This window comes from Planomicrobium okeanokoites (genome assembly GCF_003428875.1).
GTDB classification, from domain to species: Bacteria; Bacillota; Bacilli; order Bacillales_A; family Planococcaceae; genus Planococcus; species Planococcus okeanokoites.
This window is the reverse complement of sequence record NZ_QQRS01000002.1, coordinates 1-57,671: the sequence shown is the minus strand read 5'-3', so window position 1 is coordinate 57,671 and position 57,671 is coordinate 1. Positions and strand designations below refer to the sequence as shown.

61 protein-coding genes and 1 other annotated feature (1 of these 62 running past the window's edge) are annotated in these 57,671 nt (G+C 45.9%); of the genes, 47 read left to right on the top strand and 14 right to left on the bottom strand.

Annotated features, from left to right (window positions below; genetic code table 11):
* Positions 1 to 605, bottom strand: partial view of a type 1 glutamine amidotransferase domain-containing protein gene (locus D2910_RS05180; RefSeq protein ID WP_084243974.1) — the 5' portion only. Its footprint begins 100 nt before the window's first position; the window shows 605 of its 705 coding nt (coding positions 1–605); the start codon lies at positions 603 to 605; the stop codon falls past the left edge of the window.
* 235 nt (positions 606 to 840) lie between these two features.
* Here D2910_RS05180 and D2910_RS05175 point away from each other — a divergent pair, with 235 nt between their 5' ends.
* The 3 genes from D2910_RS05175 to D2910_RS05165 are packed head-to-tail and all read left to right on the top strand — an operon-like array spanning position 841 to position 2,745.
* Positions 841 to 1,158, top strand: coding sequence for a hypothetical protein (locus D2910_RS05175; protein WP_117312628.1), 318 nt, complete (start codon positions 841 to 843; stop codon positions 1,156 to 1,158).
* 23 nt (positions 1,159 to 1,181) lie between these two features.
* Positions 1,182 to 2,000, top strand: coding sequence for a manganese catalase (locus D2910_RS05170; protein ID WP_117312627.1), 819 nt, complete (start codon positions 1,182 to 1,184; stop codon positions 1,998 to 2,000).
* A 55-nt stretch (positions 2,001 to 2,055) separates the two neighbouring features.
* Positions 2,056 to 2,745 carry a YqjF family protein gene (locus D2910_RS05165; protein ID WP_117312626.1) on the top strand — a complete coding sequence of 230 codons (690 nt, stop codon included), beginning with the start codon at positions 2,056 to 2,058 and terminating at the stop codon, positions 2,743 to 2,745.
* A gap of 93 nt (positions 2,746 to 2,838) precedes the next feature.
* Here D2910_RS05165 and D2910_RS16830 read toward each other — a convergent pair whose 3' ends face one another.
* From D2910_RS16830 to D2910_RS05140, 6 genes are all read right to left on the bottom strand, one after another.
* Complete coding sequence (locus tag D2910_RS16830) at positions 2,839 to 2,988, bottom strand: hypothetical protein (protein ID WP_165850137.1); 150 nt, start codon at positions 2,986 to 2,988, stop codon at positions 2,839 to 2,841.
* A gap of 56 nt (positions 2,989 to 3,044) precedes the next feature.
* Positions 3,045 to 3,440, bottom strand: a complete 396-nt coding sequence (locus D2910_RS05160) for a DUF2512 family protein (protein WP_117312625.1) — start codon at positions 3,438 to 3,440, stop codon at positions 3,045 to 3,047.
* Positions 3,441 to 3,546: 106 nt separating this feature from the next.
* Positions 3,547 to 4,422, bottom strand: a complete 876-nt coding sequence (locus tag D2910_RS05155; protein ID WP_084243979.1) for an SDR family oxidoreductase — start codon at positions 4,420 to 4,422, stop codon at positions 3,547 to 3,549.
* Between the two features lie 71 nt (positions 4,423 to 4,493).
* Complete coding sequence (locus tag D2910_RS05150) at positions 4,494 to 7,082, bottom strand: YfhO family protein (protein WP_117312624.1); 2,589 nt, start codon at positions 7,080 to 7,082, stop codon at positions 4,494 to 4,496.
* 18 nt (positions 7,083 to 7,100) lie between these two features.
* The gene (locus tag D2910_RS05145; protein WP_084246744.1) at positions 7,101 to 7,496 is read right to left on the bottom strand and encodes a GtrA family protein; all 396 of its coding nucleotides are present in this window, start codon (positions 7,494 to 7,496) and stop codon (positions 7,101 to 7,103) included.
* Positions 7,486 to 8,424 (bottom strand): glycosyltransferase family 2 protein, encoded by a 939-nt coding sequence (locus tag D2910_RS05140; RefSeq protein WP_084243981.1) that lies wholly within the window; start codon positions 8,422 to 8,424, stop codon positions 7,486 to 7,488. Before D2910_RS05140 ends, D2910_RS05145 begins: the two co-directional genes overlap by 11 nt.
* Before the next feature lie 362 nt (positions 8,425 to 8,786).
* Between D2910_RS05140 and D2910_RS05135 the strand changes: the two genes are divergently transcribed.
* From D2910_RS05135 to serA, 11 genes are all read left to right on the top strand, one after another.
* Positions 8,787 to 9,401, top strand: coding sequence for a TerD family protein (locus D2910_RS05135; protein ID WP_084243982.1), 615 nt, complete (start codon positions 8,787 to 8,789; stop codon positions 9,399 to 9,401).
* Between the two features lie 13 nt (positions 9,402 to 9,414).
* Positions 9,415 to 9,993: a TerD family protein gene (locus tag D2910_RS05130; protein ID WP_084243983.1), complete on the top strand. Its 579-nt coding sequence runs from the start codon at positions 9,415 to 9,417 to the stop codon at positions 9,991 to 9,993.
* 313 nt (positions 9,994 to 10,306) lie between these two features.
* Entirely contained in the window at positions 10,307 to 11,452 is a 1,146-nt protein-coding gene (locus tag D2910_RS05125; RefSeq protein WP_101802020.1) for an HpcH/HpaI aldolase/citrate lyase family protein, read from the top strand.
* Positions 11,385 to 12,734: a phosphoribosyltransferase family protein gene (locus D2910_RS05120; protein ID WP_117312623.1), complete on the top strand. Its 1,350-nt coding sequence runs from the start codon at positions 11,385 to 11,387 to the stop codon at positions 12,732 to 12,734. Before D2910_RS05125 ends, D2910_RS05120 begins: the two co-directional genes overlap by 68 nt.
* Before the next feature lie 13 nt (positions 12,735 to 12,747).
* Positions 12,748 to 13,857, top strand: a complete 1,110-nt coding sequence (locus D2910_RS05115; protein ID WP_117312622.1) for a cysteine protease StiP family protein — start codon at positions 12,748 to 12,750, stop codon at positions 13,855 to 13,857.
* Positions 13,854 to 14,669 (top strand): hypothetical protein, encoded by an 816-nt coding sequence (locus D2910_RS05110; protein ID WP_117312621.1) that lies wholly within the window; start codon positions 13,854 to 13,856, stop codon positions 14,667 to 14,669. The genes D2910_RS05115 and D2910_RS05110 overlap by 4 nt, the downstream gene beginning before the upstream one ends.
* Before the next feature lie 15 nt (positions 14,670 to 14,684).
* Positions 14,685 to 16,298, top strand: coding sequence for a YceG family protein (locus tag D2910_RS05105; RefSeq protein ID WP_117312620.1), 1,614 nt, complete (start codon positions 14,685 to 14,687; stop codon positions 16,296 to 16,298).
* A 19-nt stretch (positions 16,299 to 16,317) separates the two neighbouring features.
* Positions 16,318 to 17,394, top strand: a complete 1,077-nt coding sequence (locus tag D2910_RS05100) for a toxic anion resistance protein (RefSeq protein ID WP_101802025.1) — start codon at positions 16,318 to 16,320, stop codon at positions 17,392 to 17,394.
* Positions 17,395 to 17,415: 21 nt separating this feature from the next.
* A complete protein-coding gene (locus tag D2910_RS05095; RefSeq protein WP_084243990.1) occupies positions 17,416 to 17,994 on the top strand; it encodes a TerD family protein in 579 nt (192 codons plus the stop codon).
* 168 nt (positions 17,995 to 18,162) lie between these two features.
* Positions 18,163 to 18,382, top strand: a binding site (T-box leader).
* Between the two features lie 84 nt (positions 18,383 to 18,466).
* Complete coding sequence (locus D2910_RS05090; protein WP_117312619.1) at positions 18,467 to 19,624, top strand: pyridoxal-phosphate-dependent aminotransferase family protein; 1,158 nt, start codon at positions 18,467 to 18,469, stop codon at positions 19,622 to 19,624.
* The gene (gene serA, locus D2910_RS05085) at positions 19,621 to 21,213 is read left to right on the top strand and encodes a phosphoglycerate dehydrogenase (protein WP_205854582.1); all 1,593 of its coding nucleotides are present in this window, start codon (positions 19,621 to 19,623) and stop codon (positions 21,211 to 21,213) included. Before D2910_RS05090 ends, serA begins: the two co-directional genes overlap by 4 nt.
* 19 nt (positions 21,214 to 21,232) lie before the next feature.
* Here the strand turns inward: serA and D2910_RS05080 are convergent, their stop codons facing one another.
* A complete protein-coding gene (locus D2910_RS05080) occupies positions 21,233 to 22,018 on the bottom strand; it encodes an HAD family hydrolase (protein ID WP_117312618.1) in 786 nt (261 codons plus the stop codon).
* Between the two features lie 126 nt (positions 22,019 to 22,144).
* Here D2910_RS05080 and D2910_RS05075 point away from each other — a divergent pair, with 126 nt between their 5' ends.
* From D2910_RS05075 to D2910_RS05000, 16 genes are all read left to right on the top strand, one after another.
* Complete coding sequence (locus tag D2910_RS05075; RefSeq protein ID WP_117312617.1) at positions 22,145 to 23,248, top strand: nitric oxide synthase oxygenase; 1,104 nt, start codon at positions 22,145 to 22,147, stop codon at positions 23,246 to 23,248.
* Positions 23,249 to 23,262: 14 nt separating this feature from the next.
* Complete coding sequence (locus D2910_RS05070) at positions 23,263 to 23,484, top strand: hypothetical protein (protein ID WP_117312616.1); 222 nt, start codon at positions 23,263 to 23,265, stop codon at positions 23,482 to 23,484.
* Between the two features lie 139 nt (positions 23,485 to 23,623).
* Positions 23,624 to 24,343, top strand: a complete 720-nt coding sequence (locus D2910_RS05065) for a YebC/PmpR family DNA-binding transcriptional regulator (protein WP_084243995.1) — start codon at positions 23,624 to 23,626, stop codon at positions 24,341 to 24,343.
* Between the two features lie 252 nt (positions 24,344 to 24,595).
* Complete coding sequence (locus D2910_RS05060; RefSeq protein WP_117312615.1) at positions 24,596 to 25,687, top strand: CdaR family transcriptional regulator; 1,092 nt, start codon at positions 24,596 to 24,598, stop codon at positions 25,685 to 25,687.
* Positions 25,688 to 25,831: 144 nt separating this feature from the next.
* Positions 25,832 to 27,247, top strand: a complete 1,416-nt coding sequence (locus D2910_RS05055; RefSeq protein ID WP_084243997.1) for an FAD-linked oxidase C-terminal domain-containing protein — start codon at positions 25,832 to 25,834, stop codon at positions 27,245 to 27,247.
* Complete coding sequence (locus D2910_RS05050; protein WP_117312614.1) at positions 27,237 to 28,562, top strand: (Fe-S)-binding protein; 1,326 nt, start codon at positions 27,237 to 27,239, stop codon at positions 28,560 to 28,562. The genes D2910_RS05055 and D2910_RS05050 overlap by 11 nt, the downstream gene beginning before the upstream one ends.
* A gap of 5 nt (positions 28,563 to 28,567) precedes the next feature.
* On the top strand, positions 28,568 to 29,590 hold the full coding sequence (locus D2910_RS05045; RefSeq protein WP_117312613.1) for a DctP family TRAP transporter solute-binding subunit: 1,023 nt from the start codon (positions 28,568 to 28,570) through the stop codon (positions 29,588 to 29,590).
* A gap of 12 nt (positions 29,591 to 29,602) precedes the next feature.
* Positions 29,603 to 30,094: a TRAP transporter small permease gene (locus tag D2910_RS05040; protein WP_084244000.1), complete on the top strand. Its 492-nt coding sequence runs from the start codon at positions 29,603 to 29,605 to the stop codon at positions 30,092 to 30,094.
* Positions 30,091 to 31,416, top strand: coding sequence for a TRAP transporter large permease (locus D2910_RS05035; RefSeq protein WP_117312612.1), 1,326 nt, complete (start codon positions 30,091 to 30,093; stop codon positions 31,414 to 31,416). The genes D2910_RS05040 and D2910_RS05035 overlap by 4 nt, the downstream gene beginning before the upstream one ends.
* 12 nt (positions 31,417 to 31,428) lie before the next feature.
* Positions 31,429 to 32,178, top strand: coding sequence for an SDR family NAD(P)-dependent oxidoreductase (locus D2910_RS05030; protein ID WP_084244002.1), 750 nt, complete (start codon positions 31,429 to 31,431; stop codon positions 32,176 to 32,178).
* On the top strand, positions 32,171 to 32,650 hold the full coding sequence (locus D2910_RS05025; protein ID WP_117312611.1) for a PCC domain-containing protein: 480 nt from the start codon (positions 32,171 to 32,173) through the stop codon (positions 32,648 to 32,650). Before D2910_RS05030 ends, D2910_RS05025 begins: the two co-directional genes overlap by 8 nt.
* Before the next feature lie 8 nt (positions 32,651 to 32,658).
* The gene (locus D2910_RS05020; protein ID WP_084244004.1) at positions 32,659 to 34,140 is read left to right on the top strand and encodes a class I adenylate-forming enzyme family protein; all 1,482 of its coding nucleotides are present in this window, start codon (positions 32,659 to 32,661) and stop codon (positions 34,138 to 34,140) included.
* On the top strand, positions 34,137 to 35,270 hold the full coding sequence (locus D2910_RS05015; RefSeq protein WP_117312610.1) for a thiolase C-terminal domain-containing protein: 1,134 nt from the start codon (positions 34,137 to 34,139) through the stop codon (positions 35,268 to 35,270). The genes D2910_RS05020 and D2910_RS05015 overlap by 4 nt, the downstream gene beginning before the upstream one ends.
* 3 nt (positions 35,271 to 35,273) lie before the next feature.
* Entirely contained in the window at positions 35,274 to 35,576 is a 303-nt protein-coding gene (locus tag D2910_RS05010) for a Zn-ribbon domain-containing OB-fold protein (RefSeq protein ID WP_117312609.1), read from the top strand.
* Between the two features lie 112 nt (positions 35,577 to 35,688).
* Complete coding sequence (locus D2910_RS05005; RefSeq protein WP_101802038.1) at positions 35,689 to 35,958, top strand: hypothetical protein; 270 nt, start codon at positions 35,689 to 35,691, stop codon at positions 35,956 to 35,958.
* 30 nt (positions 35,959 to 35,988) lie between these two features.
* The gene (locus tag D2910_RS05000; protein ID WP_117312608.1) at positions 35,989 to 36,939 is read left to right on the top strand and encodes a dipeptidase; all 951 of its coding nucleotides are present in this window, start codon (positions 35,989 to 35,991) and stop codon (positions 36,937 to 36,939) included.
* Positions 36,940 to 37,012: 73 nt separating this feature from the next.
* Here the strand turns inward: D2910_RS05000 and D2910_RS04995 are convergent, their stop codons facing one another.
* The 3 genes from D2910_RS04995 to D2910_RS04985 form a co-directional block, all read right to left on the bottom strand.
* Positions 37,013 to 37,855 carry a YihY/virulence factor BrkB family protein gene (locus D2910_RS04995; RefSeq protein WP_084244008.1) on the bottom strand — a complete coding sequence of 281 codons (843 nt, stop codon included), beginning with the start codon at positions 37,853 to 37,855 and terminating at the stop codon, positions 37,013 to 37,015.
* A gap of 225 nt (positions 37,856 to 38,080) precedes the next feature.
* Positions 38,081 to 39,382 (bottom strand): hemolysin family protein, encoded by a 1,302-nt coding sequence (locus D2910_RS04990; protein WP_240633550.1) that lies wholly within the window; start codon positions 39,380 to 39,382, stop codon positions 38,081 to 38,083.
* Positions 39,383 to 39,450: 68 nt separating this feature from the next.
* A complete protein-coding gene (locus D2910_RS04985) occupies positions 39,451 to 40,101 on the bottom strand; it encodes a YfbR-like 5'-deoxynucleotidase (protein WP_084244009.1) in 651 nt (216 codons plus the stop codon).
* An 89-nt stretch (positions 40,102 to 40,190) separates the two neighbouring features.
* Here D2910_RS04985 and D2910_RS04980 point away from each other — a divergent pair, with 89 nt between their 5' ends.
* Positions 40,191 to 40,670: a metal-dependent hydrolase gene (locus tag D2910_RS04980; protein WP_084244010.1), complete on the top strand. Its 480-nt coding sequence runs from the start codon at positions 40,191 to 40,193 to the stop codon at positions 40,668 to 40,670.
* A 117-nt stretch (positions 40,671 to 40,787) separates the two neighbouring features.
* Entirely contained in the window at positions 40,788 to 40,979 is a 192-nt protein-coding gene (locus D2910_RS04975) for a hypothetical protein (RefSeq protein ID WP_084244011.1), read from the top strand.
* Between the two features lie 40 nt (positions 40,980 to 41,019).
* On the opposite strand, the gene D2910_RS04970 is transcribed toward D2910_RS04975, so the two are convergent.
* Positions 41,020 to 41,451, bottom strand: a complete 432-nt coding sequence (locus D2910_RS04970; protein WP_084244012.1) for a hypothetical protein — start codon at positions 41,449 to 41,451, stop codon at positions 41,020 to 41,022.
* 317 nt (positions 41,452 to 41,768) lie between these two features.
* Between D2910_RS04970 and D2910_RS04965 the strand changes: the two genes are divergently transcribed.
* The 14 genes from D2910_RS04965 to D2910_RS04900 all read left to right on the top strand — a co-directional run bounded on the left by D2910_RS04965 (position 41,769) and on the right by D2910_RS04900 (position 55,346).
* Positions 41,769 to 42,446 (top strand): SOS response-associated peptidase, encoded by a 678-nt coding sequence (locus D2910_RS04965; protein ID WP_117312607.1) that lies wholly within the window; start codon positions 41,769 to 41,771, stop codon positions 42,444 to 42,446.
* Positions 42,447 to 42,534: 88 nt separating this feature from the next.
* On the top strand, positions 42,535 to 42,990 hold the full coding sequence (locus D2910_RS04960; protein ID WP_117312606.1) for a GNAT family N-acetyltransferase: 456 nt from the start codon (positions 42,535 to 42,537) through the stop codon (positions 42,988 to 42,990).
* A 16-nt stretch (positions 42,991 to 43,006) separates the two neighbouring features.
* Positions 43,007 to 44,611 (top strand): gamma-glutamyltransferase family protein, encoded by a 1,605-nt coding sequence (locus tag D2910_RS04955; RefSeq protein WP_117312605.1) that lies wholly within the window; start codon positions 43,007 to 43,009, stop codon positions 44,609 to 44,611.
* A gap of 30 nt (positions 44,612 to 44,641) precedes the next feature.
* Entirely contained in the window at positions 44,642 to 45,193 is a 552-nt protein-coding gene (locus tag D2910_RS04950) for a chromate transporter (protein WP_255400068.1), read from the top strand.
* Positions 45,190 to 45,723, top strand: coding sequence for a chromate transporter (locus tag D2910_RS04945; protein ID WP_084244016.1), 534 nt, complete (start codon positions 45,190 to 45,192; stop codon positions 45,721 to 45,723). Before D2910_RS04950 ends, D2910_RS04945 begins: the two co-directional genes overlap by 4 nt.
* A 311-nt stretch (positions 45,724 to 46,034) precedes the next feature.
* Complete coding sequence (hslO, locus tag D2910_RS04940) at positions 46,035 to 46,913, top strand: Hsp33 family molecular chaperone HslO (RefSeq protein ID WP_101802046.1); 879 nt, start codon at positions 46,035 to 46,037, stop codon at positions 46,911 to 46,913.
* A gap of 128 nt (positions 46,914 to 47,041) precedes the next feature.
* Positions 47,042 to 47,644 (top strand): alpha/beta hydrolase, encoded by a 603-nt coding sequence (locus D2910_RS04935; protein WP_117312604.1) that lies wholly within the window; start codon positions 47,042 to 47,044, stop codon positions 47,642 to 47,644.
* 340 nt (positions 47,645 to 47,984) lie between these two features.
* Complete coding sequence (gene glsA / locus D2910_RS04930) at positions 47,985 to 48,950, top strand: glutaminase A (protein WP_084244019.1); 966 nt, start codon at positions 47,985 to 47,987, stop codon at positions 48,948 to 48,950.
* A 209-nt stretch (positions 48,951 to 49,159) separates the two neighbouring features.
* Entirely contained in the window at positions 49,160 to 50,281 is a 1,122-nt protein-coding gene (locus D2910_RS04925) for a YsnF/AvaK domain-containing protein (RefSeq protein ID WP_084244020.1), read from the top strand.
* Positions 50,282 to 50,361: 80 nt separating this feature from the next.
* Positions 50,362 to 50,853 carry a hypothetical protein gene (locus tag D2910_RS04920; protein ID WP_117312603.1) on the top strand — a complete coding sequence of 164 codons (492 nt, stop codon included), beginning with the start codon at positions 50,362 to 50,364 and terminating at the stop codon, positions 50,851 to 50,853.
* Positions 50,854 to 50,936: 83 nt separating this feature from the next.
* Positions 50,937 to 51,137, top strand: coding sequence for a YwbE family protein (locus D2910_RS04915; RefSeq protein ID WP_084244022.1), 201 nt, complete (start codon positions 50,937 to 50,939; stop codon positions 51,135 to 51,137).
* A gap of 65 nt (positions 51,138 to 51,202) precedes the next feature.
* Positions 51,203 to 51,748: a general stress protein gene (locus tag D2910_RS04910; protein WP_117312602.1), complete on the top strand. Its 546-nt coding sequence runs from the start codon at positions 51,203 to 51,205 to the stop codon at positions 51,746 to 51,748.
* Positions 51,749 to 51,900: 152 nt separating this feature from the next.
* Positions 51,901 to 54,030, top strand: coding sequence for an ATP-dependent helicase (locus tag D2910_RS04905; RefSeq protein WP_117312601.1), 2,130 nt, complete (start codon positions 51,901 to 51,903; stop codon positions 54,028 to 54,030).
* 47 nt (positions 54,031 to 54,077) lie between these two features.
* Positions 54,078 to 55,346, top strand: coding sequence for an MDR family MFS transporter (locus D2910_RS04900; RefSeq protein ID WP_165850155.1), 1,269 nt, complete (start codon positions 54,078 to 54,080; stop codon positions 55,344 to 55,346).
* 75 nt (positions 55,347 to 55,421) lie between these two features.
* Here the strand turns inward: D2910_RS04900 and D2910_RS04895 are convergent, their stop codons facing one another.
* Positions 55,422 to 55,733 (bottom strand): DUF3243 domain-containing protein, encoded by a 312-nt coding sequence (locus D2910_RS04895; protein ID WP_084244025.1) that lies wholly within the window; start codon positions 55,731 to 55,733, stop codon positions 55,422 to 55,424.
* Between the two features lie 162 nt (positions 55,734 to 55,895).
* On the opposite strand from D2910_RS04895, the gene D2910_RS04890 reads away from it, so the two are divergent.
* On the top strand, positions 55,896 to 56,768 hold the full coding sequence (locus tag D2910_RS04890; protein WP_117312600.1) for a VLRF1 family aeRF1-type release factor: 873 nt from the start codon (positions 55,896 to 55,898) through the stop codon (positions 56,766 to 56,768).
* Positions 56,769 to 57,321: 553 nt separating this feature from the next.
* Here D2910_RS04890 and D2910_RS16760 read toward each other — a convergent pair.
* Positions 57,322 to 57,564, bottom strand: a complete 243-nt coding sequence (locus D2910_RS16760; RefSeq protein WP_165850136.1) for a hypothetical protein — start codon at positions 57,562 to 57,564, stop codon at positions 57,322 to 57,324.
* Between the last annotated feature and the right edge of the window lie 107 nt (positions 57,565 to 57,671).

Sequence of the window (57,671 nt, the reverse complement as noted above, 5' to 3'; positions counted from 1 at the left end):
AGAATGCGTTCGTTTGCCCAAACCGCATATTGATCCTGGTCTTCTGCTTTAGAATAATTGGCGACTCTGTTCAATTCATCTTCAAGACTGAATGGCAGCAAGTCACGTACTTCTTCAGGTTCTTTGTCGTTGGGATAACCTGTCACATCCAGTCCCTCTAAGAATGGACGGCCTTCTTTTGTTTTCGCGTAAACCAACGGAGCGGGACCATGGCAGACAGCTGACACAATGCCGCCGAGTTCATATACTATATTGATCATGTTATGAAGTTCTTCGCTGTGGGCGAGGTCGAACATCGCTCCGTGGCCGCCTACGATGAATATAGCGTCATAGTCGCTCGCTTTTACATCGACAAGCGGAGTGGTCTTATCAGCGAGTCCGGATTCATATAATTTTTTGTATTTCCCTTCAGGGTCATAATCTTTTGAAATACTCAACGGATCTACAACGGGTTTGCCGCCAAGCAAGGATGCAATGCCTACTGTATGGCCTTCTTTTTCAAGTTCCATAGCCGGTGCGAATAACTCTTCGGCCCACCATCCTGTTACGTAATTGTTTTCTTCATCTGCATAACCGCCTGATAAAACAGCCAAAACTTTTGCCATGCTTTTTCCTCCTCAACATTATAGAATCTCTATTTCTTCATTTACCCTTCACCGCAATACTGAAACACAAACTCGGATGGAGCCTATGCATGAAAGGAATAAAGACAAAAGGGCAAAGAAATGAATCAAATGAATCGGCGCAATTTTGTGTTTAATTATCAAAAAAGTATGTTTTGTTTGAAATGACCGGGGTATTCAAAGTATGTATGTAAAATTTTTGAAGGAGGAGGCCGTTATGACTGAAAAAAAGAATGACCATAATCTCGATCCTGAAAGAATGGAACAGAACCACGATGATGGAAGCTCAGATGATAAAGATTTTAATGCGGGAGGAAACGCTTCCGACTACGACGGTGGGCACCCGAAAGACACGGAGCCGGAAAGCGAAGGGCGCATAAAGAATGGTGAAGAATACGCCAGACGCCAAGAAGGCGTGGATGAAATTGACAACGATTCATATAATTCCGGCGGAAACGCTTCGGATTATGATGGCGGCCACCCGGATGACAGTTCAGGCGATAGCGAAGGAAAGATCGATTCCGATAAAAAATAAAAAACTGACAGGAGAGTGTGTGTATGTTTTTCCATAGAAAAGAATTGCAGTATCATGCGAAACCGGATGCACCGGATGCAGTTTTCGCAAAACAGGTTCAGGAACTGATTGGTGGTCAATTCGGTGAAATGACTGTAGCGCTTCAATACTTATTCCAAAGCTGGGGGACGCGCGGCAATGACAAATATCGTGACCTTCTGATGGACACTGGGACTCAGGAACTCGGACATATTGAAATGCTTGCAACAATGGTTGCAAGATTATTGGAAGGGGCGCCTGTCTACGAGCAGGAAAAAGCCGCTAAAGACCCTGTAGTGGGTGCAATCATGGGCGGCATGAATCCACAGCATGCAATCGTACATGGTTTGGGGGCATCTCCTAAAGACAGCAACGGTGTGCCATGGAATTCGGGCTACATTATCGCCAGCGGCAACTTGCTGGCTGACTTCCGGGCCAATGTCAACGCAGAATCGCAAGGGCGGCTGCAAGTGGCTCGTCTTTACAGCATGACAGACGACAGAGGTGTGAAAGACCTCCTTTCATTCCTGATTGCTCGGGATACCATGCACCAGAACCAATGGCTGGCAGCAATCAAAGAAATGGAAGCAAAAGAAGGTGTCATTGTTCCTTCTACAGTGCCGCCTGAATGGGAAGCGACAGAGTTCTCCCATACCTTGTACACGAATGCGGACAGCACTGCTTCTCAGTTGGATTTCCTGAAACAGCCTGCACCTGATGGCGCGGCATTCAAAGAAGAAGAAAGCAAGGCTTTCGGTGGGGTTCCTGAGTTAAAGCCAGCACCGCCTCAAGCACACGATACATTGCCTGGTGAAAACGATTAATAATGGATGGAGCCTCTTTTGCGAAAGAGGCTTCTTTTAATGGAGTGTGGTGAAGATGGCAAGAAATATGTGGTTGATGACACAGACATGGCGTGATCTTTTGTTTCTCCATTGGCCAGTTGATCCGCCGACAATCCGTAAGTATGTACCGGAGGAATTGGAGCTGGATCTTTATGATGACAAAGCGTGGATTGGCATCGTCCTCTTCAAAGCACGCTGCACGCGGCCGCGATTCATGCCTCCTGTGCCTGGTGCTGCAAACTTTCTGGAAGTGAACGTACGGACATACGTCAAATATAAGAATAAAACTGGTGTTTATTTTTTCAGCTTGGATGCAAACAGCAAGTTGGCGGCAGAGACTGCTTCTTTTGGAGGCTTTCTTCCTTATCGAAGTGCCAAAATGTCATTTGGCAAGAAAAAGGGACAAATCAATTTCAAAAGTGTAACCAAAGAAAATCCACAGGAAAAAATTGCTTTACAATATCAAATATTACCGCAGCCAGCGGCTTCAACTGAGCTCGAAAAGTGGCTGACCGAACGTTATTGCCTATGGACAAAACCGGGTGATAGATTGCTGCGTCTTGATATAGCCCATGCTTCCTGGAAATTGAAATACGTGCAAGGGGAAACTGTTGAAAATACGATGGCACCATACCTGGGCATAAACTTCAAATACGAAAAACCGATGGCCCATTATGCAGAAATGAAAAAAGTGCGTTTTTTTCCACCTGTAATTGAAAAGTAAAAAACCCCGAAACTTTAAAGTTTTGGGGGGAGGATACCGTCGCTTTTCTATGTCCAGACTCCAGCCGCCCAGCTCTTCGGGGCATAAGCCAACTCAGCTGCCGTGGCAAAGAACGCCACTTTGCTGATCCGTCTTATGCCTTTCAGAGCTTAACGGGCGCTGTCGCTTTTCTTCTGTCCAGACTCCAGCCGCCCAGCTCTTCGGGTCATAAGCCAGCTCAGCTGCCGTGGCAAAGAACGCCACTCTGCTGATCCGTCTTATGCCTTTCAGAGCTTAACGGGCGCTTGCGCTTTTCTTAGTCATGACTGTCTCGGCTCGTCATGCTCAGTAGTATGGGAAGTTTCTTTTTGTTCCCAAACACGTTTCGTCAAATAAATGTGGAAGAACCATTCGCCGGCTGCAATAAGCAAAGCAGAGAAAAGAGCGGCCATGATCAATGAAAAATCAGGATTCGCAATCAGCCATAATCCCAGCAGCCATACTGCGAGAAAGACGAGGACAAAATCTCCGGCAGTCGCGATCTTATTCGATGTTTTCGGGTAGATGATCAAGTCCCCGACAAATCCAACTGCTGTAATGATTAGGCTTATAATGAATATTTCATAAAGTTCAACGCCAAAAGCCAGGCCCAGAATAACAAAGAGGACGGAGAAAATCATAGCAAATTTGATAAGCAAAGCTTCAATATACTTCATCTGATATACCTCCTGGAATATTTTATAGTTATCCGCTGTATACCCAGTTTTTTTACAATAGAATCGTGAATAGACAAAAAAAGACCCTCAAGAGAGGGTTTTTTTGTTAGGAACTGATGAAGTCTCCACCGTTTACGTGGATGGTCTCGCCAGTTACGTAGGTGGAATCTTTAGATGCCAGATATACGTAAGCCGGTGCTAATTCTGCAGGCTGGCCGCGGCGCTCCATTGGTGTATCGCCTCCGTGTTCGCCGACTTTTTCGGCATCGAAAGTAGCCGGGATCAACGGTGTCCAAATCGGTCCTGGAGCGACAGAATTTACGCGGATGCCGTCATCTATAAGATTAGCGGAAAGGGATCTGGTAAACGCTGTAATGGCTCCTTTGGTCGCTGAGTAATCGATTAATGTCGGAGATCCGCGGTAAGCTGTCACTGATGAGGTGTTGATGATCGAATCTCCTTTTTGCATGTGCGGAATAGCCGCTTGTGTCAAAAAGAACATCGAAAAGATATTCGTCTCGAAAGTTTCGCGGAGCTGATCCTCTGAAATGTTCAGGAAATCATCTTGCGGAAACTGCTTCCCGGCATTATTCACAAGAACATTCAATTGGCCGAACTCTCCGATGACATCAACGACCAGCTGATTGCAATTTTCGACTTTGCTGATGTCCGTCGCAAACTTCATGCATTTGACATCATAGGACTCAACAGCTTTAACCGTTTCATCAGCGTCATCGTGTTCATCAAGATAAGCAATCGCAATGTTGGCGCCTTCTTTGGCGAATGCGACGGCAACTGCCCGTCCGATACCGCTGTCGCCGCCAGTGATCAAAGCAGTCTTGCCTTTCAGCTTATCGGCGCCTTTATAATCCTTATCATCATAGATGGGCTCCGGGTCCATTTGTTTTTCAACTCCCGGCTGTTTGCCTTGCTCCTGAGGGTCGATTGCTTCATCAATTTTTTCATATTTATCTTTAGCCATATTATCTCCTCCTGAAAGTGGATTCCATGACTCTCCTATTCCCGTTGCTCATTCAGCTAAACGCTCTGACGCTATTCAGAATCAGCGCGTTTCTTTCTGAATAGCCAAAACATCGCAAAGAAGAGCGATAGAACAGTCAGTATCAGTGAAGGTACGAAAAACGGCGGGCGATAAGTAAAGATGATGTGATTTTCGCCCGCTTCAATCGGAACACCGACAAATGCATAATTGGCTTTCAGTACCTCAACGTCAACTCCGTTAACCGTTGCGCTCCATCCCATTTCGTAAGGGATGACGGCAGACAGATAATCGTCGTCTGCAATATTGTCGTAAAGGATTTCAACCCGGCTGCCGTCTATTTCAAGCTCCTTCAGTCCCGCATTCTCATCTGCTTCTCTTTCCAGAGTTTCATAATCTTCTTCGAATAATTGGATTTCCGTCAAAAAGTATCGCCCTTCCGGTACGCGGATCTCTACGCGATCCTGATAAGGCACCCGGATGGTCAGATCATCCACATAAGTCTTGTATACCGATTGATTTGATTTGCGGGAAGTGACGTAGTCGTTGACTGTCAGATTGAAACCTTCATCTTCAGCAGTGTTAACAAGGTTGAATGATACGTAGAGGTCTCCTTGACCTTCAGCAGGATCTTCCCAAACGAGATCGATGCCGCCGGTTTCACCTGTAACCTCCAAAATGCCGTCGTCATAGCTTGCCTCTTTTTCTTCGATGGTGAATTTTGATGTTATATCGCCTGTTACCTGGATCGGACTGCCTTCTTCTTCCGTATTCAGAACAATGCCGTTAAGCATAGCGTGTTCGCGGACCAAAGGCGGATGCATCGACAGTTTGTCTTCCGAATAGAATTCGGTTGCGCCCCGTGCAAAGGGCAGGACATTTCCGTTTTCGTATACCTTATAATTTTCGGATTCAAGCAGCTCTTTGAAACCATATGGAATATTACTGTCATCAGCCGATCGGATGATGTATTTCCCGCGCACAAGGCTGAATAGGTTGGCGCGATTGCCAAGCGTCGCATAGCGGCTGACGCTCTCGCGCTGCATATCTATTTCCATGTCATACAAATAAAAATACAGCAGGTTTTTGTTCAATATACTCGAATAGGCACTCAACCCTTGAAAATCCTGGACAATCGGCGTGTTATTCCGAACGCCCTGCATCCATTCGATGCGGTACATTTCATCATTCTCACGCTCATGGATCTGTTTGAGCAGGCCGCGAATTTCCGGATTGTCATAATCTTCACCGGTAATCAGTTCCTTACTCACCTGGTCGACGTTGCCCATCTCCATTATTTTTTCGGATTGATAGAAATTCGCGTAGGCGATCAGCCATGCTAATAAAACAGGTCCAACAATAATCAGCGTCCCGGATTTATTGAAATGGAACGCTGTCCAGACAGCGGCAATTGTCAGCAGCAGACCGCCAAGAACAAGTCCCGTTTCCATCCAATCAAATTCCAGTGCAGGATCCAGTAGCGCATAAATCAAATAGATGAAGCCTGTTAGACCCGTTGCAATAAAGAAATTCCGGCGTGAAATCTTAGTCAGCATCGTAAGTCCAGTGGCAATTGCTCCGCCGGCTGCGAACGAAATAAAATATTCCCAGCGGTACTGCGGGGCGGAAAATCCGTTGAACACGCTGCTGACAAAAGGGCTTAAATGCATCACTATCCCCGCGATCCCCAACAGTGCAAACAGGCGGAAGGTTTTATTGCCATAAAAACGGAACATGAATAAGAACAGCACAAAAAGCGCCGGCAAAATAATATAGCGGCTTGTATAAAGGATATTGTCGAAAGGGTCGAAAATCGGAATCTCCTGTTGGAAGGGCGGACGGTGATTATTCAAGTATGCATAAACTGCAGGAATGAATGCCACCGCGCCGATGCTGAACCCGATGATGCCGGCACCCATGAATGTCAGCAATTTCTTTTTCTTATTATTCTCAGCTGAACTCAATGGAATGAACAGCCGGAAAAGGATATAGATGGCGGACAGCAGGAAATTGATATAGGCAAAATAGAAATTATCAAAGAACGATATGGAAACCGCCATAAGAAACCAGCCCGGTTTTTGTTCCCTGAAGATTTTCTCGATTCCCAGTATAAGTAGGGGAAGCCACAAAAATGAATCAGCGAAAAATTCCCAGTATACGGTGTGCCGAAAAAACATCCCTGATATGCCGTAAACAGAAGCGCCGATCCACGCCGGCCAATACGGGATCTTCATGTACATGAAAACGCGTGAAGTGATGAACAGCACAAATGTCATGCGGATTACACTGATGAAAACCGCCGCATTTGCCCAGAATAACACGTCAGGTTCCTGGACGATGCCTGCAATATCCAGCAGCCAGACAAAAGGAATGGTGATTAGAAAGACAATGGATGTGGAAAAATAATAGGCCAATTCGCTGAATGTGCCTGCGCCTAATCCAAAATCAAAGGAATAGAAAAATTCACCGTTTGTATATTGTTCATATAGAAGATGTTTGAATGGCATCATCTGTGACAGGCCATCGTTGATGCCGGTCATGTACTGCCCCTGAGTCCATTGATAAAGGAAGGCACCATGGGCCAGGACGGCAAGCGCAAAGCTGATTGCCAGGAGACACCAGTATGGATGATTTTTGAACATGGATTCACCGACTTTAATTTATTTCTGCCGCACCGGATCTTTCATGATTTTGCTGGAAACGATGAAAGTGATGGGCACTGTAAAAATCACCGCTGCAAAAGGGGCGATGTTGCTGTTCAACTTCAGGTACTCAACGAATATGAAAATAAGAACGGTTGATACTGTCATATTGACTACTTGCGTCAAGGGGAAAAACAAGTATTTCTTTAAAGTGGGCTTTACTCTATACGTTACGTAAGTGTTCAGGAAAAAAGAGACGTTCAGGCTGATGAGAAAACCGACTATATGCGCAAGCATGTATGGCAGTGAAAAAAGATTATGGAGAATCAGGTAGATGGAATAATAACTCAGCGTATTGATGACACCGACAAACAGGAAACGGGTGAATTCGGTATTCAGCGATTTAAGACTCATCGTATTCATCCACATTGCTGATATCCACCAGGAAGTTCGGTCGTCGTTTTGTTTCATTATAGATGCGTCCGATATATTCTCCGATTACGCCAAGGCTGATCAATTGGATGCCACCGAGCACCAGGATGGCGGTGATGGTAGTGAAATAGCCGGGAGCAATGATTCCTCTTTGAGAAATGCCATACAAAGTATATGCAATATAAACGAGGGAAAGAAAAAGGACGATGAAGCCTGTATAAAAGCAAATACGCAGCGGCTTGGTGTTGAAAGAGATGATTCCGTCTATCCCGTAATTGAGCAGGCTGCCGAATGACCATTTGGAATCGCCGCCTTCGCGAAGAACGTTCTCATAGCAGATGGTCTTTTTGCTGAGCCCTATCCAGGAAAATAAACCTTTTGAAAAGCGGTTGTTTTCACTTAACAGGAGAAGGGAATCAATCGCTTTTCTGCTCATTAAACGGAAATCCCCTTCGCCGTCTGCCAAATCGACATCGGTAATTGAATTGATCACTTTGTAATAGAGACTGGACAAGAATGTACGAACCTTCGGATCACCTGTCCGTGTCCGTTTCGCTACCACCTGATGGAACCCTTCCTCAAATCCCAGGAGCAATTCCGAGATAAGAGTCGGTGGATGCTGCATGTCGCTGTCCATTAAAATAGCGGCGTCTCCTTTGACTCTTTTCAGTCCGGCAAGAATCGCGGCTTCTTTACCGAAATTTCGGGTGAAAGAAATATATTTTACATTGTTCTGCTGTTCGGCAAGCTTAAGTATTTCTTTCAGAGTGCCGTCCCGGCTGCCGTCATTAACGAATAGAATTTCATATCTATATGGAACAGCTGTAAGTTCCTGGACTAGTTTTTCGTAGATGGGAGAGATGTTTTCTTCTTCGTTGTAGGCTGGAACTATAATAGAGATCAGCTTCATATCTGGACTCTCCTCCTAAATTTTATATGATAGTAGCTCCTTGCGATGTATACCCGATTTAGAGGCAAAGTATGTGCAAAAGAGCAGGGGATTTTATATTTATCCTGTCTTTTGAACTATAAAAGATGAAACTTTCCTGAAAGTGGGACGTATAACTATAATGATTGCGGAAAATGAAAACAGCACTTAATAATTCTGAAAATTCCGCTTAAACCGATTGACACGCAAAATGGAAGATGCTAGGTTTAAGCTTGGAGGCAGTTTGCCGCAAATGGGCGCTTCGACCCTTAGAATTGAAATTTTCCGCATATATCAATAGTATTAACAATAGAATACATAAAGATGAATGGAGAGTGTTAACAGTGGCTATCAATTTAGTAAAAGGTCAAAAGATCGATTTAACAAAAGGACGTTCATCTCTTTCAAGCATCATGGTCGGACTTGGATGGGATCCTGTAGAAACGAAAAAAAGCGGCGGGTTCTTGAGTTCTTTGCTTGGCGGTGGAGGCGGCGGTTCGGATATCGACTGTGACGCTTCAGTCATCATGCTTGATGAAAATGGAAAACTCAAAGGCAAGGAAAACCTTATTTATTTCGGAAACAAGCAAAGCCGCGACGGCAGTGTTGTGCATTCAGGCGATAATCTTACCGGTGAAGGCGAAGGCGATGATGAAACGATCAATATTGATCTTAAAAAAATCTCCCCGTCAATCCATCGCTTGATTTTCGTTGTGAACATTTATAATGCGAAACAGAAAAAACAGGATTTCGGTATGATTGAAAATGCGTTTATCCGTCTGGTCGATAACCAGACCAGAGAAGAATTGATCCATTATAATCTGACAGAAAATTATTCCGGCAAAACCTCACTGATTCCTGGTGAATTATATCGTCAGGGCAGCGAATGGAAATTCTCTGCTGTAGGCGAAGGAACGACCGATTCTGATATTGGCGCAATTGCCAATAAATATGCATAAGGAGTGATTTGGAATGGCAATTAACTTATCAAAAGGACAAAAAGTAGATTTGACTAAAAGCAATCCAGGCTTGTCGAAAGTAGTGGTAGGACTAGGCTGGGATACGAATAAATATGACGGCGGCAAAGATTTTGATCTCGATTCTTCGGTTTTCCTGTTGAATGCGGAAGGCAAAGCCTCCTCAGAAGCTGATTTTATTTTCTATAATAATACAAAAGGTGCCGCTGGTGCAGTTGAGCACACAGGCGATAACCGCACAGGCGAAGGCGAAGGCGACGATGAACAAGTCAAAGTGGATCTTTCAGCTGTTCCTTCTGCCATCGAAAAAGTCACTTTTGCCATCACCATCCATGATGGTGAAGCAAGAGCCCAGAATTTTGGACAGGTAAGCAATTCCTATGTACGCATTCTCAATGAAGATACAAATGAGGAACTGATCCGCTATGATTTGGGAGAGGATTTCTCTATCGAAACTGCTATCGTCGTAGGTGAATTATACCGTCACGGCGGGGAGTGGAAGTTCAATGCAATCGGAAGCGGCTATCAAGGCGGCCTTGGGTCGCTGGTTAAGGACTTTGGACTCGACAGCTGATCTCGCAAGTTGAAAAAGCAAGGGGCTGGGCTCCTTGCTTTTTTTCTCAATTCTGATGGAAGTATGGATTAAATTAATTAAACTTATTAAAAAACATTTATATACCGCTTCGGCGCTAGAGGGATCTCTAGAGATATGGAGCAAAACAGCGAAGACGCCCAGGTGACCAAGCGAAGTGCTGAGATCCACTCGGGCGAAGCGTGCTGAGCACGAGTTAGCTCGGCGCAAGCCACCAGGCAAGCGCCGCTGTTTTGCGGAATATCGGTTATTAAGATTTATTGCTTTAATTTAATTGTGCCGGGAGGATTTCATAATGAGACATTTTAATGCATTAGATGATTCTGAGTTACAGACGTTTTTTAAATACCCCCCGGCAGAATTTAATCGAGATACGGATCGGGAAAAACTTGGGCTGGCGTTGGGGGCAGCGCTCTACACACCAGGCTCAAGACCTGATTTCGCAGCTAAGATTATAGCCGGAAGTTATCGGCGGGACACATTTTCAGGATTGGCGACATTGATGATCTGCCTGGAAGACGCGGTGGCTGATACCGAATTGGAATCAGCGGAAGCGAATGTTGTTTCACAACTGAAAGAGCTTGAGCAAGCGTCCCAATCACATATTGAAGGCAGCCCGTTGCTGTTTTTGCGTATTCGAAATTCTGGCCAATTGGATAAATTAACAAAATTGGCGGGCAGTTCACTTGGCATGCTTACTGGCATTGTGCTTCCTAAAGTGCAGGCTGCGGATCTGGAACCTTTTTTCTCAGCTCTGGACCGCGCCAGCGAAAGTGCGGGCAGAAAATTGTATGCATTGCCTCTTCTTGAAACGGAAGAAGTGCTGTTCGCTGAAACGCGTGAACAGGCATTAATGGATATTTACAGCAAATTACGGCATGAAAAAGACCGTATTTTGACAATCAGGGTTGGAGCCACTGATTTCTCAAGCCTTTATGGTCTTCGGCGTCCGGTGGAACGCACAATTTACGATGTTCACTTGATCAGGGATTGCCTGATTTCAATACTCAATAAATTTACGAAAGCTGAAGACGGCTTTATTGTTTCGGGACCAGTTTATGAATATTTCACGGCAGAAACGGATGCATGGCTTTCTTCGAAACCGGAGAAAGTTCTTTGGGAAGAAGTGCAATTGGATGTTCTGAACGGATTTAAAGGAAAAACGTGCATTCATCCTTCTCAGATTGCGATTGTGAATGCGGGGCATATCATCTCACATGAAACATACGAAGACGCAATGCTCATTTTGGCGAAAAGCGATACTTTTAATGGAATCCTGCAAAGCCCGCAGCGCAATAAAATGAACGAAGTAAAACCGCACCTGAGCTGGGCGAAAAAAGTGGCTGCTCAAGCGGAAATATATGGGGTGCTGAATGAATACTACAAACCAATCGACGTCCTCAATCACATACGAGCAAAACAACTTGCAAACCAGGTATAAGTACTGGGATAAAATGGACATAGAAGTGTCCGCAACGGAAAGTTATGGGGATTTGCCAATGGAATCCCTATTTTCCGTGGCATTGCGGGTCAATAAAAAAAGGCAATTTCTATTTGTCAGCAAATTAATTGCAAAACATTTGGCGGTTCATCCATCAATAGCGCTGGGGACCGGCAGTCTTCTTGCTTCATTATTAATGGAGAAAGCAGGTTTGAAGCCAATTCCGCAGCACAAAAAAATCGTGGAAATGATTGAGTCAGCAAAAGCCTGTCTCGAAACAAGCCATGAATCACTTGCATATCGAACGGCTTTGCCGGATAAAACTGTTTTCATTGGAATGGCGGAAACAGCCACTGGTCTGGGACATTCTGTTTTTCATCACTTTGATGAAGCCGCTTATATCCATACGACCAGGGAGGAAATTATCGGGGCATCTCCCGCTTTTGTGTTTGAAGAAGAACATTCACACGCCACTTCACACAAAGTTTATGCACCGGCGGGAATGCTGGAAGAAGCGGATACCATTATTCTGATCGATGATGAGATTTCGACAGGCAACACTTTAGTGAATTTAATCACGGCATTGGATTCCCAATTTCCAGGCAAGAAATACATATCCCTCTCTATTCTTGATTGGCGGAGCGAAGGCCAAAAGCGAAAGCTTGAGGACATGGCGGCAGCACGTAATCTGACTGTCGACGTCTTGTCTTTGCTTAAAGGGGAATTCGACCTGAAACATAGTGAATCACCTGGTGAAACGGAGATTGCCGAACTGAAAGGTTCGGGTCAAAAGACTCCTGGCCGCTCGATGCAAGTTCAGGCGATTGAACTGCAATCAGCTACAGGCCAGCGATATCTGCCATTTACCGGCCGCTTTGGATTATCGAGCAGCAGCCATTCAGAAATCGGAAGATGGGCTGAACAATTGGCAAAAACAGTACCTGCCAGCAAGAAACCACTCGTGATTGGAATAGGGGAGAATATGTATTTGCCTCTTCGGTTCGCTTTAGCGCTTGGTGGAGATGCATCGGTTCAGACAACCACAAGAAGCCCTATTTTTGCTGCTGAAGAAGACGGTTACCCGATTAAAGAGAAAGTTCGCTTTAAGTTGCCGGATGCGGAAGATGTCAATCAATTCCTTTATAATATAAGCAGAATCGACGCTGATAGAATTTATCTGTTGGCTGAATCGGTTGCGGACGAAGCAAGCTGGCAGCCGCTGATTTCATATCTTGAAAAAAAAGCGCCAGTCGAGTGGCTCGTTCTGACAGACAAAAAATGAAAGAGGTGGCCTGATGATTACTGCTGGTTTAGTGAAAACAAGCTATCCCGAGAACGATATTACATTTTTACTGAAAGATGTTACGGATGATTTTGAGGAAAGCTCATTGGAAGAACGCGAAAATGCAGTGCAGACAGGCGGCCATTATGCTGAGCGGCTTCCAGTCGAATACCGGCCATCCGAAGAGTATACAAAACTTTATCACCAATCTGTGCAGCAGACAAAAAAACAATTGAGCCATCTTGTCGGAGTGGTGGCAAGAAGGATCCAATTGAATGCCGGAACAGACGTTATTGTGCTGGTTTCACTGGCGCGTGCTGGAAGTCCTATCGGCATCTTGATCAAACGATACGCGGAACAGATGATGGGTATGAAATGGCCGCATTACAGCGTCTCGATTTTACGCGATAAGGGAATAGATGAAAAAGCCATCGGAACGATTCTGGAAAAGCATCCCGGCAGTCGTATTCAATTTATTGACGGGTGGACAGGGAAAGGCGCTATCCAGAAGGAATTGACGAAATCGCTCTCGTCGCTGAACCGCGAATACGGCACTGATCTGCAAGATGACATGGCTGTGCTCGCCGATCCTGGCGCCTGTGCCGTATTGTTCGGTACGAGAGAAGATTTTCTGATTCCGAGCGCATGCTTGAATTCTACGGTTTCGGGTCTGGTGAGCCGAACAATTCTGAACGACCGCTATATCGGTCCCGAGGATTATCACGGCGCGAAATTTTATGGCGAATTAATAGAAGAGGATCTGTCGAATGATTTCGTGGATCAGGTGACAAGCTGTTTTGCCGAAACCAGCAAAGCATCTGAAGAGGAAGCATACAGCACTCCTGTAACTGCGGAACGTACTTGGGAAGGCATGAAAGAAGTCGAAGAAATCGGTCGCAGTATGTACAGTGAAACGGATTACCACCTGGTAAAGCCTGGTGTTGGTGAAACTACGCGTGTTTTGCTCCGGAGAAACCCATGGAAAGTATTGGTCAGAGATATCGAGCATCCGGATGTAAAGCATATCCTGATTCTTGCCGAAGAAAAGGATGTTCCGGTGGAAGAAGTGCCGGATTTATTTTACCGTTCAATTGGCCTGATCAAATCGGGGAAAGAAATATGACATTATTATTCGCAAGCGATCTCGACCAGACACTGATTTACTCACGGAGATCCATGGGCAATGAAGTAAAGCCTGAAGAATTGATCGAAGTCGAACGCTTTGAAGGAAAGCCGCAATCTTTCATGACCGAACAAAGCCAGGCTGCTTTATGGGAGTTGGAAGAAAACACCATATTCGTTCCGGTTACGACCAGGACACGCGAACAATACGAACGGGTGACCGGAATTTATGAAGGCGATGAACCACCGCAATTCGCAATCATCTCAAATGGCGCTGTCATTCTGGAAAACGGTGAACCCATCAAGGAATGGTCGACCGATATCCGGAAGCAATGTGTCAGCAAAAAGACGGTCATCGAAGAATTGATGCCGGTGATCCAGCAGCATTTTGATGAAGATTGGGTGCTGCGCGTGAGACGGGCAGAAGACTGGTTTGTCTACCTGATTGTCGACAGAGCAAGTTTTCCGGAAGACAAACTATCCTATTATACAGAACTTTTTCATGAAATCGGATGGGGAATTTCGCTGCAGGGAAGAAAGCTTTATTTGATGCCTGAAAGTATAACGAAAGCTGCAGCGATGGAATATGTCAGAGATCGCATCAAAGCCGATTATGTGGTGGCTGCCGGAGATTCGCTGCTGGATCTGGATCTTCTGGAAAGCGCGGACACCGGTTTGCTCGCTGCTCACGGTGAGGCAGTGAAATCGGATGCCGACGTTTCCGGGCACATTATTGTAACTGAAGAGCAGGGAATAAAAGCAGGCGAGGAAATATTGGCGAAAGTCGCGGATATATCCATGCAGAGCAAATAGCAAGGGGGGAAACCCATGGTTCAATTGCATCCGGTCCGTGTAAGAACATGGGATCCGGAGAAGGTTGGCGAATGGCTGAATAAGCCTGTCGTCAATCATACAGAAACGAAAGTGGAAGATGAAGATATCACCTATCCGCAGCTTCTCGGTGAATTTATCGGTTTGCCGCTGGATGAAGATGATTATTTTGCGTCAATTTATGAAACGATGGAATCAGCCGGCGGGCGGCTGATTCGGCTGTCCGGTAAAATGAACAAACATATTGAGCAGGACCGATTGAAAGCGCTTCAGGATCTTTTTGAAATGAACCGGAAAGAAAATGGGTTATCCGCCAGCAGGATCGTGGCATTCCTGGACGGCAAGGGGTTGCTGCCCCGGCTGAAAGATGCTGGTTTAAACCGCCGCATCCGAGTGGTCATGATCGATGTGCTGAAATCATTTCAGGAACAATCAGGCGGCAGCACTGTCCAGTCGTCATTCAGAAGAGTTGCGACCGATTTGGTGAAATGGACATTCAATCATATTGAGCCGGAGCTTATAAAACTGAATCTCGAAAAAGGGCTCCCTGGTTTTCTGTGGTACGGCGATGCAACAGAAAGTGAAAAGTGGTTTCTGAAACTGGCATCCGCGTTTGGCTTCCATGTTGTAGTTTATGATCCGACAGGCGAGAAATGGTTCGGCAAAATGGCTGGTGAAGAAAACCTCCATAGCCACAGCTTTCAGGTCAACGCTGAATCTCCACCGCCTTTTCCGGAAGAAAAACCTAAGCGGGTCGGCACTGTGGCTTACCGGGCGACGCAGGAAGTGGATCGGCTGCTGCATCACGATGACTCAGGTCTTTACAAGCCATTTCAGTTTAAATCCTATGTAACACATTCTATCCGGCTGAAAACGACGATTGATGAGGCTTTCATGCTTGCGAAAGAACGCGCGATGGTCCGTCCTTCTTTTTCGGTTGAACGCGGCGTCGTCCATATTCCGGTTGTATTCGCTAAAGTCATGGGGATTGAGAAAGATCGAAAACGCTTCTGGGACAATATCCACAAATTGACGGAACGGGAAGACACGAAATTAGTGAGAAGCTTCCCGTTCATCGAAGAGCGCAAAGGCAATCAGCAGTTTCATTATCGCGCTGCGCTGGACAAAAACGGCAGATTGGATCCCGAAAAAATGAAAAAATCCAATTGGTGGCGCTACAGCAAGCTGCCGGATGGAGTCCAGACGGCAATTGGCGAAGCCATCGCCAGGCATGTAGAGAAACCGATATTACTGCTGCAGAATGGTGAATCGTTTGAAGATCTGCAATTGTATGCTTTTTCACAGTCCATGACACTTCCGGATCCCGTCATCCAATTGATCCAATTATTTGATTATCCGCAGTTTGTCCCGACACTTTTGTTTTATAATGAAGAGAAGGATGGCGAGCTGAGCCGGGCTGATGCGAATGCCATAGCGCTGATCCACAGCTTCGGCCTTGATAATATCATCATCAATCCGCAGGGGCATCAGGATATCGAACGTTGGGTTGATACAGAATCATTTGATGTGCATTGGCTTGATGAGCGCAGTTTTAATGAGCCGTTCCAGGAACCTTCAGCAGTCAGGAAATTCCTCGGAAGGTTCTTATAATAACAAAGGAGGGTTAATGATGAATACGATGCCAGACCAGATTGAACAGCAGGAACTCGTCATGAAAGACGAAAACCAATTGAAAGTGCAATTGAAAAAAGATCCTCAAGTACTGCAATTGGCTTCAAAGATCGATCCGAAAAACCAGATTGAGCTATTGGAATTCGGACGCGAACCGGCAAATGAAATTTCAGCGTTTACAGGGAAAGTCCTGAATTCTGTCCAGGCGAACAGCATGGAGGAATCCAGTGAGCTGTTGAAGCAGCTGGGCAGAATCATGGATAAATTCGATAAAAAGGATTTTGTTGAGAAGAAAGGCTTCTTAAACAAAATCTTCAATAAAGGAAATAAGATGATCGAACAGCTCTTCAATAAATACCAGACGATGGGTACGGAAATCGATAAAGTTTATGTGGAAATCACCAAATACGAGTCGGAGATGAAAAAATCGACGACGACCTTGGAAAACCTGTACGATCAGAATTTCCAATATTTCATGGAATTGGAGAAATACATCGCAGCCGGAGATATTAAAGTCGAAGAACTGAAAGCGCAAGAACCGGAAGTCCGCAAGAAAGCGGAAACTGGGGACCAGATGGCATTGATGGAATTGAATTCATTGCAGAATGCCATCGAACTTCTGGAACAGCGCGTATATGATCTGGAAATGGCGAAGCAGGTTTCCTATCAGGCGGCTCCGCAAATCCGTATGCTGCAGCGTGGCAACACGAAATTGATCGGGAAAATCAATTCAGCTTTCGTTACCACGATTCCGATTTTCAAAACCGGTCTGATCAACGCAATCGCGGCAAAACGCCAGAATTTGGTCGCTGAATCGATGAGCGAACTGGACCGACGCACAAACGAGATGCTATTGAACAATGCAAATGATATTTCCCGGCAGTCGGTTGATATCGCTCGCATGTCTGGCCAGCCGAGCATCAAGATTGAAACAATCGAGCAGACATGGGAGACTATTATGCAAGGCATGAACGATACGCGAGCCATTGAAGACGAAAACCGCAAGATGCGGGAAGAAGGGCGCCTGCGCATCGAAGAATTGCAGAAGAAATATGAGGATACACAACGAAAATAACGTTATCGGAGGAGATTATTAATGTCATCAATCAACCTGTCAAAAGGCCAAAAAATCGACTTAACAAAAACAAATCCGGGACTCACAAAAGTGACAGTAGGCCTCGGCTGGGATACGAACAAGTATAGCGGCGGCGGTGATTTCGACCTTGACGCGTCCATTTTCCTTGTAGGCGAAAACGGCAAATCCCGCGGACCGGAAGATTTCGTTTTCTATAACAACCTGGTTGGCGGAAACGGTTCTGTTACCCATACAGGCGACAACCTGACTGGTGAAGGTGAAGGGGACGATGAGCAAGTGATCGTCGACTTGCCGAATGTGCCTGCTGAAATCCATAAAGTTGTTTTCACGGTTACAATCCATGAAGCGGATAGCCGCGGCCAGAATTTTGGCCAGGTATCCAATGCTTTCATCCGTGTCATGAACGAAAGCAATAACGAAGAAATTCTGCGTTATGACCTTGGCGAAGATTTTTCCATCGAAACAGCGCTTGTGGTCGGTGAATTATACCGCCACGGAGGCGAATGGAAATTCAACGCAATCGGCAGCGGCTACCAGGGCGGACTTGCTGCACTCGTCAGCGATTTCGGTTTGGCATAAACAGAATCAGGACCGTTCCTCTTTTGAGGAGCGGTCTTTTTTAAATTTTTTATTTCAATGGAGGACCAGTCACTAAAAGGATGAAAACGCTTCCTTAGATTTCTGAATAGTAAGATTTCGTTGACAATCATTTTCTATGTGTATATGATGGATGAAATTCCAATACAGAAAATTATTTAGATGGAGACAAGGTCTGGGTATGGAAATCTGCAGAGAGCTGATGGATGGTGAAAATCAGCGTTTTCCTCCCGGATCAGCACTCCTGAATAGATGGGCCGAATCACAGTAGGCCTTTCCGTTTCGTGCGCGTTAAGCATTTGGACCAATGAGGCTGTGCATCAGCAGCGAATTAGGGTGGTACCGCGAATAAAGGCTTTTCGCCCCTTGCATCTTTATGTGAGGAGTGAAGGGCCTTTTTTTCGTTCATTCCCGAAATTGAAATTCAAAAATGAAAAGGGAAGAGGGAGATTTTATGTTGACTGATCAGCAGATTTTGCGGATACCGGGTCCGAGCCCGATACCGCCAAGTGTCAGCCTTGCAATGGCGCAGCCGATGATTGGCCATAGAGGACAGAGTACGTCCGATATGCTGTCTGTCATCCGTCCGAAACTGAAGCGTGTTTTTGGCACAGAGCAGGAGGTTCTGATTTTAACTGCCAGCGGAACGGCAGGACTGGAGGCGGCCGTGGTCAATGCGGTCGCACCGCATGATGAAGTGCTGGTCATTGTGAGCGGTGCTTTCGGGGAGCGCTTCGCGGATATCTGTAAGACCTATAATATTCAAACACATCTTATTGAAACAGAATGGGGCAAAGCGGCGACTGTTTCCGATATCACCGAAGCATTTGAGGCACATCCGAATATCAGGGCTGTATTCATGACTTATTGTGAAACTTCTACAGGTGTCCTGAATCCGGTAAAGGAGTTGGCTGCTGAAATTCGGAGCAGATCTGAAGCGTTGATCATTGTGGACGGCGTTTCCTGCATTGGAGGTGTGGAAACCAGAATGGATGAGTGGGGACTTGATATTGTCGTTAGCGGTTCCCAAAAGGCTTTCATGCTGCCGGCGGGTCTTGCGTTTATTGCAGTAAGTGACCGTGCATGGAATAAAATCGAAAGGAATCCTCAGCCACGGTTTTACCTGGATTTGAAAAAGCACCAGGATAATCTGATAAAAGATACAACCCCATTTACGCCGGCGCTGTCACTTCTCTTTGGTCTGCAAAAAGCGCTGGAGCTGATGGAAGAGGAGGGGCTCGTAAATGTTTATGCAAGACATGACCGGCTGATGAAGATGACGAGGTCCGCTTTCAAAGCCCTCGGCGTTCCGCTTTTGACAGAGGACAAAGATGCTTCTCCCACTGTAACGGCCGTTAAGCCGGCAGACTTTGACGCTGAAGTGCTGCGGAAAGTGTTAAAAGGGGAGTTTGCCATGGAAGTGGCGGGCGGCCAGAAGATACTTGCAAATAAAATATTCCGCATCGGACATATGGGCTATTGTTCACCGGCAGATATGCTGCAGGCGATAGCCGCGATTGAAATCGCCATTGCCAAAGCAGGAGGAGAGATTCAGCTTGGGAGCGGTGTCAGGGCAGCGCAGCAGGAATATCTGAAAGGGGCGAATGGATGATGAAGGAATACAGAATTTTGGTAAGTGATCCATTGAGTGAAGAAGGGATTTTTCCTCTCCGCGATGCAGAAGGGTTAAGCGTGGTTTTCGATACTGAGCTAACGCCGCAGGAACTGGCAGAAAAAATTGGCGGTTTTGATGCCTTGCTTGTGCGCAGTAAAACGCAAGTGACACGGGAACTGATTGAAAAAGCCGAGCGGCTGAAAATTATCGGACGCGCAGGAGTCGGTGTAGACAATATCGATTTGGAAGCGGCCACTGAAAAAGGGATCATCGTGGTGAACGCACCGGATGGCAATACGAATTCCGCTGCGGAACATACCATTGCGATGCTGATGTCGATGGCGCGTAAGATTCCACAAGCTTTTACAGCGCTGCGCAACCGGGAATGGGATCGGAAATCGTTTGTGGGGGTGGAGCTGAAAGGGAAGACTTTGGGTGTCGTAGGATTGGGCCGGATCGGAATGGAGGTTGCGGCACGGGCAAAAGGCCAAAGGATGAACATCATCGCTTATGATCCTTTTTTGACAGAAGAGCGGGCTGAAGAACTGGGCATCGGTTTCGGGACAGTGGAAGAAGTCCTGAAAGCATCGGATTTTATAACGGTGCATACACCGTTGTTGAAGGAAACACGGCATCTGATAAATGCGGAAGCTTTCAAGTTGATGAAACCCGGCGTGCAGATCATCAATTGCGCGCGAGGCGGCATCATCGATGAAATTGCCTTGTACGATGCGATCAAGTCCGGCAAAGTAGCAGGAGCGGCGCTCGATGTATTTGAACAGGAACCGATGGTCGATTTCCGGCTGCTTGACTTGCCGGAGGTCGTTGCGACTCCGCATCTTGGCGCCAGCACTTTTGAAGCGCAGGAAAACGTGGCAATTGATGTCAGCCATGATGTAGTCAGTTATTTCAGCACGGGGACGGTAAGGAATTCAGTTAACCTGCCGTCGGTGCCAAGGGAAATCATGAAGAAAATTGAACCTTATTTTGATCTTTCTGAGCGGTTAGGCGCTTTTTTGACAGATCTTTCGGACAGCACGGCTACAGAGGTGAATATCAGTTATTCGGGTGAATTGGCCGATTTCGAAGTCGGTCCCTTGACACGCAACGTCCTGAAAGGACTGCTCAAGCGCCATTTGGGTAATCGGGTGAACGATGTCAACGCCATGTTTCTTGCCCATCAAAAAGGCATTACCGTAAATGAAAACAAGTCTGCCTCATCCAAAGGTTTCACCAATCTTATTTCTGTAGAAGTTTTGACGGCAACAGGCAGACGGAAAACGGCCGGGGCTTTATTGAATGGCCAAGGCCCACGTATTGTCAAAGTTGATGATTATATTGTAGATGTCGTTCCTGATGGGCATCTGCTATTTATCCGCCATCACGACCGGCCGGGTGTCATCGGCCGCGTAGGGACGCTTCTTGGGCAGGAAGGTGTCAATATTGCGACGATGCAGGTAGGACGTTCAGCGGAAGGCGGAGCCGCCATTATGATGCTGTCGATAGATAAGCCGGCTGAAGAAAAAAGTCTCCGCCAATTGGAGGAATTGGCAGAGATCGACAAGGTGAAAGCGGTGGACTTATAGTAGTTGCTTCTTCGCTGATTTAAAGTTTTTCCAGTAACGGCATCAATTCCTGCAAATTCTGTATCTCAAAATCAGGGGAAATGGAATTATGCGCTGTTTTTTGCTCGCGGTTTACCCAAACTGACTTGATGCCGGCTCGATTAGCGCCGAGAATATCGGTCAGCAAGTTGTCACCGACCATCAAAGTTTCTGCTTTATGGGAGCCGGTTTTGGTTAAGGCATATTCAAAAATAGATACATCCGGCTTGCCGACACCGAAGGCACCGGAAACGATGATCGTATTGAAATAAGGGGCGATTTCCGGAGTTATGGTCAGTTTAGTCTGCTGGAGACTTGGTGAACCGTTTGTCAGGAGCACGAGGTGATAGCGGCCTTTCAAATGATCGAGGATTTGGAATGTCTCCTTATAAATAAAAGGATTTCTGCGCCGCATCGCAGGAAAATATTCACTCAGTTGTTCTGCCAGTCGATCATTCTCGATACCCGACTTTTTGAGCGCGTTTGTCCAGGCTGTTCGCCGATATGCCGGCATAAGTCTTTTCATGTTTTGGAACTGTTCACCTGCATCATCGAATTCACCCCATAATCCTTCGAAAGGATTGATGCCAATCGACTTAGTGAATTCATAAACTTCTGTTTCAGCGTATGCAGCAGCAGCTTCAGAGCGGATAGCCTTTTCAAGTTCGCCGGCTTTTACTCCACATTCCTTTTCAGCGTATAAACAGGTCATCTGCAATGCAGTCTCAACGCTTTTCTTGTCCCATAATAATGTATCATCCAAATCGAATATGATGGTTTTAATCAAACAGCTCAACTCCTGAAAGGCTTTTTTCAAGTGTACTGCACCTTCAGGGGAAATCATAGAGTCGACACAATTGCACCGGCTGAAGTATTTGGGAAATGCTATCATGTTGGAAGAGGAGTGAAGTTCATGAAAATTGCCATGGCCAATCGACCTTTAATCGAAGAAGCAGGTTATTTTATTCAAACTTGCTACGACGAATTGGGAAAAACCGAATCAGAAATTCACAATCGGATGAACAGTATCATAGAAGAAGTTGAAGAAACGGGGACTTATACACATACATTAGAGGAACTGGAGCACGGAGCACGGATGGCGTGGCGCAATAATAACCGGTGCATCGGCCGCCTGTTCTGGAATACGTTGACCGTTTTTGACGCGAGACATCTTGAGACAGCGGAAGGTGCATTCAATGCTTTAGTTGACCATATTGTGTATGCAACCAACGATGGCAAAATTCGCCCGGCTTTAACCGTATTCCCTGCGCAGCAAAATAACACAGAAAAACTGCGACTCTGGAATCACCAGCTTCTGCGCTATGCGGGCTATGAAAAAGATGGAACCATAGTCGGTGACTCGTCCTCTGTGGAGTTTACGAAGCAATGCATGGAATTGGGCTGGAAAGGGCAAGAGACGGCTTTTGACATTCTGCCTATCGTCATTGAAGAAACGGATAACGAAGTGAAATACTTCGATATCCCGAAGCACGCAGTGATGGAAGTGGAAATAAAACATCCTGAATTTGAAGGTTTTTCCGATCTTGAAGCCAAATGGTACGGCGTGCCGATCATATCGGATATGAAGATGGAGATAGGTGGCGTCCATTATACGATGGCTCCATTCAACGGGTGGTATATGGGCACTGAAATCGGCGCACGCAATCTGGCTGATGAAGACCGTTATGATCTCTTGCCGGCAATCGCTGAGAAGATGGGTTTGGATACCAAATCAAACCGCTCGCTTTGGAAGGATAAAGCTCTTGTCGAATTGAATATAGCAGTATTGGAGTCATTTGCGGAGGCTGGCGTTACCATCGTCGACCACCATACAGCAGCCAAGCAGTTCAAGAATTTTGAGAAGAAGGAAGAGACAGCCGGGCGCAAAGTCACAGGGAATTGGGCATGGCTCATACCGCCGATGTCGCCAGCCACCACACATATCTTCCATAAGCCTTATAAAAATGATATCGTCAAACCGAACTTCTTTTATCAAAAAGCACCTTATCATTCTTGAAAGGGGCAAAACAAATGAAAGAATTCAAAATCACTTATTTTTTCGATGAAGAACATTATATTCGCCGGTTTATTTTTGAGGAGTCCCAGGAAAAGGCGGAAGCGCTTGTACAAAGTGAGCGGGACCAATATATTTCATTCACCGACAGCAGAGGGATTTATCATGAACTGGATACGGGGAAAGTCCGGGTCACACAAGTCTCGGAATATCATCGTATAGACAAGGCAAAATCCTGAGAAGCTCCGTTATCATTGGCGGCGCTTTTTCTTTTTGCGGCTTTCCTGCTGTATAGCTCGAATAAATGGCGGGTTTTATTATATAATAGAAGGAGTGAACGTTCTTCACATTCAAAGCTGAAAGAAAGTGGGAAACAGTATGGGACGCAAGTGGAATAATATCAAAGAGAAAAAAGCATCAAAAGACGCAAACACAAGCCGCATCTATGCGAAATTCGGACGGGAGATTTATGTGGCCGCCAAACAGGGCGAGCCGGATCCGGAATCGAACCAGGCGCTGAAAGTCGTATTGGAGCGGGCAAAAACATACAGTGTGCCAAAAGCGATCATTGACCGGGCGATTGAAAAAGCCAAAGGCGGATCGGAAGAAAGTTATGACGAACTTCGCTACGAGGGCTTCGGGCCGAATGGTTCCATGGTAATTGTGGACACATTGACGAATAACGTGAACCGTACAGCTTCGGATGTACGTGCAGCGTTCGGTAAAAACGGCGGCAATATGGGTGTCAGCGGTTCTGTCGCTTATATGTTCGATCCGACGGCGGTTATCGGAATCGAAGACCAGAAGACCGCGGATGAAGTGCTTGAAATGATGATGGAAGCGGATATTGATGTCCGCGATGTCATTGAAGAAGAAGATGCGGTGATTGTGTATGCCGAGCCGGATCAATTCCATTTGGTGCAGGAAGCTTTCAAAGAAGCGGGCATCACTGATTTCACTGTTGCTGAGCTTACGATGATGGCGCAGAATGATGTGGAGCTGCCGGAAGACGCGCAGGCGCAATTTGAAAAAATGATTGATGCCATCGAGGATTTGGAAGATGTCCAACAGGTTTACCATAATGTCGATTTAGGATAACGAGTGTAAGAAAAGCGACGGCACCCGTTCAGCTCTGACAAGCATAAGACGGATCAGCGAAGTGGCTTTGGCCGCGCAGCTGATTTGGCTTATGACTCGAAGAGCTGGGTCGCCGGAGTCTGGACAGGAAAAACAGCCCTTTTTTACTGGAGGGCTGTTTTTTTTATCCGCAATGCAAGTTCTTCGTGTAATATGGATTCAAGATTTATTTATACAGAAAGCCAAGGGGAATTTCAAAAAGGGGATGGAAAGATGTTCGATTTTCAGGTATTGGGTGCCAAGATTGTCGATGAATTATCAAACCTCATCGACAAAAAAGTATTGGTTACCGACAAAAACGGGTTTGTGATCGCCAGTACGGACCCGGTGCGCCTCAATACGTTCCATGAAGGGGCGACGCTTGCGATGAAAAATCAGCAGCCGCTCCATATGACCAAAGAAATGTGTGACAACTTAGCCGGTGTTCGGCCCGGGATTGTCATGCCCATCATCATTTCAGATTTGCCGATAGGTGTATTGGGCGTTACGGGAAAGCCTTCTGAAGTTGAAAAGTATGCAAAGTTGGTTAAAAAAGTCGCTGAGCTGTTTATCACAGACTTGATCTCCAGACAGGAAAAAGAGCGGGGAATCCGGGAAATCGAGTTTTTCTTTTTTGATCTGGTCACTTCGGACAGCTCTTTTGAGAGTCTTCAGGGCCGGGCGAAGATGTTGAACATCGATACTTCGCTGTATCAGCGAATAGCTATGATGCAGACCAATCGGCAATACGAAATCGAAGATGTGGAAAATCTGTTGCGAATCCAGACGATCCATCCGGAGTTGAAGATCATTCGATGGGGACTGGAGCGTTTAATATTCCTTCTGCCGAATATTTCAAAGCGGGAATTGATCAACGGCTTAGAGAAACTGGCAAAAAAAATCGCAGGTCCAGCAAATTCAACTTTGCCTGTAGGCATTGGAAAAGCCGGTGATTTTAATCAGCTTAAAGAATCTTTCAGGCAATCGGAAATGGCTCATGCGGTGTCCGCAAGGCAAGGGCAGATTGTGTTCGAAGAAGATCTTAAACTGGAGCTTCTTTATTATTCGATTCCGAAAGAGGTGCAGGAAGAATTCATCAGCCGTACAATCGCTCCTTTACTGGATGAACCGGAGCTTCTTCACAATCTGGAAATATTCCTCCAGAAAAAATCCTCGGTCCAGGCAGTAGCGGATGAATTGCATATACATAAGAACACATTGCTTTACAGGCTCAATAAAATAGAAAAAATCCTGTCCATCAGCTTTGCTGATAATAACGATTTGGCGACGATCTACACAGCGCTTCGCCTCTACCGGAAAATCTGACCTTTGAGAAATCAGGGGTCTTTGTTTATTTGTCCAAAATTATTGTCCGAATTTTATATAAATTTGTATAGATACTACATAGATTGATAACTTGTAAGAATATTATAATAACATGAAAGCGTTATCAATTAGGTGGTGATCAAAATGACAGTACACAGCAAAGACCTTTTTGTTTCGATAGTTGGAAAAGAAAATGTTAAAGATACGCAGGCTCAGCTGCTTGCTTATTCATACGATGCAACAGCCAATTTCCAGGCGAAGCCGGATTTGGTTGTTTCACCAAGAAGCACAGAAGAAATTGCAGAAATTGTTAAGATTTGTGCAAGAGAACAAATCCCCATCGTGTCGAGGGGATCAGGAACCAATTTGGCAGCTGGCACAGTGCCAAGCAAAGGCGGTCTGATCGTCCTGTTCAATAATATGGATAAGATTCTCGAAGTGGATAAGGAGAATCTGACGATTACAGTGCAGCCGGGTGTCATCACTCAGGATATCTGTAATTTTGTAGAAAGCAACGGCTTGTTTTATCCTCCAGATCCAAGTTCGATGAAAATTTCGACGATCGGAGGCAATGTCAGTGAAAATTCCGGCGGTCTTCGAGGACTGAAATATGGAGTGACGAAAGATTACGTAAAAGCGATGACAGTCGTTTTGCCGGACGGTGAAACGCTGAAACTTGGCGGCAAGCTCGCGAAGGATGTCGCCGGATATGATCTGATGTCCTTGTTTGTCGGAGCAGAAGGGACACTTGGCATCATAACTGAAATTACGCTGAAACTGATTCCTTTGCCTATCTCCAAAAAAACAGGGATTGCCTATTTTAATTCACTTGAGGCGGCAGCAGAGACCGTATCGGCAATCATTGCCGATAAAATCATCCCTGTAACACTCGAGTTTATGGATAAAGGCACGATCGGGGCTGTGGAGGATTTTATGAAAATCGGCTTGCCGCTTGATGCAGAAGCGATGCTGTTGATGGAACAGGACGGCAACGAGGAACAGGTTGAGCGGGATATTCAGCAGATGATCCGGATTGCGGAACTCAACGGCGCAACTTCAACGGCGCTTGCTTCCTCGAACGAAGAAGCAGAAGTTTTGAAAACCGGGAGACGCGCTGCATTGTCGGCACTAGCGCGGAAACGTCCCACTACCATTTTGGAAGATGCGACGGTACCGCGATCGGAAATTGCAAATATGGTTAAAGCGATACAGCAGATATCTGAAAAATACGATGTCCAGATTAGCACATTCGGCCATGCCGGAGACGGCAATCTTCACCCGACTTGCCTGACGGATGTCAGGGATGAGGACGAAATGCTCCGGGTGGAACAAGCGCTTGCTGAAATTTTCCATATTGCTATCGAACTCGGGGGAACAATTACAGGAGAACATGGTGTAGGAGAAATGAAAGCCCCTTACCTCGAATGGAAATTGGGCGAAAGCGGCATCCGGGTCATGAAAGCGATCAAGCAGTCGATGGATCCGCAGAACATCATGAATCCGGGCAAAATGTTTGCGAAGGAAACTAAGATGAGGCTGGTGATCAACAATGGTCAGTGAATTGCAGCAACGCATGCAGGACTCATTCGTTGAACACGTAGACGAAGAACTTTTGATGGATTGCATGCGCTGCGGCTTTTGCCTTCCAGCCTGTCCTACTTATCTGGCTACCAATCAGGACGAATCGCACTCCCCGCGTGGCCGGATTGCGTTGATGAAAGCAATGCGCGACGGAGATGTCGTCTGGGATGGTTCAGTCGAAGACTCATTCGATATGTGCCTCGGCTGCAGGGCATGCGAACCTGCCTGTCCGGCAGGTGTCCAATACGGTGTCCTGATTGAAGAAACGAGAGTGGCTGTCCAGCAGGCGAAGCCGATCAGCATAACAGAAAAAGCAATCCGCAAAACAACTTTTGATGGGGTATTCGCCGATCAGAAGAAAATGGCTGCAGGAGTAAAGCTGGTCCAGTTCTATCAAAAATCCGGGCTGCAGAAAGCTACAAGAAAAATCGGGTTCCTGAATCTGTTTCCACCCTTTATGAAGCAAATGGAAGCTGTGCTGCCAACTATCGAAACCAAGAAAAAGCGTGAACCGGTGTTGAAACCAAGCAGTTTGAAAGTTGCATTTTTCTCGGGATGTCTCATGGATACGCTGTTTCAGGAAACTAACCGCAAAACAATCGAAATGCTCGAATGGCTTGGTGCGGATATCGTACTTCCGAAAGAGCAGCAATGCTGCGGTGCTTTGCATGGCCATAGCGGCGAAATGGAAAAAGGGATGCGGAACGCTAAAGCGAACCTTAAAGCATTTGATTCCGATGACTTTGATTATATCGTCAATAATGCCGGCGGCTGTGGTGCTTTTCTTTCAGAATACGGAAAGCATCTGGAGAAGGATCCGCAATTTGCTGAGAAAGCAGCGGAATTTTCCCGCAAGACGATTGATATTTCTTCATTATTTGTGAAATTGGGTTTGACTGCCAAATTGAAGCAAATGGGCGGGGCAGAAGAATCGCTTGTAACCTATCAGGATTCCTGCCACCTCCGCAATGTCAATGGTGTGTTTTTAGAGCCAAGGTCGCTCCTTCAGGATACGCCGGGCTTTGAATATAAAGAGTTGATCGATGCTGGAAGTTGCTGCGGGTCAGCAGGCATCTATAACATTCTCCAACCAGAAATGGCCAAACGGATTCTTGATGCCAAAATGAAAGGGGTGAAGGAAATGCAGCCGGCAATCGTGGTTACGTCCAACCCGGGCTGCCTGATGCAAATGCAGATGGGGATTCAGAATGAGGGACTTGAAAAAGAAATGAAAGCAGTTCATATCGTGGATTTTCTCTACGATGCGATCCACCAAAATCAAACACAGGGGTGAAGAAAATGTTGAAGAAAAAATTCGGTTTTGCAGCAATTGGCATGTCGGCAGCATTAGTCTTGGGAGCTTGCAGTTCAGATACAGGAACGGAAGCGAACGCTGATGAAGCGAAAGAATATGATTTGAAAATGTCCGTAACGGTTTCAGATTCTTCGACTTGGTACGAAGCTGCTGAAAAATTGCGTGACGATCTGGCAGAAGAAAGTGACGGCCGCATCAATATTGAACTTTATGCGAATGAGCAATTATCCGGCGGCGATTCCGGGAAAGCGGTTGAAGGATTGGCGAAAGGTTCGATCGACCTGACGTTCAACTCGACTATTATTTACTCGATCCTTGATGACCGCTTTGGTGTGGCAAGTGCACCATTCCTGTTTGCAGGTACCGATGAAGTGGATCCTGTGTTTGCTGGTGAAGGCGGAGATATGCTGAAAGATATCCTGGCTGAAAAAGGCGTCCATGCGCTTGGCTACGGACAAAATGGTTTCCGCCAGCTGACGAACAGTGTCCGTGAAGTAAAAACGCCTGAAGATTTGAAAGGCATGAAAATCCGTATTCCAGGAATCACAATGTACACAGATCTTTACCGTGAACTGGGGACAGACCCGCAGACAATGACATTCTCTGAAGTGTTTACAGCACTGCAGCAAGGTACGATCGACGGTCAGGAAAATCCGATCGATGTTATCTATTCTTCAAAATTGGCTGAAGTTCAGGATTACATCACAATGTGGAACTATTCATATGATCCGCTTGTGCTGGGAATGAATAAAAAATTATACGATTCAATGAGCGATGCGGACAAAGAGCTGTTTGACCGTCTGGGCAAAGAGGCAGCTGAGTATCAAGTGGAAATCGCACGTGAGAAAGAAGCTTCACAAATTGAAGAGCTGGAAGCTGCCGGAATGCAATTCTACTACCCGACAGAAGAAGAACTGGCTCTATTTGAAGAAGCAGTACAGCCGGTATACGCAAAATATGAAGATATCTGGGGTGCTGATCTGTTAAAAGCTTTCAAGGGTGAGTAAGGAGGGGCAACGATGAAAGTATTGAATCATTTGGAGGAAATCATACTGTTTATCACGTTTCTTGTCATGACCATCATCGCTTTCGCGAATGTCGTGACACGGAACGTGGCGAATGCGTCCCTTTCCTTTACAGAGGAAATCACTATTAACCTGTTCGTATTGTTAACATTTGTCGGTACAGCTGTAGGTGTGCGCCGTTACGCGCACCTCGGCTTTACTTTATTATTCGATAAAATGAACCTGCTGTTCAAGCGGATTCTGATCGTTTTTTCAACTTTGATGGGACTGTTTTTATTTGGGATCCTATTCTGGTACGGCATTCAGATGGTGATGTTCCAGATGGATATGGGGCAGAAAACTCCAGCTCTTGGATGGCCGCAATGGGTCATGTCATCGGCGTTGCCGATTGGTGCGTTCCTGTGCGTTGTCCGGACTGTGCAAGTATTTATAGAAGAAATGAAAATGATCGGCAAAGCCACTGTGGAAGGAGATGAAGCCTCATGATGGCATTAATGTTATTTGGATTATTTTTCCTCCTGGTGTTTCTGCGGGTGCCGATCGCTATTTCCCTCGGTGTATCTTCAATAGCTGTCCTGGTTTACAGCAGTGGGATATTCGGCCTTGAAATGGTAACCGATATCATGTACACAAGTGTCGCGAAATTCACCCTTCTGGCGATTCCTTTCTTCATCCTGGCTGGGGTCATTATGGAGCACGTCGGGATTTCCAAAAGGCTTATCGATTTCGCCCAGACATTAGTGGGGCACAGGAAAAGCGGAATCATTTTTGTCACAGTCATCGTAGCTATATTTTTTGCAGCAATTTCAGGATCAGGCCCAGCCACTGTAGCGGCAATCGGAGGGATCCTGATACCGGCGATGGTCAAGAACGGTTATAAAAAAGAGACAGCTGGAGCGCTTGTGGCAAGTTCCGGTGCTATAGGCATCGTTATACCGCCTAGTATCGCGTTCATCGTGTTTGCTGTAGTGGCAGGCGATCAGATTCCGGTGACGATCAACCGGCTTTTCATGGCTGGTGTGGTTCCAGGAATTCTCATGGGTCTTGCATTTGTCGTAGCAGCGATGATTGTTCGATATACACAGGAGAAAAAAGGCGCTTTTATCATTCCAGGAGGTTTGGATACGAGAAAAGCGACCGGCAAAGAACGATGGACGGCTTTCTTGAGGGCTCTGCCGGGATTGATGATTCCCGTCATTATTCTTGGCGGTATTTACGGCGGATTCTTTACCCCGACTGAAGCCGCAGTAGTGGCCGTGGTTTACGGTTTGTTGGTGGGGATGTTCATGAACCGTGATAATACCTTCAAGAAAATCTACAGGATTTTTATCGAAGCAGCCCTTCAGACAGCAGTGGTCATGATCATTGTCAGTGCTGCATCGGTATTCGCTTACATAATTACAACTGAGCAGATTGCGCGTGATATTTCTGAAGGCATCATGGGGTTGACAACTAATCCGATCATTATCCTTTTACTCGTGAATGTTCTGCTGCTGATTGCAGGAGCTTTTATCGATGCAATCTCAGCCTATTATATATTTGTACCGATTCTGCTGCCGATCATGCTGTTCCTCGAAGTCGATCCGACCGTCTTCGGTGTTTTCATGACAGTCAACTTGGCGATTGGGCTGTTTACGCCGCCGGTCGGGCTGAACCTCTATGTAGCTGCTGGCATATCGAAAACGAATATAGTGGAAATATCCAAAGGCGTATTGCCTTTTGTAGTGGCGGCAATCATCGTATTGATGATGGTGACATACATTCCGGCATTATCGACATTCCTGCCGGATCTATTAAATATCAAATAAGGGGCTGAAAATATGAGATTGAAAAACGAAGTGGCAATCATTACAGGAGCAGCAAGTGGAATCGGGCAGGCAGTTGCGGTCCAATTTGCCGAAGAAGGGGCCAAAGTCGTGCTCGTCGATTTGAATTCATGTGAAAAGACAATCGGCCTTTTGAATGGAGCAGAATACCTTGAATGTCTCGGTGATATCCGCGATCCGGAATTTGTCAAAGCGACTGTCAACAGAACTGCAGAGAAATACGGGGAAGTCCATATTCTCGTAAATAATGCAGGAACCTGCAGCCGATTGGATCTGGAAGATATGACATTGGAAATGTGGGACCGGGACCTTGATACGAATCTGAAAGCGACGTTCCTGTTCACGCAGGCTGTTGTGTATCCTCATATGAAAGAAGCAGGCTACGGCCGCATCGTCAACATCAGTTCGGTGTCAGGCATAAACGGCGGCGTCACTTCAGGCGGCAATGAAAAGAACGGACGTTCAGGTCCAGCTTACGCCGCTTCTAAAGGAGGCGTCATCGCTTTGACAAGATGGGTGGCGAAAGAGCTGGGGCAATACGGCATCACCTGCAACTCAGTAGCACCAGGAGCGACATTGACAGCCATCACAGCAGGTGTCCAATATGATACCAGCAACCAGGTCATCGACCGGATGGGCGATGCGAATGATATCGCAAATGCAGTGCTTTATTTTTCTACAAAAGAAGCTGGTTATACAACTTCTCAAGTATTAAAAGTTGATGGAGGCGTCAGCATTGGATAAGAATCGGATTCAGGCGGTATACGATGAAACTTCGCACCGGATTGTGGGACGCTTGATGAAGGATGTTGATTTGTTCGGAGGGATTAAAGAAGTCTGCGCCCATTTTAATGTGGAAGCTGCAAACTTCCAATGCCTAGGTTCGCTGAAATATGCGACTTACGTTCAAATCGAGCGCGGCGATACAGAAGGAGCCGTAAGGTATTCGGATAAGAAGGTGTCGCAGTCAGCCGTGGAGCTGCTGTCGGGCACCGGTTTTGTCGGATTTGATGAAGCGGGCGAACTGGATATCCATTTTCATGGAATGCTCATTGATTGCGATCAGCAAATTGACGGCGGCCACTTTCTGGCCGGAGAAAATCCGGTTGCAGTAACAATTGAATTTATTTTATTCCCGTTAAAAGGGGTGCATTTACAGCGTGGCATCGATCCTCACTGGTCATTGCCGGCTTTTCAGTTTACAGAAAAGGAGTGAAGCATTGAATGGAGACTTTAGGGCAATTAGCAGTAAAATCAGCCGACGCATATCCTGAAAAAATAGCTGTAAAAGATGAGAACAGAGCATTCGACTATAAAGAATTCATCGCCCGGGCGAGGGCTTTGAGCGCTTATTTTCATGATTTGAATTTTGAGAAAGGCGACCGGATCGGCATTCTTATGTCAAATCGCCTTGAACATATTGAGTTGGATGTAGCAGTTGCGCTTGCCGGTCTGATCAAAGTTCCGTTGAACTACCGTCTGCATCCGAAAGAACATCAATACATGATTGAAGACGCGGGCCTCCGTCTGATTATTGGCGATCAAGGGTTGATCGACGCCGTAAATCCGGATTTGCCGATCCTTTATATCGGAGGAGATTATGAAGCTGTTATCGGGAAATATCTGGGTCAGGCATTCAGCGAACAAGTAGGGGAAGATGATCTTTTCGCCATCATGTATACGTCCGGCACAACCGGCAATCCGAAAGGCGTCATGCTTTCCCACCGCAACATCATCGCTGGTGCGCTGTCGCTGGCACAGGTCTGTGAAGTGGATTATGAAGATATCATCGGCCATGCGGCACCGTTGACGCACGGTTCGAACTTCCTGAGCCACGTTGCCTGGCTGTACGGATTGACGCAAGTGGTCTACAGCAAATTCGAGCCTGAGGAGTTTCTCGATCATCTTGAGAAAGACAAAGTGTCGGTCATGTTCCTGGTGCCGACTATGGTGAATCTGATGATTCAGCATCCGAGTTTTGATGCTGCCAAACTGGCCACTGTCAAATCCATCAATATGGCAGGCTCAGCAATTGCCGCTTCGAAATTGCAGCAAGCACTCGATAAAGCCGGCGATATTTTCATCCAGACCTATGGTCAAGTGGAAGCGCCAATGTGCATCACGATGATGCCAAGAAATGAAATCCGCAACCGTCTTGATTCCTGCGGCCGCATCGGTACATTTGTTGACGTCAAAATCGTTGATGGAGATGGCAAGCAAGTAGCCGACGGTGAAGTCGGCGAAATCATTGCCAAAGGGTCGCTCGTCATGAAGGGTTATTGGAATAACGAAAAAGCGACTGCCGATACGCTGAAAGATGGCTGGCTTTACACGGGAGACCTGGGATGGCGTGATGCCAAAGGGTTTGTCCATATCGTCGACCGAAAAAAAGACGTCATTATTTCAGGCGGTGTCAATATCTATCCGCGTGAAGTGGAAGAAGTGCTAAACCTGCATAAAGGTGTAAAAGAAACATGCGTCATTGGTGTGCCCGATGATAAATGGGGAGAATGCGTAGTGGCTTATGTGGTGCCAAATGGCACAGAAGAAGTCACGGTCGAGCAATTGATCGGCCTTTGCAAAGATAATCTCGCGAGCTTCAAAAAACCGAAAGAGGTTTTTATTGTGGAGGAGCTGCCGAAAAGTTCATACGGCAAAATATTGAAACGTGAAATGAAACAAAAGCATGTGGAGGTGATCCAATGACCGGTGCATATGTCCATGGAATCGGCATGACGAAATTCGGGAAACTGGAATCGTCTTTAAAAGAATTATTGCTTGAAGCTTGTACAGAGGCGTTGAATGATGCGGGACGCCCAAAAATTGATGCGGTTTATGTCGGGAATTTCATGGGGGGCAGTATTTCCAACCAGGAAATTCTTGGTGCCATTGTGGCAAACGATCTCGGTCTCGGCTACATCCCATCGACAAAAGTCGAAGGCGCTTGTGCTTCGGGTGGAATCGCTTTGCGCCAAGGACTGCTTGGCATCATGAGCGGGGAATATGACACAGTGCTAGTGGCTGGTGCCGAAAAGATGAAGCATGCGGAAACGGCGGACGTTACGCAAGCGATCAACGCAGCGATGGATACGACGACGACTGAAAAAAATGCCGGTTTAACATTCCCAGGTTTTTTCGGAGTTCTGGCAAATCGCTATTTCCATGAAACGGATGCGACAAAAGAGCATCTTGCACGTGTAGCATTGAAGAACCGCCAAAACGGCGTCAACAATCCGTTGGCGCAATTTCCGAAGCCGACGACGCTGGAAGAAATTATGGCGGCACGTATGATTACGGATCCGCTGGGCTTGTTTGATTGTTCCCCAATGACAGACGGGGCGGCGGCTGTTGTCATCTCCAGAAAAAAATCCCCGATTCATGTGCGCGCGAGTTCGCAAGTATCCGGACCAACTAAAATGCAGGATGCAGTCAATCTGCTGTCTATCCCGGCAATCGGTGAATCAGGCAGGCTTGCTTACGAAAAAGCAGGTTTGGGTCCGGAAGACATTGATGTGGTAGAAATTCATGATTGTTTCTCGATGACTGAAATCATCGCAATCGAGGAATTGAGCTTCTATAAACCATTGGAAGGCTGGAAAGCCATTGAAGAAGGCAGAACTCAAGTCAACGGCGAAAAGCCGGTGAATACAAGCGGCGGTTTATTGTCACGCGGCCATCCGATCGGTGCTACCGGAATTGCGCAAGTTTACCAGTTGGTGCGCCAGCTTCGCGGGAACGCGGCCAACCAGGTGGACGGCATGCCACGCATCGCACTGGCCCAAAATTTAGGGGGCACCGGTTCTTACTCGACTGTCCATATATTAGAAAGGGTGTAAGCGATGAAAATCTACTCATGCTGTGGCAACGATTCAATTGCAAAAAAGTACAATTGCGCGGTTTGCGGCAAATCGGAATTTGAAGAAAAAGAAGTCAGCGATGACGGCACCGTATACAGCTTCACCAAAATTCACATTGCCCCAGCTGAATTTGCCCATATCGCTCCTTATAACGTTGTACTTGTCGATTTGGATGAAGCGAACGCCAAAGTGACATCCCGGATGGAAGAAGATGTGGCTATCGGGGATAAAGTTACGCTTGACCGGATTGAAGAGGGCGCATATATCTATAAAAAAGCTTCATGAATTCACTGACCGACAGCCGGCCCGTCATATAGACGAGGCCGGCTGTTCCAATGAAGAAACGATTCCGATAATTTGCTATACTGTCCCTAACAGATGAAACGGAGGCGTGACGATGAGAGATACATGGGAAATCAAACATTCTTCACATCGTATTCGGATTGAAAGTACTTGGGACCAAAAGAAATTATGGGTGGATGGTGTTCTCCAGGATGACCAGCCAGGATTTGCACTCAGCTCCCGCTTGTTCGGTAAACTGCGTGATGATAACGGGGAATTTCAGGAAATAAAGGTTTCATTGGGGTTGAGCTGCTTTTATACGAAATGCCGGATCTTTATAGGGGACAGCCTCGTCTATTCAACGGAAATTGCATGGGAAGGATGAGTTTTTCTAAAAAAGAGAGGAGATGGTGAAGTGACAATCATAGATATGCACTGTGATGCTTTGTTTAAAATGCAAGTGGCGAAGAGAGATTCACTTTACCGCAAGCCGCTTTTGAATTTCACGAATGCTGAAGAGCTGGATACCAATTTTCACCGGCTGCAGTCAGGTGGCGTTAAAGTCCAGTTTTTCGCGATTTTTCTTCATCCTGAATTGCCTTCAGATGAAAAATGGCAGCATGCCCTTGAGCAGGTTGACCTTTTCCATTCCGAAATAATCGGCATGAACCCCCAGATGCGCCATATTGCCAGGTGGCAGGACATCAAGGAGCTTAAAGAGGATGAAATCGGTGCAGTGCTGACGCTTGAAGGGGCGGAGCCAATCGGAAATGATCTTGCAAAACTGCGACATCTCTACCGCTTGGGTGTGCTGTCTGTCGGGCTGACTTGGAACACCGCAAATCTTTGTGCAGATGGTGCAGGTGAACCAAGAGGGGCGGGCTTGACCCTGTTAGGGAAAAATGTGGTGCACGCAAACAACGAACAGCGGATTCTGACAGATGTGTCGCACCTGTCGGAAAAAGCTTTCTGGGATGTAATTGAGCTTGCCGAGTTCCCGGTAGCCAGCCATTCGAACGCAAGAGCTTTATGCAATCATGCAAGGAATTTGACTGATGAACAGGCGATGGAGATGTTCAAAAGAAAGGCGATGGTAAATGTCGTTTTTTATCCTCCATTCATTAATGAAAACCAGGAGCGGGCGACAATTCCGGATTTAATCCGCCATATCGATCATTTTTGCTCACTGGGGGGCTTGGAACACATCGGATTCGGCTCTGATTTCGACGGCATCAAACTCTTTACGGACAGTTTGAAAAACGCCGGCGATTATCCGGTGCTAATCGATGAATTGCAAAAGCATTACTCGGAAACCGAAGTGGAAGGTTTTGCTTACCGGAACTTCCTAGCGCATTTGCCGGATTAATGCGGGAGTAAATATGCACAAAAAAACGCTCTGCTGTAAGCACATGCTTACGGCGGAGCGTTTAAGCTTGGTATCAATGAACTTTGGCAGGTTCATTCTTTACGTTTTTATGGCGATGGATGATGGCGTTGATTTCAGCGCCGATCACCAAGATCAGACCGGTCAGGAAGAACCACAGGATCAAGACGATCAAACCGCCGAGACTGCCATATGTGGCGCTGTAACTGCCGAAATTAGATACGTAGAACGAGAACGCGAGAGATACAAGCTGCCATAGAATGGTAGCTATCAAAGCACCGATGATTACTTCTTTGAATGGGAAGTGTTTATTTGGTGCAATTTTATACATGATCGCCAAAACGATACTCATTACCGCAATCGAGATGACCCAACGGAGTACCTGGAATATGATTTCCGTCTGTGATGGCAAGTTCATAAATGAACTGATCATATCAATAATTGTGCCTCCGAAAATCGGCAGTACCAGCGCTATGATTACGGCAACCAGCATGAACAGCGTCAAAAGGATGGCGATGCCTTTCTGGGCAAAAAATGATCTTGTTTCTTCAACGTCATATGCTTCATTGGTTGCTTTGATAAAAGCACTGACTGCATTTGATGCAGACCATAACGTACCCAGGATACCGAATGTTAACAGACCACCGGATGGTGTCGTGACGACACTTACAATCTGTTCTTCAAATGTCGAAGCCACTTCGCCCGGAAGGATCGTACCCATGAAGTCCATGACGCGTTGCGGTTCGATTTGCAGATACGGCAGAATTGCCAGCAGCAGGATCAATAAGGGCACGATAGCCAGCAAATAATAGTAAGCCTGTGCTGCTGCAAGAATCGTGGCATTGTCTTCTTTAAACTTTGCCCCGAATTCTTTGCCGTAGGATTTAGCTTTTCCCATATCTTCGACCTCCATTTTTTTGGTTTCTTACCTTTTGTATGCCCGCTGGAACTGCAGCTTAATCCTAAAGAAGCATAATTAAGGGAATTGAGAAAAAAAAACGACGTCCGGTTTCATCAATTTAGAGTTTATTGGCCAAGCGAAATCGGAAGAATAATCTCCTTCATGCAAAAAAGCAGTGAACGGAAATACGATTATTTCCGTTCACTGCTTTATTCATTTTTATTAATTTTCCAGAATATCCAATGAGACCTTCAATATATGATGATTTTCCATATTTACAATAGACCAGCGGAAGCCATTCGTTTCAAATGTACTGCCTGTCTCAGCTTCAATCAATTGATGCTGTACCCAGCCCGCAATCGTATCAATATCTTCACTGTCATCAAACTCGATGCCGAAGCGTTCCTCAAGGTCTTTCAATAGTACCCTGCCGTTCAGTAAATATCGATTTTCGTTTTCTTTAATGATATCCGCTTCCTCGTCCTCATCGAACTCGTCCCGGATCTCCCCGACGATTTCTTCCAAAATATCTTCCATTGTGATCAACCCGGAAGTTCCGCCATATTCGTCGATGACAAGAGCGATATGGGTGCGGTCTTTCTGCATTTTCACTAAAGCTGTCTGAAGAGGAGTCGTTTCATGGAAATACGGTAAGCTATGGATAAGCTCCGCCATTTCAACGGATCCATTAACTGCGTAATTAGTCAGAACTTCCTTGGCATTGATGAAACCGATCAAGTCATCTTTATCCCCATCACGTGCAATCGGATACCGCGTAAAACGATGCTCACGTATTTCCGCCAGTAATTCTTCCGAACTCAGAGAATCGGGAAAAGCGATCATTTGGGTGCGCGGCACCATCACATCTTTTGCGCTGCGTTCGTCAAAAGCAAAGATATTCTGCATATAGGAAAGCTCTGTCTGGTTGATTTCGCCGCTCTGAAAACTTTGAGCCATGATGATCTTTAATTCTTCTTCGGAATGCCCTTGCTCTGCCTGGGCTGGCTGTATACCGAAAATACGCAGCAGCAGCCGTGAAGCCCCTGTCATCACGAAAATGAATGGAGCCATTATTTTTCCAAACACATAAAGGATAGGGGCAAGTGCAAGGGTCATGCGCTCAGCTGAATGCAATGCAAGAGACTTCGGCGTCATTTCACCGATGACGACATGAAGAAATGTCACCAAAGAGAAAGCCAGGATAAATGAGATGACCAAAGCGGATGAAGAAGCCAAACCGATATCCCTGAATAAGGGGAGGATCAGCTGTTCGACAGCCGGTTTGCCCAGCCAGCCGAGTCCAAGAGCCGTCATTGTGATTCCGAGCTGGCACGCAGACAGGTAGTAGTCGAGATCATCCAGGATTTTTTTGGCGATTCCCGCTCTCTTATTGCCTTCATCGATCAATTGGTCGATGCGCGACATGCGGACTTTCACGATCGCAAACTCTGCTCCGACAAATACGGCGGTAAATAAAATTAATAAAACGAATAACGCTGAATTCACTAAAAGTATGGGGTCCAATAAATTCCCTTAACTAAGGGATTCACCTCCGGGTTAATTTGTACTATATACAATTTACCATAAGGCGATTATGAAATATATGGTGAATGCTTGTGTCGCTCAAGTACCTGCAGTGTTATCGATTTGACATCCATCACGCTGTCTTCGTTGATCACATCTTCAAGAAGGATGTTTTTGAAATAGCTGACGCTGGCTTCCAGTGGAATATTAAGCAGTTTCGTCAATGCAATGCGGTACATTTTAGCGAATTCGGGGTCGGCATTGCCGCGCTTCATTTCGTTGAAGGATTCATAGAATTGATCCAGCTTGTCTGCGAGTTCAAGCAGCCGGCCTTCAATTGTTCCGTCTTTGCCTTCTTTCATTCGGTCAAAAAATACCTGCTGAAATTCTTCCGGAATTTCGCGGGTGATGAATTTTTCCATCATCCCTTCTTCGACCTGTGCAATCATTTCCTTCAATTCGGGTGATGAATGTTTCACTGGCGTTTTGATGTCGCCGATAAAGACTTCAGCGAAATCGTGGTTAATGGTTTTTTCATATAGAGATTTCCAATCGATTTCGCGTCCTGCGCGTTCTTCGATCGTGGCGAAAAACATGGCGTACTGACTGACCTTCCAAGAATGCGCCGCGACATTATGTTCTTCGAATTTAAATCTGCCGGGAGCCCGGATGATACGTTCCAAATCGTTTAATGAGTTAAAAAATGTGTGGATTCCCATAACTAAAACTCCTTTTTCTATAATTCTATATCTTCACCATACCCTATTTTCAGTATAATAAAAGAGTATAGAAGAGAAGGGGAATCAGCATGACAGGGAAAACACACATCATGGGCGGCATCGCAGCAAGTCTTGCATTTGCACAAATCACAAATTATGAACCGGTGCTCCTTCTTGGCGCTGGAGCGGTAGGGGCCGTTATACCGGATATCTGTCATGGAGGAAGTAAAATCGGCCGTGCTTTTCCGGTTGTTTCGAAAATCATCAACATATGTTTCGGTCACCGGACATTCACTCACAGTCTTATTTTTCTAATACTGGCGGCGTTATTGTTTAATGCCTTTTTGCCGAATGAAGCAATCTCAGCCGGTCTCTTGGCGGGAATGGCGAGCCATCTTTTATTGGATATGGCCACCAAAAAAGGCATCAAGTTATTTTTCCCTTTTAAAATCACGGTTCGGCTTCCATTGACCACCAAAACCGGAAGCACAGTGGAATATGTGGTTTTCGCAGCTTTGTCCCTGCTGTCGGTCTATTTTGGAATGGCAGCTTTTGGCTTCTACTATTGAAAAATCACCACTATTTTTTCGGTCGGACCAATTCTTGATTCTCGGGTGAATATCGTGTTTTCTTAGAAGTAAATAGGGAAAGAAATAAATAAGACGATCTTCTAAGGAGGAATCAGCATGAGCAAGCAGGAATTTTCCGATCGTGAACAGGAGAACAGGAGCACGCGAAGAGGCGGACAGAACCACGGCAGTTTTGGCGGCAAAGATGCTGAAAAACGTGACGGCGAAGAACTGCGTAGAGAAGGAGCCCACAGCAATACCGGAATCGGTGATGAAAGAGAGCCCATCCGTGAAAATGAAGAAGAATAAAAATAAAGACAGTCCCCGGTTAAAATCGGAGACTGTCTTTTTACATTTTATTGAAGTACGAAACAATCTGTTTCTTGGAAGGTTCCTGCAAACGGTAACGTAATTCTTTGTTTTGCGTATTGACAATATGGTAAGCCGGATTTTCGGCTACAGTGAATTTCCAATGCGGTTTGGTATTTTTCTTGGTGATTTTCAGCTCAGGAGGCATCATTTTATCAATGAAGCTTTCAAGCTTGGCCATGAGAAAGGTATCCATATAACGGACAATCAAAAATCCTTGTTGTTTTTCCGGATCGTATTTCGCCAACGTAAAATCGCTGACATCAAATCCTTTTTCGTATCGTTGGACCGACGGTGATAGTACAAATGTATCCTCATTTGTAAATACAGCCGAATTGCCCTGTTGCTTCAGCCCGAGTTCTTCTACCAAAAAATCTTTATTGACCAGACTCATTTCTCGTGCAGTAGCCATGTTATTCCTCCTTACAGAAATCAATGTATACTTATTATAACACTCTTTCCTTAGGAAAGGGTTTAGAACCCCCTATATTGGATCATTCAAGAAAAAATCCGCATAACTTTAACAGTTTATGTAAAATAGTCGAAATTTTCTTAATGTATATGTGATTACATGATAAAATTATGCTGACATCTTTCCTATTGGGTAAGGAAGTATTGCTGCATTCCAGTAGCATTACTATTTGTTGATGGAGGCTAAAGTTCTTTAAGAAGCGGCATCTGTCAATTTGTCAGAAAGCAAGATACAATGATGGCGAAAGGGTGAGAACCATGTGCGGAAGATTTGCGCTATACGCAGATTATAAGGTCATACTGGAACGTTTTAGTATCGAACAGGCTTCCTTTGACGAAAATGAATATGAGCCGAGCTATAACATTGCACCTTCCCAACTGATTGCCGCTGTTGTCAGCGACGGAAATAAAAACCGCTTGGGCAAACTGAAGTGGGGGCTTATTCCACCATGGGCAAAAGATGCAAAAATAGGATATAAGATGATTAATGCGCGATCGGAAACTGCAGCGGAAAAGCCGAGTTTCCGCAATGCTTTCAAAAAGAAACGATGCCTTATCATTGCCGACTCCTTCTATGAGTGGAGAAAAGATGAAGAAGGCAAGACGCCGATGCTGATCAAGATGAAATCAGAGGAACCTTTTGCATTCGCCGGCCTTTGGGAGTCCTGGGAATCTCCGGAAGGGGAGCCGATCCACAGCTGCTCCATTTTAACCACCAAACCGAATGGAGTGATGGCATCAATCCATGATCGCATGCCGGTCATATTATCCAAGGAAGCGGAAAAAATCTGGCTTGATCCGAATGTGCAGGATATTGAAATGTTGGAGAGCGTGCTGAAACCTTATGAAGATGGGGAAATGGAAGCTTACCAGGTGTCGGAAGAAGTGAATTCACCTAAAAATAATAAAGCGGATCTCATCCGTAAAATAAGCTGAATCCTTTGAACTGAAAGAGAGAGAGGCATAGAAATGTGCCATCTCTCAATTTTTTTGAATTATGCTACTATTAAAGAGGTGACATTAAATGATTCGTAAAGTAAATCACCGCAATGAATACACAGCCAAGGCAATACAGAGGATCCAGCGTCCCGCTTACCTGGTGGAAGCGGAATTGATGGGTTTTGAAGGCATCCCGCAATTGAAGGAATCTACAATTGAAATTCAAAATAGCGGCGAAACCTTTTTGGGGTATATGGAACAGGAAGTTCTACTAGGCTTCATTTCTTATAAAAAAGAAAACAATATAATAGATATATACCGGTTGGTAGTCAACCCTGAGCATTTTCGAAAAGGGATTGGAAGAAAGCTTTTAGCGTATTTAATGGAAGAGTTTGAAGGAATGGAATTCATCATCAGCACCGGGAAAATGAATAAGCCGGCCAAAAATCTTTATACCAGTTTCGGCTTTGTTGAAAAAGAGGATTTTGAGGTTGCGCCTGGCGTTTTCTGTACAACTCTAAAAAAAGAAATTCAAACGTAGAACTGGAGGAATAATTGTGGATTATTTGAATCATCCGTTTGCATCCAAAAGACATACTGTATTTTCGAAAAAAGGGATGGTGGCAACTTCGCAGCCACTTGCAGCCCAAGCGGGATTGGAAATCATGCAAAAAGGCGGCAATGCGATTGACGCAGCTATTGCGGCGGCAGCGGCATTGACAGTTGTGGAGCCGACTTCAAATGGCATCGGGGGGGACGCGTTTGCGCTGGTATGGGTGAAGGATAAGCTTCACGGCCTGAACAGTTCAGGACCTGCGCCTAAAAGCATTTCTGCAGAAGCAGTAAAAGCGATGGGCCATAAAAAGATGCCTGTGCATGGAGTGGTGCCGATTACGGTTCCGGGAGTCCCTGCCGCTTGGGCGGAATTAGCACGGAAATTCGGCAAACTGCCGCTTGCGGAAACATTGAAACCGGCCATCCGTTACGCAGAAGATGGTTATCCGCTGACACCGATTCTCGGGAAGTATTGGAAAGCTGCTTATACGAGTTTCAAGAAAAACTTCACTTCGGAAGAATATCAGGCATGGTTCGATACGTTTGCGCCTGGCGGTAAGATTCCTGCTGTCGGTGAGATGTGGTCGTCGCCGGGCCATGCGTCTACGTTAAAAGATATAGGCGAAACTGATGCACGTTCTTTTTATGAAGGAGCGATTGCTGAAAAAATCGATACATATATGAAACAGCATGGCGGCTTTTTGACGAAAGAGGATCTCGCAGCCTATCAGCCTGAATGGGTTGAACCGATTTCCGCACATTACAAAGGCTACGATGTGTGGGAGATTCCTCCGAATGGACAAGGCATGGTGGCATTGATGGCTTTGAACATTTTTAAAAAAATGAAAGAGCCAAAATGGCAATCAGCCCAGACGATGCATGAACAAATCGAATCGATGAAACTGGCGTTTACCGACGGCAAAGCATTCATCACTGAACCTGAAGCTATGCCGGTCAGCGCAGAACATCTTTTATCCGAAGAATATGCGGAAACACGAAGTGCATCAATTGGTGAAACGGCATCAGATCCTGAACCATACGAATTGCCAAAAGGCGGCACGGTATATCTGGCTGCGGCGGATGAAGAAGGCAATATGATTTCGTATATCCAAAGTAATTATATGGGCTTCGGTTCCGGCATCGTGATCCCGGGGACAGGCATCGGCATGCAAAATCGTGGCGCGGATTTTTCATTGGATGAAAGCCATCCGAATGTTTTGAAGGGCGGCAAAAAGACGTTCCACACAATTATTCCCGGTTTCCTGACAAAAGACGGCAAAGCTGTCGGACCTTTCGGTGTCATGGGCGGATATATGCAGCCGCAGGGCCATTTCCAGGTCGTGACGAACACCATCGATTACTTGTTGAATCCGCAGGCTGCACTCGATGCGCCGCGCTGGCAATGGATGGAAGGCAAAATTGTTTTGGTTGAACCGGAATTTCCGAATTATTTGGCTCAGGCTCTAGCCAGAAAAGGGCATACGATTCAAGTGGCGACAGATGGCGGCAGTTTCGGACGCGGCCAGATTATCTGGCGCAATCCGGAAACCGGTGTTTTAGCTGGAGGAACGGAATCACGGACAGACGGTGCCATTGCAGTTTGGTAGAAGTAATATAAAGAAAGGAGGGTCTTGTTTGTGAGTAAGAATGCCGATCTGTTCGCTGCTTTTTTTCGTGTAGGTATGTTGGGTTTCGGCGGGGGCCCTTCGGCGATTCCACTATTCGAACAGGAAGCTGTAAAAAAATATAAATGGATGACGAGTGACGAATTCGGAGATACGCTCGCTTTGGCAAATACGATGCCTGGACCGCTGGCTACAAAAATGGCGGGATACATCGGCTACCGTGTAAACGGAATTTGGGGCTGTCTGGTATCTTTGTTTGCTTCTGTTGTGCCGACAGTGATCCTCATGATTGTCCTTTTGGGCGTATTACAGCAATACAAAGACGTAGCATGGGTTGATGGTATGTCAGAAGCTGTTGTGCCGGTGGTGGGTGTAATGCTTGCTATACTGACACTGGATTTTCTGAAGAAATCAAAAGATTCCCTCGGCTGGCTGCGAGCCGTTATCTATACGGCCGCTTCGATTATTCTGATGGAAGTGCTCGGAATCCATCCGGCCATTCTGATTATCATAATCCTTGTACTCGTTTTTCTTCCATTGAATAAGGCAGGTGAGCCGAAATGATTTATTGGCAAATCTTTCTGGCCTTCTTTATTCCTGGGATTTTAGGATACGGGGGCGGCCCTGCTTCGATTCCATTGGTGGAGAAAGAAGTGGTGGACCGCTATGGCTGGATGACTACCCAGGAATTTGGTGAAGTATTGGCACTGGGCAATGCGCTTCCGGGACCGGTGGCTACGAAAATGGCCGGTTACATCGGATACACGGAAGGCGGCATTCTTGGGTCGGCAGTCGCGCTTTTCGCTTCCGTCGCGCCTTCATTGATTTTGATGATTGCTTTGATGGTGACCCTTTTGAAATACAAGGATTCACCAAAAGTTAAGAACATCACCAAGATGATAAGGCCTGTTATAGCAGTGCTGCTTGGCGCAATGGCACTTCAATTCTTCATGACTTCCTATGATACCTCCGGGAGCATCCAAACAATTGTGCTGGTGATCATCAGCTATTGGCTGCTGGAGGTGCGGAAAATGCATCCGGCTTATGTAATTCTGATGGCGCTGGCATACGGCGCCCTGACAGGTTTCTTTTAAACTATGGCCATCCGCGATCCGCGGATGGTTTTTTGCATGCGCTTTTCTATTGTCCAGACTCCGGCGACCCAGCTCTTCGGGTCATAAGCCAGCCCAGCTGCCGTGGCAAAGAGCGCCACTCTGCTGGTCAGTCTTATGCCTTTCAGAGCTTAACGGGTGCCGTCGCTTTTCTTCTAAGCAGATTTATTTACTTTTATTTGCAGAGGTTTTAATCTATATGAAGCAAAACTTTATGGATGTATTGGTTCATGAATCAATATAGTGTCCTGTGCAGTTAGTCAGCAGGATACTTTAGATGAGAGGGAGAAAAAATGGGAGATTATCTTATTAAAGCTCTGGCCTTTGATGGCCAGGTTCGCGCATATGCAGCAAAAACAACAGATACGGTAGGCGAGGCGCAGCGTCGCCATTATACTTGGCCAACCGCTTCAGCCGCACTTGGCCGTTCGATGACAGCGAGTGTCATGATGGGCGCCATGATGAAAGGCGAAGAAAAATTGACGATCAGCATCAACGGCGGCGGTCCGATCGGAAATATTCTGGTGGATGCCAACGCCAAAGGAGAAGTAAGAGGCTACGTATCGAAGCCTCAAACGCATTTCGATTTAAATGAAATCGGTAAACTCGATGTAAGACGGGCAGTTGGCACAGATGGAACTTTAACCGTTTCCAAAGATATTGGCCTGCTACAGCCTTTTAACGGACAGGTGCCAATCGTATCAGGTGAAATCGGTGAAGACTTTACGCATTACATTGTCACATCCGAACAGATACCTTCATCGGTTGGTGTCGGGGTTATCGTCAATCCGGACAATACCATCCTGGCTTCAGGGGGGTTCATTATCCAATTGATGCCGGGAACTCCGGAAGAAATTATCGTGAAGATAGAAGAACGGCTTTCTGCGATTCCGACGATTTCTAAAATGATTAGTGAAGGCATGACCCCGGAAGACATCCTTCATGAAGTTCTTGGCAAGGAGAACGTAAAAATTCTGGATGAAATGCCGGTCACCTTTACGTGTCAGTGTTCACGTGAACGCATAACGAATGCCATCACTAGCCTTGGTTCTGAAGAAATTACCGATATGATCGAGACAGACGGCGAGGCAGAAGCTGAATGCCATTTCTGCAATGAAAAATATCATTTCTCCAAAGAAAATCTGGAGAACCTTTTGGAACAAGCTAAATAATGATTAGGACCGCTTGCTGAAACAGCAAGCGGTTTTATTTAAGTTTAATATCTTGAATTCGAGATAAGTTTCATTTACCCTTAAGGTGGGAACTTATTAAAAGACGAAATCGTACGGGAGGTTATTTTATGAAACACATTTTTAAAGCTGGGAAAGATCCAAAGAGACCGGTATTACTATTGCTGCACGGAACAGGAGGCACGGAAAACGACCTGCTGCCGCTTGCTGCACATATTGACCCGGAAGCATCTGTCTTAAGTGTCCGGGGAAATGTCTCGGAAAACGGCATGCCAAGATTTTTCAAACGCCTGTCTGAAGGCGTATTCGACATGGAGGATCTGAAGCTCCGCACAGAAGAACTGTATCAATTTATCGCGGATTCAGCTGAACAATACGGTTTTGACCGCACGAACGTTACTGCAGTGGGCTACTCGAACGGAGCGAACATCGCTGCGAATCTACTGTTCACTTATGATGATGCATTAAGAGCAGCCATTCTCCATCATCCGATGGTACCTAATAGAGATACGGAATTGCCTGCATTAAATGGAACTCCAGTATTTATCGCGGCTGGAACAAACGATCCGATCTGCCCGGCGCATGAATCGGAAGATCTTGAGAAACTGTTGCAGGATGCAGGCGCAGATGTAGAGCTTCACTGGGAAAACCAGGGCCATCAGCTGACGATGCCTGAAGTCGAAGCAGCCAAAGTTTGGTACAGCAAAATTTAGGGAAACTATCCCCCTGCAGGGTGCAGGGGGATTTTATTGTCCAGACTTCAGCGGCCCAGCTCTTCGGGTCATAAGCCAGTCCAATGTCTAGTCTCCAGTGCCTAGCTCTTCGGGATATAAGTCAAACCAGCTGCGTGGCAAAGAGCGCCACTTCGCTGGTTCGCCTTACACCTGTCAGAGCTGAACAGGCACTTCCGCTTTTCGAGACTGCGCGGCCAAGGCCACTTCATTGGTCTGTCTTATGCCTTTCAGAGCTTACCGGGCGCTTACGCTTTTCTTTAGCATTCCAGCCCATTTTCAGGCACAATGAAACCACAATAGAAAATAGAGGAGGGATCGTGTGCAAACTAATCCAAGAATACAGCAGCAGCTCCAAAAGTGGGTTGAAGAAAACAGAGGGCACGTGATACTTGGTACGACTGCCCAGTATATTCCGGAACTTGGCAAAGCCGATCCGAGCAAACTGGGTATTTGCATGCTCGATGAAGAAGGAAACTATTATTGCGCAGGAGACACTGACATAGAGTTTACTCTGCAAAGTATTTCAAAGGCTTTGACGTTTATCGCCTTAAGCTGCCATTACGGGCTGGACTTCGTGTTGGAACGGGTCGATGTTGAACCGACAGGAGAAGCATTCAACTCAATCATCCCTTTTGAAATTCATCGTCCAAATAAACCTTTCAACCCCTTCATCAATGCAGGAGCCATCACCATCTCCGCTTTGTTGCCAGGCCAGAACAGTCAGAAGAAATATGAATATCTGCTGCATTTTCTTGAAGAGCTGGTCGGCCATCCACTTGATATGGATCGGGAAGTTTACGATTCTGAATGGAAAGCCTCACACCGCAATCGCGCGTTGGCTTATTATCTGAAAGAAGCGAAGTTCCTGGAAATCGAAGTGGAAGAAGCGCTGGATATTTATATTCGCCAATGCTCCATCAAAGTCTCCACGAAAGACCTCGCCTTGATAGGACTGATCATTGCTTATGACGGCTACAATCCAATCACCAAAGTTAAGCATTTCTCCGATGAGATTGCGCAAGTGGCCAAAGTTCTTATGGTGACTTGCGGGATGTACAATTCTTCAGGCAATTTTGCCGCGCATGTCGGCATACCCGCTAAAAGTGGAGTGTCCGGCGGCATAATGGCTGCTGTCCCACCTAAATTGCATTCCCAGACCTATGAATTCCGTGCTGGCGCCGGAATCGGCGTATACGGACCAGCAATCGATGTTCAAGGAAACAGTGCTGCAGGCACAATGATGCTTCGCCAAATCTCGAAAGAATGGGATTTGAGTATATTTTAAATGAAATCCACGGGTCTATAGCAGACTCGTGGATTTTTTATTTGCACAAAAAGAGAATGGGATTAGCGATTTTCAGGTTAATTTTCAATTATTACAAATAAGTCAAAAGTATTATTGAAGTCTGGAGAGGTTTCAGGATGAGAATGGCGGGTAAATTTACAAGTAGATACATCTTATCTGCAGAAACATAAAAATTGGAGGAATAGAAAATGACCAACAATAAATTTATGGGTACTTTCGACACAGAATCAGAAGTTCTTCAGAAAATTGAAGAGCTGAAAGCAACAGGATCGAGAGAAGAAGATATGTATGTAATGGCGCGTGACAAAGACCAGATTTCGATGGTCCGAGGCCGCACCGACGTCGACTACAAATCGTCTGAAGGAAACTGGATGGATAAATTCATGGGATTCCTGTCTGGAGATGATTCCACCCGCGAAGCATTTTCAGGAATGGGGCTGGACAAAGACGAGTCAGACCGTTATTACAACGAAGTGCAAAACGGTAAAATCCTCTTGTTCGTAGACCGTGAATTCGGTGCCAACTATGAAGGCAAAGCGCCTTACGATAATCAAGCATACGGCAGAACAGGAACTGGTACGGAATCAGATATAACAGATTCAAGATCACCAGGATATGTTGAATCAGGCACAGTAGCCCGTGACGGATTGACAGTGGACACAAATGATGAAAATGATGTTTATTATAATAGTAAAAGAGAAAATGCTCTTGGCGAAGGCGAGTCGATGGACCGTACGGTCAGAGACGACGAAACTGCTGGGGTAGGGCACGACAGTGGTACAGGTTTTGGCCTCGGTTCTCCTACAACAGGCACGAATTATTCAGATACTGACCGTGACCGTGATTATGACCGCGACCGCCTGGATAATGATTCAACTTTAGGCCGTGACCATACGGATGAAGAAAAGCTTCGTCTTCATGAAGAACGCCTGCACGTTGATAAAGAACAGGTGAAAACCGGCGAAGTGAATGTCGGTAAACATGTTGTTGAAGAAGAGCGTTCAGTGGATGTGCCGGTTGAGCGCGAAGAAGTCTATGTGGAGCGCCGTCCGGTTGATGAAAATTCAACAGACGCGCATGACAAAGGCTTTAATGACAATGAAAACATTAATATTCCAGTATCGGAAGAACGCGTCAATGTGTCGAAAAACGATGTAGTCAGCGAAGAGATTGTTGTCGGCAAGCGTAAAGTCGAAGACACTGAAACTGTTCGAGACACGGTACGCCGTGAAGAGGCAGACATTGATGAAGACGTTAACCTGACCGATGAAGAAAGAAGACGAGACCGCGATAACCGTGACCGCTTCTAATATTCAGCACCCACAAAAAAAGACGGAGATTCTCCGTCTTTTTCTTTTAGTCTTGAATCAATGGAATGGAGGAAACAGAAATGGCTGATAAAAATAATAATAATGCGCAGGAAAAAGGGTTTAATTCGACAGCAGCCTACGGAGATCCAAAAGAAAATACGCAACATAAGCCGAATGGACCGGGCGGAAGAACAGAAAAAGACAGTCCTTTCCATATGGATGCGGATGGCAACTTGAGCACAGGCGACGGAGAAACTGGCAACAGAATTGTTCACGAGCAAAGACCCGAAGAGCTGGGTGCAGCCAACCGGAATGCGGCTGATACAGATGAGGCCGGACGGAAAACAGTGAACGTGCGGAAATCGGAATCAGTCATGGACGACCTTTCAAGCATTGATGTTTCTGATGAAGGCCTTCCGGCAAACGATCAGGCGGAATCGGATGTCCCGCCAGCAGACCCGGCAATAAACGATGTGCCGGATGCTGACCGGAGCATGTCCGACTCTACCGAACATCTGTCTCAAAACGCTGCAGACCGTACGCGACGCAGTGATGACAATGGACGCAAATAAAAATTCAGAAGGCGGGAAATTCCCGCCTTTTTTAATTATCACGATTTAAGAGTATGATAGAGATTAGAAAGGCGTGATTATTTATGGATGGTAAGAAAAGAAGCGATATCAAACCTGGGATGACGGTAAATGTAATCCTTAAACAAGACCAGCGGAGCGGCAAGAAAACCAGCGGAGTTGTCAAAGATCTTTTGACCAATTCAGCGACACATCCCCATGGCATCAAAGTCCGACTGGAAGATGGCCAGGTCGGTCGTGTCTGTGAAATTTTGGAGACAAATTAACAGAGTGTTTGCCGGTTTTCGGCTCTGGGTAAAAAAGAGTAGCCCTATAGAGTGGAGTGGAAAAGATGGATCATCATTTCATCGAGAGCTACGAAGATGAGCGGGAAGTTCTCCGCAAAATCGATGAGCTGAAACAACAGGGATGCAGCGAATCTGATATGTATGTAGTGGCGCGGTCAAATGAACAGTTGACGATGATCCGCCTGCGTACCGATGTCGAATACCATGCAGCAGAAACAAAGGGCATGGGACGTCTTGGTATATTTATCAGAGGAGGCGCTGTGCCGCCAGTATTCACTGAGATGTCTGATGAAGTAAAACAATCAGTTTTTTTTATCAGGAACTTCTTGATGGAAAACTCTTGCTTTATTATAAAAAAAATAACGAAATACCCTCTGGTGAAGATCAAGAAATTCCAGCTTCATATAACAAGCTTGGAGGAATGGAAATGTCCTCCTTGCAGCGGGAGATATATGGTGATGAGGAACAGATCACCCTCGACAGCACGCAGTATGAATATTTTGACCCCGGTACGGCAGAACCGTTACAAAAGCCACAGGAGCCAAAAGGTAAAAAGAAAACGAAGTGAGCGGCAAAATGCCCTGTCTTAAAGTGTTGCTGGACGCCGGATAAAAAATTCTTCTTTATAAGTAACAGGCGAAGAAAAGCTGTATTTTCTTCGCCTGTTTTTGTGCTTCAGCAAAGGGGACGGCATGTTTTTATGATAGAATAGCAGTATTGAAAAAATTCGGAGGCACACAACATGACTGATTTCTTTGAACGGAAAAAGCAGCAGCTTGGCGTAGAATTGAATAAGATTCAACGGAAAGCGGTGGAGAGGACAGAGGGTCCGCTCCTTCTCCTTGCTTGTCCGGGATCAGGAAAGACGACAACGATGATCATGCGCACAGGCTATCTGATTGAAGAGAAAAATATCGCGCCTCATCGGATCAAAGCGATTACATTCAGTAAAGCATCCGCAGATGATATGCGGGAGAGGTTCAAGCGCTTTTTTCCGGAACTTGCACCCGTGGATTTTTCAACCATCCATAGCCTGGCTTTCCGGATAACCAGGGAATATCTGGCGGATTCCAGCTATATGATGATTGAAGGCAGTGAAACAAATGGCCTCCATAAGAAACGCTTGCTGAAGGAAATGTATCAAACGGAAAATGATGAACCAGCGACAGAAGATCAATTGGAAGAGCTTATGTCTTTCATCAGTTTTGTTAAGAACAAGATGCTTCCAAGAGAACGGTGGTCGGCTTTAAAGGAACCTTTTACCGGTGCAGTGGAAATTCTGAAAACCTACGAAGCGTTCAAGGAAAACCATGATACGCGCCTTGTTGACTTTGACGATATGCTGACATTGGCCAACGAAGCGCTGGAAAAAGACGCAGCGATTTTGTCTAAATACCAAAAAAAATGGGATTACGTCATGACTGATGAAAGCCAGGATACTTCGCTGGTCCAGCATTCGATTGTTGAAAAGCTGGTCGCGCGGCATCAGAATCTCTGTGTCGTCGCAGATGACGACCAGTCAATTTACACATGGCGCGCCGCGGAACCGACGTACCTATTGAAATTCAAGGATGTATACCCAGATGCCTATATCATGAAAATGGAGCGGAATTATCGCTCATCCGGCACTATAGTCAATGCATCAAACCAATTCATCAAAGCCAATAAAAAGCGCCATGACAAAAACATGTTTACCAAACAGGAGGAAGGGCCGCCAATTCTGGTGAAACGGCTGTCTTCTGAGGAAGATCAGCTGAAATATCTGATGAAGCAGCTCACTCAACTGGACCAATACGGCGATGTGGCGATTCTTTACCGCAATAATTCATCTTCTACTCTCTTGATGAGTGAACTTGACCGGCTGGGCATCCCTTTTTATATGAAAGATGCGGACAATCGCTTTTTCTCCCACTGGATTGTGGAAGATATGCTCAACTTCATGCGTTTCAGCTTGAAACCGGAACGGGTCGATATCTATTCAAAGATCGCTTCCAAGACGAACGCCTATTGGTCCGGCAGCCAATTGCGCTTTTTAAGCCGAATGAAACCGGGAACGACGCATGCACTGGATGAAATTCCAAGAAGCGTCACGATGAAAGATTATCAGCTGAAAATAGTAGCCGAACAAAAAAAGTGGTTTGAAGCCATGCGTACGATGAAACCGCTGAAAGTCATCCGCACGATACGGGCAGATCTCGGCTATGACCAGATGCTTTCGAGCCGGGCCGAAAAATTCGGTATGCGGCTGAATTACCTTTCCCAAATCCTTGTCACACTAGAACAGATTGCCGAGCCGCTTACATCGATGGTGGAATTCGCGAAGCGATTGAAGGAATTGGAGGCGGTCACCCAACAGGCAAAAGTTGAGAAAACTGATGAAATGCTGACATTGTCGACATTCCACAGTGCCAAAGGCCTCGAGTTTGAACGGGTCTATATGATTGATCTGGTGGAAGGGGTCATCCCGACAGAAGAAGATGCGGAAAAGCCGGATACACTTGAAGAAGCCCGCCGTCTTTTTTACGTCGGCATGACACGCGCTAAAAAACAGCTGGAAATGATCAGCTATGGCAGCGGATCCCGTTTTATTGATGAAGTGAATGACATTATTCTGCCCGAAAAAACGGTCCGGGCGCCTAAACGGGCAATCGCGGCAACTCCGGTGAAAGTGAAAGTTCCCGATAATCCGAATGCTGTCGGCGACCAGGAAACCCTGATCGAGGGGGCGACAGTGCGCCATCGTGTGTTTGGCGTCGGTGAAATAGTGGAGCGTGACCACGAACGCATATCAATCCAATTTGCAAAAGAAAGAAAGGACCTGATGATCGATATTTGTCTCAGCTATAAACTGTTGGAGTTGATAAACGGATAATACTGGCACATCGGGGCGTTCAAAATACAGGACGCGGGGAAATGAAGATGAAAATCAAAGATTGGAACAGAAGTTTAAAAGTGCGCCTGGTAGGCGAGTTTTTCATGAACACAAGTTATTGGATGGTTTTTCCGTTCCTTGCAATCTATTTTGCGGAGGAGTTCGGAAAAGGGATGGCAGGTTTGCTGCTTGTGGTTTCCCAGGTCTTTTCGGTAGCGGCGAATCTGGTCGGGGGTTATCTTGCCGACCGTTACGGCAGAAGACGCATGTTGATCATCGCATCAATTGGGCAGGGCTTTGCATTCCTGCTTTTTGCTCTCGCAAATTCACCTTGGCTGGAATCACCGGAAATCGGTTTTATCGCTTTCACAATTGCTGGAATGGGCGGATCCTTGTACTGGCCGGCCAGCCAGGCGATGATTGCTGACGTCATTCCGGAAAAATACCGGAGCGATGTCTTTGCGATTTTCTATACCACATTGAATATTGCTGTCGTTGTCGGACCGTTGATCGGTGCAGTGCTGTTCTTTTCCTACCGTTTTGAATTATTGCTGGTCGTTGCGGTTATCTCATTGCTGCTCGGGTTGGTTCTCCGTTTGTTTACAGACGAGACCTTATCACAAAAGATGCTGGATAAATGGGCGACAGAAGAAGCGACCGGCTGGGTTGGAGCAGTGTCCAAACAATTCAAGGAATACGGCATTATTTTCAAAGACCGAGTATTTCTGCTGTTTGTCATCGCTGGGGTATTGGGGGCACAGACCTTCATGCAGCTTGATTTGCTGATTCCGGTCTACCTAAAGGAAACAATCGACAGCCAGACCATTGCGTCATTTTTCAGTATGGATTGGAAAGTAACGGGAGAAACATCCTTCGGTATCCTGTTGGCTGAAAACGGATTACTGGTTGCTTTGCTTACGGTGTTCATCACGCGCTGGATGACCCGGTATCCGGAGAAATGGGTGTTTTTCACCTCCGCAATATTATATGGTGTGGCGATGTTCTTATTCCCGGTCACTTCAATTTTCTGGGTTTTTGTCATTGCCATGGGGATTTTCACTCTTGCGGAGTTGATGGTTGTCGGCATCCAGCAAAGCTTCATCTCGAAACTGGCGCCGGAAGATATGCGCGGCCAGTATTTTGCCGCGGCCAGTATGCGCTATACAATAGGACGGATGATCGCACCTGTCGCGATTCCAATGACAGCCTGGTTCGGCTTCAGCTGGACTTTCGGAATCTTAGGCATCGTTGCGATGTTGAGCGGCTTTGTCTATCTGCTGATGTTCCGGGCATTTGAAAAACGGGTTGCCGCATAGTAAAATCAAAAAGTTGATTTCAATATAAAAAGGGCATCGGATAAATTTCCGATGCCCTTTTTCATGAGAAGGGGATTACCCTTCTTTTTGCACCATGCGCAATAGCATATGAGCTAACATGTGCTGCTCTTCTTTATTGCCGACTTTCCAAAGTTCCTGAAGAAGATGCTCTTCACGGTTTTTAGGTTCTTCATTCTTCGCAAGATAACCTGCAACTTTCTCAGTGATCTGAGCAAGACGTTCTTCGCTCAAGCCCATTTTTTCACCGATTTCAACTTTATCGTTTAGATATTGTTTGAATTGGTTGAAATTCGCCAGGATGTCTTCTTTCTTTTCATCATCAAAATTCTTCAGTTTTTCATCAACTTTTTTGTTTACGTTTTCCATTCTATAACACTCTCCTTTTAATTTTTGGTGCTAGTAAGTGTTTACCACGTGGATAAAAAGATAAACTTTCGGATAATTTTAAATTTAAAAAAAGGTCAGTTTAAAACAGAAGTGTTCGGGTATTCAGGTAAGAAGTAAGGAAATAGGGAGGATGATGAATGCATGACATTATACGATGAAATCCAGGAGTTGAAAAACTTCAAATGTGAAGACCGCTGTGTTTTAAGTGTTTACTTGAATACGAACCCTGCAGATTTGAACGCGCAAAATGGAGCATGGCGAATTCATCTGAAAAATGGCCTTAAACGAATCGAAGAATATCTGGAAGCTTCAAACAACGAAAACGAAATTAAAAACTACAAGTCGTTGAAGAAGAAAGTGGAAAGAGAAATAAATGATAACCAGGACGACCTCCAAAAGGGTGTCGTTATTTTTGCATCTCCGCATAAAGACCTCTGGTCGGTCCATTATGTGCAGGTACCGGTGAAAACGAATTTCCATTGGGAGACGGAACCTGTGTTGGATCAGCTCAGATATATGTACAAAGCATATCCTTATGCCGGCGTTGTGTTGCCAAGCCTCAAAGGCATCCGGATTCTGGATACGTCCATGGGAATCATCAATGAGGAAATTTTTTATGAATTTGATTCCGGGCTGGAAGTATGGACGGAGCAGAAAGGTGTCCGGAGCTCAAGCCGTGTCCAAGGACGTGCCGCAGGACAAGGGGCAGGCTCAGTCGGCGGCGGCGCTGCCGGCGGCAATAGTCCTGTAATTGGCGGAAGCGGCGGAGGAAGTCCGGTAGATGAACTGGATCATCGCCTGAAAGAGAATCTCGAACGTTTCTATAAAGATATGGGAAGTAAGATCGAGAAACTGAAAAAAGAACGCAATTGGGAAGGCGTCCATGTTGTCGGCGACCCTGAACATGCCAAGTCGTTCGCGAAATCATTATCAAAAAAACCGGAGAGCTGTGTCTACAAAAATCTGATGAACAGCTCCCCAGGCAATATCTTGCACGAAGTATTCGAAAAATAAACGAAAAGCCTCAGCGAATGCTGAGGCTTTTTTAGCTTGTTGAGAAACTATCTGTTTTCTATTGATTTCGCTTAAGAAGGTCGATATCCACTGTAAGCTTCCTGACCTTTCATGTTAGTTTGAGTAAAATTTGTGTATCCAGCTATTCACTTCTAACTGAATAGCTGAATCGCTAATTATAGAGAGCATTATCAGATATGGAGCAAACCAGCGAGACTCCCAGGGGATTAGAAGCGGAGTTGGTATTTTAACTCCGCTTCGAGCGTAGTGCTGAGATCCACTCGGGCGAAGGGGACCGAGATCGAGTTAGCTCAGTGCAAGCCCCCAGGAAAGCGAAGCTGTTTTGCGTAATATCGTTTCCTGTATTGATGTTTTTTCTCAATAAACGGAAAGCCTCAGCGAATGCTGAGGCTTTTTTGTGGATTCCAGAAGAATCGCTGATAAACAGAAAAAAATAGCTGATAAACCGTCGAAAATCGCTGATAAACAGAAAAAAACCGCTGATAAATCATCAAAAATCGCCGATAAATCCTCAAAACAAAAAATGCATCTGCTAATTTGGTTGAGGACAGAACGTACACGTATCAAAATGCGGCAGTTCCTTGTAAAGGCAGCATGTTTTCCTTAATGGCCGCGACACCGCTTGTCCAAGTGAAGCATCTCCGAGCAGCCGGTCCAAATGGGATTTTCTCATAGGCGACCAGTTTGCTGCATCCATCAGCCAATCCAAATCCGCTGCCGCCCGTCTCGGATCGCGCTGCTCCAAATTGGCGTAAAACCAGATGAGCGAGCCCAAGATATTGTCCCACAAGATAAGGGGGGATATTTTCTTACGATTAGTCAATAGTTTTTAATCATTTTCAAAGAGGTTTTTCCGTGAGTTCTTATCTTTTAAAAGACGGA

Excerpts from the sequence above, each read along its gene's own strand:
- D2910_RS05175 (WP_117312628.1), top strand. The coding sequence starts at position 841 with ATGACTGAAAAAAAGAATGACCATAATCTCGATCCTGAAAGAATGGAA.
- D2910_RS05170 (WP_117312627.1), top strand. The coding sequence starts at position 1,182 with ATGTTTTTCCATAGAAAAGAATTGCAGTATCATGCGAAACCGGATGCA.
- D2910_RS05165 (WP_117312626.1), top strand. The coding sequence starts at position 2,056 with ATGGCAAGAAATATGTGGTTGATGACACAGACATGGCGTGATCTTTTG.
- D2910_RS05160 (WP_117312625.1), bottom strand. The coding sequence starts at position 3,440 with ATGAAGTATATTGAAGCTTTGCTTATCAAATTTGCTATGATTTTCTCC.
- D2910_RS05155 (WP_084243979.1), bottom strand. The coding sequence starts at position 4,422 with ATGGCTAAAGATAAATATGAAAAAATTGATGAAGCAATCGACCCTCAG.
- D2910_RS05150 (WP_117312624.1), bottom strand. The coding sequence starts at position 7,082 with ATGTTCAAAAATCATCCATACTGGTGTCTCCTGGCAATCAGCTTTGCG.
- D2910_RS05145 (WP_084246744.1), bottom strand. The coding sequence starts at position 7,496 with ATGAGTCTTAAATCGCTGAATACCGAATTCACCCGTTTCCTGTTTGTC.
- D2910_RS05140 (WP_084243981.1), bottom strand. The coding sequence starts at position 8,424 with ATGAAGCTGATCTCTATTATAGTTCCAGCCTACAACGAAGAAGAAAAC.
- D2910_RS05130 (WP_084243983.1), top strand. The coding sequence starts at position 9,415 with ATGGCAATTAACTTATCAAAAGGACAAAAAGTAGATTTGACTAAAAGC.
- D2910_RS05125 (WP_101802020.1), top strand. The coding sequence starts at position 10,307 with ATGAGACATTTTAATGCATTAGATGATTCTGAGTTACAGACGTTTTTT.
- D2910_RS05120 (WP_117312623.1), top strand. The coding sequence starts at position 11,385 with ATGAATACTACAAACCAATCGACGTCCTCAATCACATACGAGCAAAAC.
- D2910_RS05115 (WP_117312622.1), top strand. The coding sequence starts at position 12,748 with ATGATTACTGCTGGTTTAGTGAAAACAAGCTATCCCGAGAACGATATT.
- D2910_RS05110 (WP_117312621.1), top strand. The coding sequence starts at position 13,854 with ATGACATTATTATTCGCAAGCGATCTCGACCAGACACTGATTTACTCA.
- D2910_RS05105 (WP_117312620.1), top strand. The coding sequence starts at position 14,685 with ATGGTTCAATTGCATCCGGTCCGTGTAAGAACATGGGATCCGGAGAAG.
- D2910_RS05100 (WP_101802025.1), top strand. The coding sequence starts at position 16,318 with ATGAATACGATGCCAGACCAGATTGAACAGCAGGAACTCGTCATGAAA.
- D2910_RS05095 (WP_084243990.1), top strand. The coding sequence starts at position 17,416 with ATGTCATCAATCAACCTGTCAAAAGGCCAAAAAATCGACTTAACAAAA.
- D2910_RS05090 (WP_117312619.1), top strand. The coding sequence starts at position 18,467 with ATGTTGACTGATCAGCAGATTTTGCGGATACCGGGTCCGAGCCCGATA.
- serA (WP_205854582.1), top strand. The coding sequence starts at position 19,621 with ATGATGAAGGAATACAGAATTTTGGTAAGTGATCCATTGAGTGAAGAA.
- D2910_RS05075 (WP_117312617.1), top strand. The coding sequence starts at position 22,145 with ATGAAAATTGCCATGGCCAATCGACCTTTAATCGAAGAAGCAGGTTAT.
- D2910_RS05070 (WP_117312616.1), top strand. The coding sequence starts at position 23,263 with ATGAAAGAATTCAAAATCACTTATTTTTTCGATGAAGAACATTATATT.
- D2910_RS05065 (WP_084243995.1), top strand. The coding sequence starts at position 23,624 with ATGGGACGCAAGTGGAATAATATCAAAGAGAAAAAAGCATCAAAAGAC.
- D2910_RS05060 (WP_117312615.1), top strand. The coding sequence starts at position 24,596 with ATGTTCGATTTTCAGGTATTGGGTGCCAAGATTGTCGATGAATTATCA.
- D2910_RS05055 (WP_084243997.1), top strand. The coding sequence starts at position 25,832 with ATGACAGTACACAGCAAAGACCTTTTTGTTTCGATAGTTGGAAAAGAA.
- D2910_RS05050 (WP_117312614.1), top strand. The coding sequence starts at position 27,237 with ATGGTCAGTGAATTGCAGCAACGCATGCAGGACTCATTCGTTGAACAC.
- D2910_RS05045 (WP_117312613.1), top strand. The coding sequence starts at position 28,568 with ATGTTGAAGAAAAAATTCGGTTTTGCAGCAATTGGCATGTCGGCAGCA.
- D2910_RS05040 (WP_084244000.1), top strand. The coding sequence starts at position 29,603 with ATGAAAGTATTGAATCATTTGGAGGAAATCATACTGTTTATCACGTTT.
- D2910_RS05035 (WP_117312612.1), top strand. The coding sequence starts at position 30,091 with ATGATGGCATTAATGTTATTTGGATTATTTTTCCTCCTGGTGTTTCTG.
- D2910_RS05030 (WP_084244002.1), top strand. The coding sequence starts at position 31,429 with ATGAGATTGAAAAACGAAGTGGCAATCATTACAGGAGCAGCAAGTGGA.
- D2910_RS05020 (WP_084244004.1), top strand. The coding sequence starts at position 32,659 with ATGGAGACTTTAGGGCAATTAGCAGTAAAATCAGCCGACGCATATCCT.
- D2910_RS05015 (WP_117312610.1), top strand. The coding sequence starts at position 34,137 with ATGACCGGTGCATATGTCCATGGAATCGGCATGACGAAATTCGGGAAA.
- D2910_RS05010 (WP_117312609.1), top strand. The coding sequence starts at position 35,274 with ATGAAAATCTACTCATGCTGTGGCAACGATTCAATTGCAAAAAAGTAC.
- D2910_RS05005 (WP_101802038.1), top strand. The coding sequence starts at position 35,689 with ATGAGAGATACATGGGAAATCAAACATTCTTCACATCGTATTCGGATT.
- D2910_RS04995 (WP_084244008.1), bottom strand. The coding sequence starts at position 37,855 with ATGGGAAAAGCTAAATCCTACGGCAAAGAATTCGGGGCAAAGTTTAAA.
- D2910_RS04985 (WP_084244009.1), bottom strand. The coding sequence starts at position 40,101 with ATGGGAATCCACACATTTTTTAACTCATTAAACGATTTGGAACGTATC.
- D2910_RS04980 (WP_084244010.1), top strand. The coding sequence starts at position 40,191 with ATGACAGGGAAAACACACATCATGGGCGGCATCGCAGCAAGTCTTGCA.
- D2910_RS04975 (WP_084244011.1), top strand. The coding sequence starts at position 40,788 with ATGAGCAAGCAGGAATTTTCCGATCGTGAACAGGAGAACAGGAGCACG.
- D2910_RS04970 (WP_084244012.1), bottom strand. The coding sequence starts at position 41,451 with ATGGCTACTGCACGAGAAATGAGTCTGGTCAATAAAGATTTTTTGGTA.
- D2910_RS04965 (WP_117312607.1), top strand. The coding sequence starts at position 41,769 with ATGTGCGGAAGATTTGCGCTATACGCAGATTATAAGGTCATACTGGAA.
- D2910_RS04960 (WP_117312606.1), top strand. The coding sequence starts at position 42,535 with ATGATTCGTAAAGTAAATCACCGCAATGAATACACAGCCAAGGCAATA.
- D2910_RS04945 (WP_084244016.1), top strand. The coding sequence starts at position 45,190 with ATGATTTATTGGCAAATCTTTCTGGCCTTCTTTATTCCTGGGATTTTA.
- hslO (WP_101802046.1), top strand. The coding sequence starts at position 46,035 with ATGGGAGATTATCTTATTAAAGCTCTGGCCTTTGATGGCCAGGTTCGC.
- D2910_RS04935 (WP_117312604.1), top strand. The coding sequence starts at position 47,042 with ATGAAACACATTTTTAAAGCTGGGAAAGATCCAAAGAGACCGGTATTA.
- D2910_RS04925 (WP_084244020.1), top strand. The coding sequence starts at position 49,160 with ATGACCAACAATAAATTTATGGGTACTTTCGACACAGAATCAGAAGTT.
- D2910_RS04920 (WP_117312603.1), top strand. The coding sequence starts at position 50,362 with ATGGCTGATAAAAATAATAATAATGCGCAGGAAAAAGGGTTTAATTCG.
- D2910_RS04915 (WP_084244022.1), top strand. The coding sequence starts at position 50,937 with ATGGATGGTAAGAAAAGAAGCGATATCAAACCTGGGATGACGGTAAAT.
- D2910_RS04910 (WP_117312602.1), top strand. The coding sequence starts at position 51,203 with ATGGATCATCATTTCATCGAGAGCTACGAAGATGAGCGGGAAGTTCTC.
- D2910_RS04905 (WP_117312601.1), top strand. The coding sequence starts at position 51,901 with ATGACTGATTTCTTTGAACGGAAAAAGCAGCAGCTTGGCGTAGAATTG.
- D2910_RS04900 (WP_165850155.1), top strand. The coding sequence starts at position 54,078 with ATGAAAATCAAAGATTGGAACAGAAGTTTAAAAGTGCGCCTGGTAGGC.
- D2910_RS04895 (WP_084244025.1), bottom strand. The coding sequence starts at position 55,733 with ATGGAAAACGTAAACAAAAAAGTTGATGAAAAACTGAAGAATTTTGAT.
- D2910_RS04890 (WP_117312600.1), top strand. The coding sequence starts at position 55,896 with ATGACATTATACGATGAAATCCAGGAGTTGAAAAACTTCAAATGTGAA.